This window comes from Gilliamella sp. BG2 (genome assembly GCF_046635645.1).
GTDB lineage: Bacteria > Pseudomonadota > Gammaproteobacteria > Enterobacterales > Orbaceae > Gilliamella > Gilliamella bombi.
In genome coordinates, this window is record NZ_JBIDFF010000012.1 from 36,976 (window position 1) to 80,574 (window position 43,599).

Annotated in this window: 37 protein-coding genes, 2 tRNA genes and 1 pseudogene; 19 read left to right on the plus strand and 21 right to left on the minus strand. The window is 34.6% G+C overall.

What is annotated here, in order from left to right; all coding sequences use genetic code 11:
* Positions 1 to 2: 2 nt before the first annotated feature.
* The 6 genes from ACGH6Q_RS06760 to recA all read right to left on the minus strand — a co-directional run bounded on the left by ACGH6Q_RS06760 (position 3) and on the right by recA (position 5,030).
* Positions 3 to 79, minus strand: a tRNA-Arg gene (locus ACGH6Q_RS06760).
* 18 nt (positions 80 to 97) lie between these two features.
* Positions 98 to 190 (minus strand) — tRNA-Ser (locus ACGH6Q_RS06765).
* A 123-nt stretch (positions 191 to 313) separates the two neighbouring features.
* Positions 314 to 514, minus strand: a complete 201-nt coding sequence (csrA, locus tag ACGH6Q_RS06770; protein ID WP_034913196.1) for a carbon storage regulator CsrA — start codon at positions 512 to 514, stop codon at positions 314 to 316.
* Positions 515 to 645: 131 nt separating this feature from the next.
* On the minus strand, positions 646 to 3,279 hold the full coding sequence (gene alaS, locus ACGH6Q_RS06775) for an alanine--tRNA ligase (protein WP_411592437.1): 2,634 nt from the start codon (positions 3,277 to 3,279) through the stop codon (positions 646 to 648).
* A 205-nt stretch (positions 3,280 to 3,484) separates the two neighbouring features.
* Positions 3,485 to 3,991, minus strand: a complete 507-nt coding sequence (locus tag ACGH6Q_RS06780) for a regulatory protein RecX (protein WP_167370068.1) — start codon at positions 3,989 to 3,991, stop codon at positions 3,485 to 3,487.
* The gene (gene recA, locus ACGH6Q_RS06785) at positions 3,984 to 5,030 is read right to left on the minus strand and encodes a recombinase RecA (RefSeq protein WP_065574897.1); all 1,047 of its coding nucleotides are present in this window, start codon (positions 5,028 to 5,030) and stop codon (positions 3,984 to 3,986) included. The genes ACGH6Q_RS06780 and recA overlap by 8 nt, the downstream gene beginning before the upstream one ends.
* A gap of 516 nt (positions 5,031 to 5,546) precedes the next feature.
* Here recA and ACGH6Q_RS06790 point away from each other — a divergent pair.
* Genes ACGH6Q_RS06790 through ACGH6Q_RS06800 form a run of 3 tightly spaced genes read left to right on the plus strand, consistent with a single transcriptional unit; the run spans position 5,547 to position 9,028 of the window.
* Positions 5,547 to 6,791 carry a PqiA/YebS family transporter subunit gene (locus ACGH6Q_RS06790; RefSeq protein ID WP_085164898.1) on the plus strand — a complete coding sequence of 415 codons (1,245 nt, stop codon included), beginning with the start codon at positions 5,547 to 5,549 and terminating at the stop codon, positions 6,789 to 6,791.
* A 15-nt stretch (positions 6,792 to 6,806) separates the two neighbouring features.
* The gene (gene pqiB, locus ACGH6Q_RS06795; protein WP_085164896.1) at positions 6,807 to 8,444 is read left to right on the plus strand and encodes an intermembrane transport protein PqiB; all 1,638 of its coding nucleotides are present in this window, start codon (positions 6,807 to 6,809) and stop codon (positions 8,442 to 8,444) included.
* Complete coding sequence (locus ACGH6Q_RS06800; RefSeq protein WP_296301024.1) at positions 8,441 to 9,028, plus strand: membrane integrity-associated transporter subunit PqiC; 588 nt, start codon at positions 8,441 to 8,443, stop codon at positions 9,026 to 9,028. Before pqiB ends, ACGH6Q_RS06800 begins: the two co-directional genes overlap by 4 nt.
* A 44-nt stretch (positions 9,029 to 9,072) precedes the next feature.
* Here the strand turns inward: ACGH6Q_RS06800 and pabB are convergent, their stop codons facing one another.
* The 3 genes from pabB to ACGH6Q_RS06815 all read right to left on the minus strand — a co-directional run bounded on the left by pabB (position 9,073) and on the right by ACGH6Q_RS06815 (position 12,476).
* Entirely contained in the window at positions 9,073 to 10,830 is a 1,758-nt protein-coding gene (gene pabB / locus ACGH6Q_RS06805) for an aminodeoxychorismate synthase component I (RefSeq protein ID WP_411592440.1), read from the minus strand.
* A gap of 1 nt (position 10,831) precedes the next feature.
* Entirely contained in the window at positions 10,832 to 11,407 is a 576-nt protein-coding gene (locus ACGH6Q_RS06810) for an anthranilate synthase component II (RefSeq protein ID WP_411592442.1), read from the minus strand.
* Positions 11,408 to 11,879: 472 nt separating this feature from the next.
* Positions 11,880 to 12,476, minus strand: a complete 597-nt coding sequence (locus tag ACGH6Q_RS06815) for a CHAP domain-containing protein (RefSeq protein WP_411592443.1) — start codon at positions 12,474 to 12,476, stop codon at positions 11,880 to 11,882.
* Positions 12,477 to 12,691: 215 nt separating this feature from the next.
* Between ACGH6Q_RS06815 and yccX the strand changes: the two genes are divergently transcribed.
* The 5 genes from yccX to ACGH6Q_RS06840 all read left to right on the plus strand — a co-directional run bounded on the left by yccX (position 12,692) and on the right by ACGH6Q_RS06840 (position 16,314).
* Positions 12,692 to 12,970, plus strand: a complete 279-nt coding sequence (gene yccX / locus ACGH6Q_RS06820) for an acylphosphatase (RefSeq protein WP_141671669.1) — start codon at positions 12,692 to 12,694, stop codon at positions 12,968 to 12,970.
* Positions 12,971 to 13,050: 80 nt separating this feature from the next.
* A complete protein-coding gene (gene lptC, locus ACGH6Q_RS06825; protein ID WP_034913230.1) occupies positions 13,051 to 13,614 on the plus strand; it encodes an LPS export ABC transporter periplasmic protein LptC in 564 nt (187 codons plus the stop codon).
* Positions 13,615 to 13,617: 3 nt separating this feature from the next.
* Positions 13,618 to 14,172 (plus strand): lipopolysaccharide transport periplasmic protein LptA, encoded by a 555-nt coding sequence (gene lptA, locus ACGH6Q_RS06830; RefSeq protein ID WP_034913233.1) that lies wholly within the window; start codon positions 13,618 to 13,620, stop codon positions 14,170 to 14,172.
* A 1-nt stretch (position 14,173) separates the two neighbouring features.
* Positions 14,174 to 14,899: an LPS export ABC transporter ATP-binding protein gene (gene lptB, locus ACGH6Q_RS06835; protein ID WP_034913235.1), complete on the plus strand. Its 726-nt coding sequence runs from the start codon at positions 14,174 to 14,176 to the stop codon at positions 14,897 to 14,899.
* The gene (locus tag ACGH6Q_RS06840) at positions 14,899 to 16,314 is read left to right on the plus strand and encodes an RNA polymerase factor sigma-54 (protein ID WP_411592459.1); all 1,416 of its coding nucleotides are present in this window, start codon (positions 14,899 to 14,901) and stop codon (positions 16,312 to 16,314) included. The genes lptB and ACGH6Q_RS06840 overlap by 1 nt, the downstream gene beginning before the upstream one ends.
* 72 nt (positions 16,315 to 16,386) lie before the next feature.
* On the opposite strand, the gene leuD is transcribed toward ACGH6Q_RS06840, so the two are convergent.
* The 4 genes from leuD to leuA form a co-directional block, all read right to left on the minus strand.
* Positions 16,387 to 16,989 (minus strand): 3-isopropylmalate dehydratase small subunit, encoded by a 603-nt coding sequence (leuD, locus tag ACGH6Q_RS06845; RefSeq protein ID WP_065610387.1) that lies wholly within the window; start codon positions 16,987 to 16,989, stop codon positions 16,387 to 16,389.
* A gap of 13 nt (positions 16,990 to 17,002) precedes the next feature.
* Positions 17,003 to 18,403, minus strand: coding sequence for a 3-isopropylmalate dehydratase large subunit (leuC, locus tag ACGH6Q_RS06850; protein ID WP_411592446.1), 1,401 nt, complete (start codon positions 18,401 to 18,403; stop codon positions 17,003 to 17,005).
* A 156-nt stretch (positions 18,404 to 18,559) separates the two neighbouring features.
* Positions 18,560 to 19,639, minus strand: coding sequence for a 3-isopropylmalate dehydrogenase (leuB, locus tag ACGH6Q_RS06855; RefSeq protein ID WP_065561213.1), 1,080 nt, complete (start codon positions 19,637 to 19,639; stop codon positions 18,560 to 18,562).
* A gap of 67 nt (positions 19,640 to 19,706) precedes the next feature.
* A complete protein-coding gene (gene leuA, locus ACGH6Q_RS06860) occupies positions 19,707 to 21,254 on the minus strand; it encodes a 2-isopropylmalate synthase (protein ID WP_296302313.1) in 1,548 nt (515 codons plus the stop codon).
* 441 nt (positions 21,255 to 21,695) lie between these two features.
* On the opposite strand from leuA, the gene nfsB reads away from it, so the two are divergent.
* The 5 genes from nfsB (at position 21,696) to ettA (ending at position 29,184) form a co-directional block, all read left to right on the plus strand.
* Positions 21,696 to 22,340: an oxygen-insensitive NAD(P)H nitroreductase gene (nfsB, locus tag ACGH6Q_RS06865; RefSeq protein ID WP_085164882.1), complete on the plus strand. Its 645-nt coding sequence runs from the start codon at positions 21,696 to 21,698 to the stop codon at positions 22,338 to 22,340.
* Positions 22,341 to 22,494: 154 nt separating this feature from the next.
* Positions 22,495 to 22,842 (plus strand): HTH domain-containing protein, encoded by a 348-nt coding sequence (locus ACGH6Q_RS06870; protein WP_065589831.1) that lies wholly within the window; start codon positions 22,495 to 22,497, stop codon positions 22,840 to 22,842.
* 639 nt (positions 22,843 to 23,481) lie between these two features.
* On the plus strand, positions 23,482 to 24,525 hold the full coding sequence (locus ACGH6Q_RS06875; protein ID WP_411592448.1) for a hypothetical protein: 1,044 nt from the start codon (positions 23,482 to 23,484) through the stop codon (positions 24,523 to 24,525).
* Positions 24,526 to 24,979: 454 nt separating this feature from the next.
* Positions 24,980 to 26,599, plus strand: a complete 1,620-nt coding sequence (locus ACGH6Q_RS06880; protein ID WP_141672723.1) for a hypothetical protein — start codon at positions 24,980 to 24,982, stop codon at positions 26,597 to 26,599.
* A 917-nt stretch (positions 26,600 to 27,516) separates the two neighbouring features.
* Positions 27,517 to 29,184: an energy-dependent translational throttle protein EttA gene (ettA, locus tag ACGH6Q_RS06885; protein WP_034915195.1), complete on the plus strand. Its 1,668-nt coding sequence runs from the start codon at positions 27,517 to 27,519 to the stop codon at positions 29,182 to 29,184.
* Positions 29,185 to 29,276: 92 nt separating this feature from the next.
* Here the strand turns inward: ettA and ACGH6Q_RS06890 are convergent, their stop codons facing one another.
* From ACGH6Q_RS06890 to ACGH6Q_RS06910, 5 genes are all read right to left on the minus strand, one after another.
* The gene (locus ACGH6Q_RS06890) at positions 29,277 to 30,905 is read right to left on the minus strand and encodes a DUF2813 domain-containing protein (RefSeq protein ID WP_296303028.1); all 1,629 of its coding nucleotides are present in this window, start codon (positions 30,903 to 30,905) and stop codon (positions 29,277 to 29,279) included.
* Between the two features lie 15 nt (positions 30,906 to 30,920).
* Positions 30,921 to 31,724, minus strand: coding sequence for a lipopolysaccharide core heptose(I) kinase RfaP (gene rfaP / locus ACGH6Q_RS06895; RefSeq protein ID WP_065590055.1), 804 nt, complete (start codon positions 31,722 to 31,724; stop codon positions 30,921 to 30,923).
* Positions 31,717 to 32,841 (minus strand): glycosyltransferase family 4 protein, encoded by a 1,125-nt coding sequence (locus ACGH6Q_RS06900; protein ID WP_411592449.1) that lies wholly within the window; start codon positions 32,839 to 32,841, stop codon positions 31,717 to 31,719. Before ACGH6Q_RS06900 ends, rfaP begins: the two co-directional genes overlap by 8 nt.
* Positions 32,842 to 33,081: 240 nt before the next feature.
* Entirely contained in the window at positions 33,082 to 33,372 is a 291-nt protein-coding gene (locus ACGH6Q_RS06905) for a DUF2645 family protein (RefSeq protein WP_363319040.1), read from the minus strand.
* A gap of 9 nt (positions 33,373 to 33,381) precedes the next feature.
* Positions 33,382 to 34,308, minus strand: coding sequence for a TIGR01212 family radical SAM protein (locus tag ACGH6Q_RS06910; RefSeq protein ID WP_296301040.1), 927 nt, complete (start codon positions 34,306 to 34,308; stop codon positions 33,382 to 33,384).
* Between the two features lie 221 nt (positions 34,309 to 34,529).
* Here ACGH6Q_RS06910 and glyA (ACGH6Q_RS06915) point away from each other — a divergent pair.
* Positions 34,530 to 34,661, plus strand: a pseudogene (gene glyA / locus ACGH6Q_RS06915) (serine hydroxymethyltransferase); the annotation flags it as partial.
* A gap of 121 nt (positions 34,662 to 34,782) precedes the next feature.
* Positions 34,783 to 36,357, plus strand: a complete 1,575-nt coding sequence (locus ACGH6Q_RS06920; protein WP_411592451.1) for a hypothetical protein — start codon at positions 34,783 to 34,785, stop codon at positions 36,355 to 36,357.
* A gap of 343 nt (positions 36,358 to 36,700) precedes the next feature.
* Here the strand turns inward: ACGH6Q_RS06920 and ACGH6Q_RS06925 are convergent, their stop codons facing one another.
* A complete protein-coding gene (locus ACGH6Q_RS06925) occupies positions 36,701 to 36,883 on the minus strand; it encodes a hypothetical protein (RefSeq protein WP_411592452.1) in 183 nt (60 codons plus the stop codon).
* A 401-nt stretch (positions 36,884 to 37,284) separates the two neighbouring features.
* Between ACGH6Q_RS06925 and glyA (ACGH6Q_RS06930) the strand changes: the two genes are divergently transcribed.
* On the plus strand, positions 37,285 to 38,541 hold the full coding sequence (gene glyA / locus ACGH6Q_RS06930) for a serine hydroxymethyltransferase (protein WP_411592454.1): 1,257 nt from the start codon (positions 37,285 to 37,287) through the stop codon (positions 38,539 to 38,541).
* A gap of 48 nt (positions 38,542 to 38,589) precedes the next feature.
* Here glyA (ACGH6Q_RS06930) and ACGH6Q_RS06935 read toward each other — a convergent pair whose 3' ends face one another.
* Complete coding sequence (locus tag ACGH6Q_RS06935) at positions 38,590 to 40,767, minus strand: MerC domain-containing protein (RefSeq protein ID WP_174799000.1); 2,178 nt, start codon at positions 40,765 to 40,767, stop codon at positions 38,590 to 38,592.
* A 57-nt stretch (positions 40,768 to 40,824) separates the two neighbouring features.
* Positions 40,825 to 41,022 (minus strand): integrase core domain-containing protein, encoded by a 198-nt coding sequence (locus ACGH6Q_RS06940; RefSeq protein WP_363319071.1) that lies wholly within the window; start codon positions 41,020 to 41,022, stop codon positions 40,825 to 40,827.
* Positions 41,023 to 41,165: 143 nt separating this feature from the next.
* On the opposite strand from ACGH6Q_RS06940, the gene ACGH6Q_RS06945 reads away from it, so the two are divergent.
* The 3 genes from ACGH6Q_RS06945 (at position 41,166) to ACGH6Q_RS06955 (ending at position 43,000) form a co-directional block, all read left to right on the plus strand.
* Positions 41,166 to 41,531: a hypothetical protein gene (locus tag ACGH6Q_RS06945; protein ID WP_411592456.1), complete on the plus strand. Its 366-nt coding sequence runs from the start codon at positions 41,166 to 41,168 to the stop codon at positions 41,529 to 41,531.
* Positions 41,532 to 41,666: 135 nt separating this feature from the next.
* Positions 41,667 to 42,197: a hypothetical protein gene (locus tag ACGH6Q_RS06950; RefSeq protein WP_411592457.1), complete on the plus strand. Its 531-nt coding sequence runs from the start codon at positions 41,667 to 41,669 to the stop codon at positions 42,195 to 42,197.
* Between the two features lie 434 nt (positions 42,198 to 42,631).
* A complete protein-coding gene (locus tag ACGH6Q_RS06955) occupies positions 42,632 to 43,000 on the plus strand; it encodes a hypothetical protein (protein WP_085165057.1) in 369 nt (122 codons plus the stop codon).
* Positions 43,001 to 43,599 lie beyond the last annotated feature (599 nt).

Here is a 43,599-nt window from a genome sequence, read left to right on the forward strand (position 1 = left end):
AATGGTGCATCCGAAGGGATTCGAACCCCTGACCGCCCGGTTCGTAGCCGGGTACTCTATCCAGCTGAGCTACGGATGCATATTTTAATTTATTTAATGGCGGTGAGAGAGGGATTCGAACCCTCGATGCAGCTTTTGACCGCATACTCCCTTAGCAGGGGAGCGCCTTCAGCCTCTCGGCCATCTCACCAATGTATTATGATTTTGCTTTAACAACAAAATCATAATGTGTGGCGCACATATTACGTTTTACAAAAAATAAGTCAAACATTTTTTTGCTTACGCGTGCTAGTTGTTTATTTCCTGCCCAATATTACCCTATGGACTTAGGTATTTCATCATTTGCTTCTTGTGGTTGATGAATTTTGTTATATATTTCTTCCCTATGAATAGAAACTTCTTTAGGTGCATTAATACCTACTCTGACTTGATTTCCCTTCACGCCCAAGATGGTAATAACTACATCATCACCAATTATTAGTGTTTCACCTACTCTCCTAGTTAAAATTAACATTAGATCTCCTAATATCAGTTAAGTATATATCCAAACAATTTTAATATATAGCTTTATCAGCCCCCATCAATAAGACGGGATTTTACAGAAAACTCTAATATTCAATTAACAAATATTTTGAGCCTATCTGGCTAATTTGCTTGTAATTTATTACTGATTTCCTTTTTCACAGAAGATAACGCTTCTGGTAATGCCGAGAGATCCATTCCACCTGCTTGAGCGAAATCAGGTCGCCCACCCCCTTTACCGCCTACTTTTAATGCTAATTGGGAAACCAAATCTCCTGCCTTAACTATATTGACTAAGTCATTGGTTACACCTGCAGCTAAATTGATCTTATCATCATTGACAGCGGCTAAAATTATTACACCTGTCTTTAATTGATTTTTCAGATCATCAATCATAGTCCGTAATAATTTTGCTTCAACATTATCAAGTTTAGCAATTAGTAAATGTTTATCATTGATTTTTTCACATTGATTAAGTAATTGTGCACTTTCTTGGCTAGCTTTCTGTGCTTTTAGTTGTTCAATTGTTCTTTCAAGCTGTTTAGTTTGCTCGATCAATTGCTCAATGCGCACTAAAACTGCCGATTTGTCACTTTTAGTTAGTTGTCCAATTTGAGTTAATAAATTAGATTCATTATGGATCAGATCCATTGCATTTTGCCCTGAAGTTGCCTCAATACGGCGTACACCAGAAGCTATGCTTGATTCTGATATTATTTTAAATAACCCAATATCACCAGTTCTATTTACGTGAGTACCACCACAAAGTTCAATTGAAAAATCGCCCATTGTTAGAACTCTAACGATATCTTCATATTTTTCACCAAATAAAGCCATAGCGCCTTTATCTTTAGCTTTATCAATTGGCATTAGCTCAATATCAACTGGTAAATTACGACGAATCTGTTGATTTACTAAGTTCTCTATTTCAATAATTTGTTCTGGCGTAATGGCTTGATTATGTGAAAAGTCAAAACGTAAATAGCTATCATTAACTAGAGACCCTTTTTGGTGGACATGGCTGCCTAAAATACGTTGTAAAGCCGCTTGTAATAGATGCGTAGCTGAGTGATTACGTCGAATACGTTCACGCAACTCAACATCAATAGCAGCAATGACATTATCACCAACTTTTAAAGAGCCTTTTATAATTTGACCAAAATGACCAATACTTTTACCATATTTTTGGCTATCAAAAACACTAAATTCAAGATTAGCCGCAGTTAGTAAGCCTTTATCACCAATTTGGCCACCAGACTCTCCATAAAATGGTGTTTTGTCTAAAACGACAATAGCTTCATCACCTGCGTTAATATTTTCGACTTTTTGGCCGTTTTTAAATATAGCAATAACTTTTCCTGATGATTCTGTTGCTTGATAACCTAAAAATTCAGTTTTATCATCAAGCTTGATAACATTACTATAATCAACATTAAATGAGCTTGATTCGCGAGCTCGCTTTCGTTGCTCTTCCATGCATTGGTTAAAGCCATCTTCATCGATAGTAATGTTTTTTTCACGACACACATCTGCCGTTAGATCTAATGGAAAACCATAAGTATCATAAAGTTTAAATGCGATATCTCCAGGTAAAACTTTCCCCGTTATTTTGGCTAATTCCTGATCTAATAAAGATAACCCTCGTTCAAGAGTCTTTAAAAATTGCTCTTCTTCAATTTTAAGTGCATCTTCGACTAGTTTTCGATTATTTTCTAATTCAACCGCTGCGCTTCCCATCACATCAATTAATGGTTTAACTAATTTATAAAAGAAAATATCTTTTGCTCCTAGCATGTGCCCATGACGCACTGCGCGTCGAATAATGCGGCGTAGTACATAGCCTCGTCCTTCGTTTGAAGGTAAAACTCCATCTGAAATTAGGAATGCACAAGAGCGGATATGGTCGGCAATAACGCGTAGCGATTTATTTTCTAAATCTTTAGTCTGAATAACGTTAGCAGCATCATTAATTAATTTCTTAAACAGATCTATTTCATAATTAGAGTTGACGTGTTGTAGCACTGCAGCAATACGTTCTAGTCCCATACCAGTATCCACAGATGGCTTAGGTAATGGTTCCATTGTTCCATCGGGATGGCGATTAAATTGCATAAAGACAATATTCCAAATTTCTATAAATCTGTCACCATCTTCTTCTGCGCTACCAGGAGGTCCTCCCCAAATGTGATCACCATGATCATAGAAAATTTCGGTACAAGGACCACAAGGACCGGTATCACCCATCTGCCAAAAGTTATCTGAGGCATACGGAGCACCTTTATTATCACCAATACGAATTATGCGTTCTTTAGGGATGCCGATTTCTTTTTCCCATATTGCATATGCTTCGTCATCTGTCTCATAAACGGTAACGGTTAACTTCTCTTTAGGTAGGTTAAACCACTCTTTGCTGGTCAATAATTCCCATGCAAAATGTATTGCATCATGTTTAAAGTAGTCACCAAAACTAAAGTTTCCTAACATCTCAAAAAATGTATGGTGTCGAGCAGTATAACCAACATTATCTAAATCATTATGTTTTCCACCAGCACGGACGCAACGTTGCGATGTTGTTGCTCTAGTGTAAGAACGCTTATCAACACCAAGGAATACATCTTTAAATTGATTCATTCCAGCATTAGTAAATAATAATGTTGGATCATTGTGTGGAACAAGGGAACTACTTGCGACAACTTCATGTCCTTTGCCACGGAAAAAGTCAAGAAAATTTTGACGAATTTCTGCAGTACTTTTCATTTATGCTTCCATATAAAACGATAGATTTTTAAACATAGTAATATACCCGTTACAACTAAAGTTGAAAAGTAAATCTTCCTAAATTGGAGTGGAGCTAACTAATATTTATTACAAGTAAATAGGGATAAAATAAAAAAAGAATTAATGAGCTTTATTTGTAATAGGCTTTAAATTATATGTTTTGTATTCTAGATATTATAATTATTTAAGTCAATAAATCGTAAGCAGCTTTAATATCATCTTGTGTATAACCTCTAGCAACTAAAAACTGAGTAACTTTTTGTTTTTTATTGTTATTTTCGGGTTTGATTTGTTTTGACTTTTTTAATAATTGTTTATATGCAAGGTTTCCCCAGTTTATATTAGAGGCTTGTAATAACTGACGGCTTAAGTCAACAGATAAACCCCGTTGTTTAAGTTCTATTGCAATTTTATACTTTCCGTAGCCTTTATTGGCACGCATAACAATATAATTTTCAATATAATGGGCGTCATTTATCCAATTTTGATTAATACAATGTTCAATCACATCTTGTATTTCAATTTTTAGTTTAGTCAATTGGTCATGATATTCTTCTTCTGTATTTTGTTGCTTCTTTGCAAAAAAGAATATCATTTTTTGGCTTAGTTCATACGAAGAGTGATCGCGCTGTGCAAGTAATTGCACAGCTTTATTTAGGATTGATTTATTGAGTTTTTTTTCATTATTCAATGCTGTCATTCTCTAATGAAATATCGTCTTCAGGGGCTGTAAAATCTGCTGGACTATTTAGTAATAAATCACGTAGTTTTGTTTCGAGCTCTTTTGCGATTTCAGGATGTTCTTGCAAAAACTTAATTGAGTTAGCTTTACCTTGTCCAACTTTTTCGCCGTTGTAGCTATACCATGCACCAGCTTTATCGACTAACTTATGTTTAACCCCTAAGTCAATCAATTCGCCTTCTTTAGAAATACCACAACCATAAAGAATCTGGAATTCTGCTTGTCTAAAAGGTGCTGCAACTTTATTTTTAACCACTTTAACTCGAGTATCACTACCAATAATATCTTCGCCTTCTTTCACAGAACCTGTGCGACGAATATCAAGGCGAACAGAAGCATAGAATTTTAGTGCATTACCGCCTGTTGTTGTTTCTGGGCTACCAAACATAACACCAATTTTCATACGAATTTGGTTAATAAATACAACTAAACAATTTGCATTTTTGATATTCGCAGTTAGTTTACGTAATGCTTGTGACATTAAGCGAGCTTGTAATCCCATATGAGAATCGCCCATTTCACCCTCAATTTCAGCTTTTGGAGTTAATGCTGCGACTGAGTCAACAATAATAACATCAACAGCACCAGAACGAACCAAAGCGTCGCAAATTTCAAGGGCTTGCTCTCCTGTATCAGGTTGAGAAACTAATAAGTCATCAACTTGAACGCCTAATTTAGCTGCATAAATTGGATCGAGTGCATGTTCAGCATCAATAAATGCACAAGTCTTACCTTCTTTTTGAGCTTGTGCTATGACTGATAAGGTAAGTGTTGTTTTACCAGATGATTCTGGCCCAAAAATTTCAACAATTCGACCCATTGGTAAACCGCCAATACCTAGAGCAATATCAAGACCTAAAGAACCTGTAGATACAGCATCTACATCTAACGTTTGGGTGTCCCCTAAACGCATAATTGAACCTTTACCAAATTGTTTTTCGATTTGACTTAATGCAGCAGAAAGTGCGCGTTGTTTGTTTTCGTTCATATTATAAAATTCCAATGAGTTAGGATTGGTAATATTATACTGTATTGTTATACAGTATCAAGTTTTTTTCTCAACAATTATTTAGTTAACTATGGAAATTAAGACACAAATTTTATGGATGATTTGTTTTATGTAATAATTGAAACTAACAAATGGTGATGAAATATTGATATTCAAGATTAAATTTATTGAATTATTTTGTTAATTTTATAGCTGTGAATTTTTATCAAACCTAAATTAATATTGATTATTTTAGTATAATGAAAAGAATAACGCATTTTATAAAGATTATATTTGATAATAATCAAAACCCACTAATTTAATTTAGTAATACTTTCATAAAAAAATGTCATTTGATATGATTAGCTTTGGAGCTAATATAACCAACTTTTATTCATTAAAATATTTGTTCTTCAAGAAACTATTTAATAATAACTCATTAATTTCATACTCAAATGTTATATTACTCTGAAATATTTATTTAGGTTAAAATATATTTCGAAATAAAGGAAAACAATGACCATTGATAAACAACATTATGTTTTATGCTCACACTGTGATTTGGTCATAGAATTAACTGATATAACAGTAGGGCACAAAGCTGTTTGTCCACGCTGTAATACTACATTAGCTAAAAATAGTAGCAATATGAAATTTAGAGCTGCTATGTATGCAGCTTGTTCATTAATTATGATTATTGTCGCCTGCGGCTTTGTCTTTATTGATATCCGAATTGTAGGAAATTACATTGGCGTTAGCGTATTAGATATTCCTAAGACCCTTTATTTTGATAAATATAGCTATGTTTCAGCGCTTTTTATTTTATTTGTTTTACTTTTCCCTATATTCAATTTATTAATCATCGTCCTGCTTTGCTCCAGAATTCAATTAACAAAATATCGCAAACGCGATCTACTTATTGTTTATGAAAAATTTCAACATTGGTGTATGCCGGAAATCTTTCTTACTGGTGTTTTGGTCAGTTTTGTTAAATTAATGAGTTATGGCAGTATTGGGGTCACTGGTACGTTTTGGGCGTTTTGTCTATTTGTCTTTTTTTATATAAAATCTTTAGTTATTTTCTCGCCTGAAGTAATTTGGAACGAAATTCATCGTAATAACTTTGCTGTTAATTCATTGAAAGTTGGAAAAACAGGAATTAGTCAAAATCTAAAATTATGTAATTGTTGTCAGGCTATATTACCCATACATTATAAAAAATGCCCTCGATGTAAACAAAAAAGTAAAATTAGGGAGCGTGATAAAATACAATGGACTATAGCTTTATTAATTACTTCATTAATTCTTTACATTCCTGCTAATTTATTTGGAATTATGATAACTGTTGTTTTGGGGGCTGCATCAACTTCAAATATCATGGATGGAGTTATTTATATGTGGCAAGCAGGTGATGTACCTGTTGCTCTTGTTATTTTTCTCGCTAGTGTTGTTATACCAATTTTAAAAATTATTTCACTAAGTTGGCTTTGTTATTTTGCATTAGCAGTAAAACGAAAAAATAAGAATAATTGTTTAAAAATGAAAAAATTATATAGTGCAGTTGAGTTTATTGGTAAATGGTCAATGATAGATATATTTGTTGTTTCTGTCGTTTGTTCTTTAGTGAGAAATCAGCAAATGATGGGTGTTTATCCTGATATTGGCGTTACATTCTTTGCAACTGTCGTTATTATCACAATGATTGCATCACAAAAATTTGATCCTCGTTTAATTTGGGATCGTCCGCAAAATAGAAAATAGATTAATAGGAACAATATGGCAACATCAAGTAAATTGGCAAAAATAATTAAAATTAGAGCTATTTCAGCAATATGGATTATTCCCATTGTCACTGCAATTGTTGGTCTATGGATAATCTACTCTCATTATGCTGATAGAGGTACCTCGTTCACATTACTTGCAAAAGACGCAAGTGGCATTGTTGCTGGCAAAACGGTAATTAAAAATCGCAGTGTTGATGTGGGTATAGTCGATGAAGTGACTTTATCTGATGACTACCAGCAAGTGGTTATAAAAGGCCGTGTTTATAGCGATATGGCTCCATTGCTGAAAAATGATTCGATTTTTTGGGTCGTCAAGCCAGAAATTGGTCGTGATGGGGTAACGGGATTAGGTACTATTTTATCGGGTGTCTATATAGAATTAGCCGCAGGGAACGATAATCATAGTTTTCAAAATAAACCTTTTGTGCTTTCTGATGCGCCTCCGTTGTCTGATCCTAGTATCAAAGGTATTCGTCTAAAATTAGAAAGTGAGCAAAATGGTGTGATTCCTCGAGGGGCAGCTATCATGTTTCATGGTTATCGTGTAGGGAATGTGGAGACCTCGGAATTTGATGTTGAATCGCGTAAGATGAAATATCAAATTTTTATTACTAAACCTTATGATGTGTTAGTAACACAAAACGTACGATTTTGGAAAGAAGGAGGTATCAATTTAACTCTTTCATCTCGAGGTGCAAGCCTAGATGTCCCTTCTCTGGATGTATTAATGTCTGGAGGAATTAGTTTTGATTTACCCGAAGGATCCAAATTAGGTGCACCCGCTGAGCAAAATGCAGTTTATACATTATATGAAGATAAAAAATCTATCCAAGATTCGCAATATACTGAATATAAAGAATTCCTTATTATGCTTTCTGATTCTATATCGGGGTTAACAGAGGGAGTACCAGTTGAATATCATGGTATTAGATTAGGAACAGTATCTAAAGTACCATTTTATACCGCTGAAATGTTAGAAAAATCATCAATTTTAAATAAAAGGGTGCCGATATTAATTAGGATAGAGCCTGATCGTTTATCTGAATTAGTTGATGAGAAAATCGATATTGCCGCTTTGATAATGAAAGAACAAAAAAATGGGTTAAGAGCGTCATTAAAAACTTCAAATATGTTTACTGGTGCGCTATATATAGATCTTGATTTTTATCCTGAATTAAAAAATAAGTATGATCCACAACTAGCGAAGCAGTTTGGTTACGATACAATTGAGGCGACTTCGACAGGGATTGCGCAAATTCAGGCAAAAATTATGCAGTTACTTGATAATTTTAATAATTTGCCACTTAACAATACTCTATCGCAGTTCAATCAATCATTAGCTTCAAGTGAACGATTAATGAAATCGTTAAATCGTATTATGGCAAGTAAAGAGATGCAAAATATACCAAAGGATTTACAAAAAACATTACGTTCATTAAATGAAACAATGAAAGAATTACAACCAGGTTCTGAATTAAATAACCAAATGAAAGAGAGTTTACAAAAAGTGCAACAGATGATGGATGAATTAACGCCATTACTTAATACTCTCAATGATAAGAGCAATGCACTGATTTTTTCTGCTCCAGCGAAGAAAGATCAAGAGCCTAAAGCAAAAGGTAAAAAATGATGAACAAAATATATAAAAAGCTACTTACAATCATATTTATGCCATTACTTGCAATATTAGTCGGTTGTTCAGCTAACGACCCAAGTAAAAGCTATTTTCAACTAACTAGTAATTTACCAAGTCCAGTATTGCAAAAAATAAAAACTACCAAATATTTTATTTGGATTGAGTCGGTAGATGTGGTGAGTTTTTTAAATAAACCAGGTATTGTATTACAAACTGATAATATCAAATATGAAACAGCAATGCATCATTTATGGGCTTCAACACTATCTCAGCAATTGCAAGAACGATTGACGCAAGATTTAACGGTCATGTTACCAAATTATTTAGTCTCTAGCAGATCAATTACAACGCCAACATTGACGGTAAAGTTATTTATTGATGGGTTTCATGGAAGCTATACTGGTGATGCGGTGATTAAAGGACGATGGGTTGTTACTGATAGTAAAAATAATATTGAAAGCAAACCATTTGAACGCCATGTTCCTTTAGCAAGTAATGGATATGATGCTTTAGTTAATGCGCTATCTAAAGGTTGGCAGGATGAAGAACTAGACTTTGCAAACTCAATAAAACTTTAATGTCATAATAATATTCCGCCATAATGTTGGCGGAATATATGAATTTAAACGGTAATTGATCTTAATGATCGTTTGAAATGACTAAAAACCTTGTCATCAATTTCTACCCATTTACGAACACTATTGATAAATGCGATTTTATCGGCTTTTAAAAGGTCATCTTTTAAAATCGTTTTTTCTAACAATTGATTGTGATCTAAATAAAATTGTCTCATGGTGCCAGCTAGTAACCCCGATTCTTTTTTAGGGGTAATCCATTGATCATTAATCCGCAATGCGAGGTTACCGTTAACAAATTCAGTTATTTCATTGTGTTGGTTAAAATTAATATATTCTTTTCCTGTAATTAAATTAGGAAAATGCTCCCGATTAGACGTTTTATGATACAAATATACGTTTTGGTTATGAACGTACTGCTTTGCAAATTCGATTTCATTGATCTGCATTGGCGAGTTAATTATATTCTCGCTAATGGTATATAGCCCATTTTTTTGCAGTAAAATTCTGATTTTATAAATATTTTCAATATTTTTATTAGTTGCATTTGCTAACTTAATAAGTTGCAACTTAATTGCATTGATATCATAGTTAAAATCAAAATAATCAGCTGATTGAGAAAGTCTGCTTAAATGTTCTTCCAATAAGAAAAATTGTCCTTTTTCAAGCAATAATGATTCAATGATATATTTGGGAAAAGAAGTAGTGCGAGTTAAAATTGCTGTTTTAGCTAAAATCTCGTTATATTCATCTTGTGAGGTTGAATCCCAAGTGATCCCTCCGCCAACACCATAATGCATTTGTTGATTGTGTATGGTTAAAGTCCGAATTGGGATATTGAATATAGCTTTGTTCATATATGGTTCAATATAACCAATTGTCCCGCAGTAAACTCCACGTGGTGAGTTTTCAATATCTGCAATAATTTGCATTGTACTGGTTTTAGGCGCTCCAGTTATTGATCCACAAGGAAATAGTGCTTGAAAAATATGATATAAATTAACATGTTCTTTCAATTCACCTTGAATCATAGAAGTCAATTGCCAAACGGTTGGATATTTTTCGGCTGAAAATAATTTAGGAACTGTAACTGATCCTGCCTTTGCAACCCGACTTAAATCATTACGTAATAAATCAACAATCATCATATTTTCAGCTTGGTTTTTTTCAGAGAATAATAATTCTAATTGTTGTTTATCTTGGTGATTATTTAAACCGCGCGCAGTTGTTCCTTTCATTGGTTTTGTTGTAATAATTTTATTTTCTAACTTAAAAAATAATTCTGGCGAAATTGATAAAATACAATAATCGTCAAACTCAATATAAGCGCAATAGTCGGCTTGATTGTTCTTTTGTAGAAAGTGGTAATAATTAATAGCACTTTCATTAAATGGAGTAGTAAATTGAATTGTATAGTTGGTTTGATAAGTATTGCCTGATTCAATTTGAGATCGAATAAAGTTAATTTTTTGATTATATTCCTCTCTTGATGTATTGCTTATCAAATCAAAAGTTGGTGGAGTGTAATCACTTATTTCTACATGTTTTTGCTCAATGATAGAAAATTTATCAAAAATACCAAATATCAATAGCGGCAAATCATAATTCTGTTTTGTTTTATTTTCACTATTGAACCCCATTGCGCTTTCATAAGCGAGATATCCAACCGCATAATAGCCTTGTTGTGTGAATTTTTCGATTGAATCAAATTGTTGTTTGATTGTTGAATAATCATCAGACTTTAAAATGGCGATAGGGTTGCAAAAATATTTATGTTGACCTTCAAAGTCGATATGAATTTTCATTTTAGTATTGCTCATGGACAAAATTATGAATCATTTGTAAACCAAATTCGGTTTTAATTGCTTCAGGGTGAAATTGAACAGATTCTATGGGTAACTTTTTGTGACGTAATCCCATAATCAATCCTTGATTGTTTCTTGCTGTTACGATTAATTGAGAGTCTTTAGGTAAAGGATTATCACAAGCAATTAATGAATGATAACGAACCACCGAAAGTGGGCTTTTGATCCCTTTAAACACGCCTTGACCATCGTGCGTTATTTCATCGACTTTTCCATGCATAGGTGTTGGTGCTTTGATGATCTTATAACCATAATATTGAGCAATCGCTTGATGCCCTAAACAAACTCCCAATATTGGGCAAATATGACTAAATTCGGCAATAGTTGCAAGTGATATTCCAGCATTGGTAGGCGATCCCGGACCAGGCGAAATGATAATCTTAGAAAAGCTAATTTCTTTTATTTGTTCAATTGTCATTTCGTCATTTTTAATCACTTTAACTTCTGCGCCAACTTGACACAAATAATTGTGAATATTGAAGGTAAAAGAATCATAATTATCTATTAATAATATCAAAATAGAGTCCATTAATTACATAGCATATTGTTTTTAAAACATTGGCATTTATAACAGCCAAATTCCAGTTATATCCAGAGTTATTATACCGTTAATACAGTTAAAAACAGATATGATTGCCAGTTTGCTATCTTTTTATTTCCTTTTTTATACTGAAACATAGTGTTACCTGAAACTTTTTAACAAAAATTCTCTTTCTCTGTGATAAATCCCACAAAGCCATACAACTCAACTTGTATGGTAGTATTTGTGTTACTTATTACGTTAGCCGAAGCTGGGATTGTCAAAATTTTTTTGCAATAGCTCAACATGAAAACCTATCGGCTATTTTAGAGACTATAAAAATAGTATCAAAACAGAAGAATGAATGGTTTGTTGATTAATCTTCATTAACGATCTGAATTATTATTTTGAATATTTTCTGTAATTATGCCATTTGTTTTTTTGTTGTAGTTTACTCTGGTGCAGGCAATTATTTATTTTTACGTAAATAACCTAAAACGCCAAAACCTTCTATTATCCATTTTCCATCTTTAAAGATTAAAGGAAAAGTTGCTCTACTGCTTGCATTTGGTCCGGGGTTTTGTTGCACAATTTCAATTTCGTTGTCGGTTACTTTACTTATAATGGCAACATGCCCATAATTTGACCAATTAAGGATAATAATATCTTCAACTTTTGGTTTAGTTGGTGAACCATTATGAAACTGTAATAAATTACGTTGACGATTAATTTTTCCATCAACGATTGAAGGGTCAAAGAAATCTTTTGCATGCCCATAGCTATTGGGCATTTTGTGATTGAAGCGTTGATAATAATAGCGTTTGATGAATTCAACACATTGATATTTCAGACCTAAGTTATAGCCGTCTTTAGCAATATTTCTTCCACTTACATTATTGATGCTACCATTATAATAGACTTTCACACCATTAAATTCATCAACGACTTTGCCAATTTTCTGTTTATCAATTTCAACATTAGCAAAAGCACATGAATTAATTGTATAGTAGCTTAATACTGATAATAGCCAAAGTAAAAAAAAACTTTTTTTATATTTTAATAACATATTTATTTCCATTGTTTTAATTATTTATTATTGTTTATTTTATTGAAAAATAAAATTTAGTCGATAAGTAAAAAACTTACTAGTTGCAAGATTATTAATGAATCTAACATTTAACCATGATAAAAAATTATGCTCTGTATTTTCAACCTAAATTAGTATTTCATCATTAAAATTAATATGTTTGAATCTAGGTTATAATAAAATGAGGTCGCAAGATGATTAAGAAAGTTAAGATAAATGTTAGCGGTCGCGTGCAAGGTGTAGGATTTCGTTTTTTTACTTATCAGCAAGCCCAAAAACTGGGTTTAGTTGGTTATGTTCAAAATTTAGATAATGGCGATGTTGAGATTATAGCTCAAGGTGATAGTTTACAAATAAGCAAATTAATAAAATGGATTGAAAATGGCGGTCCTGCATCTTCACGCATTTTACATGTTAATATTTTTGAATTATTACCACAAAACGATTTAACTTCTTTTAATGTTCGATATTAATTTAATAAAAAATAAAGTAGAATAATTAAAATTTTGGCATTCGAAATAATAATTTCTAATTAATGTGAAAAACGTATGTTATGAATAAAAAAAATCTAATCTGTTTTTTACTTCTCATTGTTGTTATCGGTGTTTATTATAATTATCAAAAAGGAGATGAGGTTGTAAATCAATCCACTCTAAATATATCAGATAAGCCGATTTATCAAAGTGATAAAATGTTAACAGATATTTATGACTTATCTGGGGATCTTATTTATAAAATTGAGTCCAGTAATGTAAGGCATTTTGATGACTCAAATAATACTGAATTTGATTTGCCCAATTTTACGTTTTATGAACAGAATCATTCAGCTACATGGCATATTAAAGCAAAGAAAGCAACGTTGACAAAAGATAAACTTCTTTACCTTTATGATGATGTTCAATTAGATAATTTGACACAAGAAGCTCAATTGAAACAAGTAAAAACTGATAATGCCGTGATAGATTTAACTTCACAACTAGTCAAATCAAAAGATCCTGTCATCATTAATGGGGTGGGATTTTATTCAACTGGTATTGGTTTAGCGGGTGATTTACATGCCAAAACGGCTAACATACTTGAAAATGTAAAAACATATTATAATACAGAGGCAAAATAAAACATGAGTTCGCTAAAACAGGTTGTTTTTTCATTAATTTTACTGCTACCAATCTCTTTAAGTAGTTTCGCTAATGAACTTACTTCGCAATCTATAAACTCTAAAGAAGAACATAAAATGTTCGCTGATAATAAACCCATTACGATAGATGCAGATAATCAAAAAATTGATATTGAAAATAATACAATTACATTTATTGGCAATGTTGTTATTATCCAAGAAGGATTAACTATAAAAGCTGATAAAGTGGTTATCACTGACACGCAAGATAAAAATAAGCAAAAAATTACAGCTTATGGTAACCCTGTGAATTATAAACAAATTTTACCAGAAAAAAATAAGATTGTAACGGGTCATTCTTCACAAGTTATTTATGATGTAAAACAAAATAATGTTATTTTACGCGGTCATGCTGAATTATTTCAACAAGATAATCATATTGTTAGTGATCTGATTACATACGATGTCAAAAAACAGCAAATATTAGCCAATCCAGGTAAGAATATGCGAGTAAAAAGCACTATTATCCCAAACCAAGTTAAAGGGATGAACAAATAAAATGTCAATTTTAAAAGCGGAAAATCTGGCCAAAGTATACAAAAAAAGACGAGTTGTTGAAGATGTAAGTTTAACTGTCAACTCAGGCGAAATTGTTGGATTATTGGGCCCCAATGGTGCGGGTAAAACGACTACTTTTTATATGGTGGTTGGTATAGTGACATTAAATGCAGGTAAAATTTACCTTGATGATCATGATATCAGCATTTTACCTTTACATGAGCGAGCTCAAAAAGGTATTGGCTATTTACCACAAGAAGCGTCTATTTTTAGAAAATTGTCTGTTATAGATAACATTATGGCGATTTTAGAAACGCGCAAAGATATTGATAAAAATGAGAAAATCGATCGTGCCGAAGAATTACTCGAAGAGTTCCATATTTCTCATATTCGTGACAGCATAGGACAATCTCTATCAGGTGGAGAAAGACGTCGAGTAGAAATAGCAAGGGCGTTAGCAGCTAATCCTAAATTTATTTTACTTGATGAACCTTTTGCTGGGGTTGATCCAATTTCGGTGATAGATATCAAAAATATTATTAAGCATCTACGTGATCGAGGGTTGGGTGTATTAATAACCGATCACAATGTACGTGAAACGTTAGATGTTTGCGAACGTGCTTACATTGTTAATAAAGGACATTTAATTGCTGAAGGTTCACCAAATGACATCTTAAGTAACGAATATGTAAAACGCGTTTACTTAGGAAACGAGTTCAGATTATGATGAAAACCAGTTTACAACTGAAAGTCTCTCAACAATTATCCATGACGCCACAATTACAATTGGCGATTAAATTACTACAGTTGTCAACTTTAGAACTCCAACAAGAAATACAAACTGCGCTTGAAAACAATCCATTGCTTGAAGTTGATGATCAATATGACGAAGTGAACGTTAAACAAAACGATGAAGCAGAAAATATTGATACGCGTGAGGCTTTAGATAGCAAAGAGATTCCCGATGATATTCCACTGGATGCATCTTTAGATGATATTTATAGTGCAGGAACTCCATCTGGAACTAACTCAGATTATCGTAATGACGAATTGCCTATCTATCAAGGTGAAACTCACGAAACATTACATGATTATCTAGAATGGCAACTTGAACTAACACCCTTTAGCGATACTGATAGGGCGATAGCAGTATCTATTATTGAAGCTATAGATGAGAGAGGCTATTTAACAGTTTCAACAGAAGAAATACTTGAAGAGCAAGGTAATGATGAAATTGAAATTGCCGAAGTTGAAGCAGTATTGAAACGAATATGGAATTTTGATCCTATCGGTGTTGGTGCCAGATCGTTGCAAGAGTGCTTGTCTATTCAAATTCAACATTTAGACACTCCACCATTAGTTAAACAAATTATTGATAATTATTTAGACTTATTAGCCATACGTGATTATAGAAACTTAAAAAAAGTGTTAAATACAACAGATGAACAATTAAAAGAGGCTGTTGATTTTATACAACGTTTACAACCTTATCCTGGCGATTTGGTTAATACTGCTTCTCCAGACTATGTCATACCTGATGTCATGGTAAAAAAGGTACAAGGAAAATGGGTTGTGTATTTAAATAGCGATACAGTTCCATCTTTACGTATTAACCAGCAATACGCCGATATGGCAAAATTAGCAAATGAAAGTGATGGGCAATATATTAGATCTCATCTGCAAGAAGCTAATTGGTTTATTAAAAGCATCGAAAACCGTAACGAAACCTTATTAAAAGTCAGCCAATTTATTGTTGAGCATCAGCAAGCCTTTTTTGAACACGGCGCTGAATACATGAAACCAATGATTTTGTCTGATGTTGCAACGGCAATTGATATGCATGAATCGACCATTTCTCGTGTAACAACTCAAAAATATCTGCATTGTCCAAGCGGAATTTATGAACTTAAATTCTTTTTCTCAAGTCATGTTAATAATGATTCAGGCGGTGAGGTTTCATCTACTGCTATCCAAGCATTAATTAAAAAATATATATCGGCAGAAAATAGTAAAAAGCCATTAAGTGATAGTAAATTAGTTTCGATGCTTGAAGAACAAGGTATTATTATTGCACGTCGCACCGTAGCAAAATACCGTGAAGCCTTATCAATTCCACCATCAAGTCAACGAAAACAGCTTTAAATTTGAATTCAAAATTTTTGGATATATATCGCTTATTTTAATCATGGGCGCAATTTGCGCCCTTTAATAAAATTAAGCTAAAAAGCTTGGGATTTTATGTTCAAAGTCGCTAATCGCTTCTTCATGTTGTAAGGTTAAACCAATATTATCTAACCCATTTAACAAGCAATGACGTTTAAAAGCATCAATTTTAAATGAATATTGCTTATCGCCGGCAATGACCACTTCATTAACTAAATCGATGGTAAATTCAATGCCTTCATTGGCTTCGACAATTTTAAATAGTTCATCGATATCTTCTTCGGATAAATTGACCAACAATAACTGATTATTAAATGAGTTATTGTAAAAAATATCGGCAAAACTTGAACCAATAATAGTTTTAAACCCATAATCAGCAAGCGCCCAAGGAGCATGTTCACGAGAAGAACCGCAACCAAAATTTTCACGTGTTAATAAAATACTGGCACCTTTATAGCGGGGTTTATTCAAGACAAATTCAGGGTTAGGCTGCTCGCCAGCATCATCTAAAAAGCGCCATTCATGAAAGGCATGTTTACCAAATCCAGTGCGTGTTACTTTCTGTAAAAACTGTTTTGGAATGATTGCATCTGTATCAACATTAGCCGCATCCAAAGGAACGACTAGCCCAGTATGTTTTGTAAATTTTGCCATGACAAGTCTCTCCTTAAAATGGTTTGCGAATATCTGTAAAATGACCAGTAATAGCTGCGGCTGCTGCCATAGCAGGACTAACTAAATGTGTTCTAGCATCGCGTCCTTGGCGACCTTCAAAATTACGGTTGCTGGTTGATGCGCAGCGATCTCCCGGTGCTAATTTATCATCGTTCATTGCAAGACACATAGAGCAACCCGGTAAGCGCCATTCAAATCCTGCATCAATAAAAATCTTATCTAATCCTTCGGCTTCAGCTTGTTCTTTCACTGGTCCTGAACCTGGTACAACTAATGCTTGTACACCTTCAGCCACTTTACGGCCTTTAGCAATTTGGGCAGCAGCTCGTAAATCTTCTATACGTGAGTTTGTACAAGAACCAATAAATACTTTATTGATCTTAATATCAGTCATTTTGGTACCAGCGGTTAATCCCATATAAGCTAATGCACGCTCAGCAGAGTGTTTTTCAATAGGATCAGCAAAATTATTAGGATTCGGTACTGTTGCATCAATTGAAGTTACTTGACCAGGGTTTGTTCCCCAAGTGACTTGTGGTGCGATATCTTTTCCTTCTAACGTCACAACTGTATCAAAATGTGCACCTTCGTCGGTTTTTAGCGTTTTCCAATAAGCAACCGCTTTGTCGAAGTCTTCACCTTTTGGTGAAAATTGACGACCTTTTAAGTACTCAAAAGTCACTTCATCTGGTGCAATTATGCCAGCTTTAGCTCCCATTTCAATTGCCATATTACACAACGTCATACGTCCTTCCATTGATAATGATTTAATCGCATCACCACAAAATTCAACTACATGACCTGTACCGCCGGCACTGGTTGTTTTGCCAATGATAGCTAAAATAATATCTTTAGCGGTAATGCCGTCAACAACTTGCCCTTTAACTTCAATTTTCATGGTTTTAGCACGACCTTGTTTTAAGGTTTGAGTTGCTAACACATGCTCAACTTCGGAAGTACCAATACCAAAAGCTAATGCACCAAATGCGCCATGTGTAGCAGTGTGCGAATCACCACACACAATAGTCATACCCGGTAAAGTCATACCTTGCTCAGGGCCGACTACATGGACAATACCACGTAATGGGCTTTGTAAATCATATAACGAAACACCAAACTCTTTGGCATTTTTTGCCAGTTCGGTTAACTGAATGCGAGCCATTTCGCTACAGGCACTTAAATCATTACTTTTGGTTGAAGTGTTATGATCCATAGTTGCAAAAGTCTTATTGGGCTGGCGAACTTTACGATTCATTGCACGTAAGCCATCAAAGGCCTGTGGAGAGGTGACTTCATGAACTAAATGGCGATCGATATATAAAATAGGCGTTTCATTTGGAGCTTCATAAACGACATGCGCATCATATAATTTCTGATACAGTGTTTTTGACATTGCAGATTCCTTATTATTTTTTACAACTGGTATTAGTTTTAAACTTTGACATTATTTACTAATCCTATAATTAATTGAATTAAAAAGGATACAAGTAGCAGTTTATTCTGCATACTTGAGTATCCCTTTACTACACATTTAACATAGCTAATTCAATTAAATAAGCTTACAAATAATATCTCCCATTTCATCAGTTGAAACGGGTTGTTCTTTTTGTGCAAGATCGATAGTACGATAGCCTTGCTCTAATGCTTTATTTACTGCTGTTTCGATAGCTGAGGCAATATCATCACGTTTAAAGCTATAACGGACTAACAAAGCTAATGACAAAATTTGTGCTGCAGGATTAGCAATATTTTTACCAGCAATGTCAGGTGCGCTACCACCAGCAGGTTCATATAAGCCAAAGCCTTGTTCATTAAGACTAGCAGAAGGCAACATCCCCATTGAACCAGTTATCATGGCACATTCATCGGATAATATATCTCCAAATAAATTTGAGCATAAAATAACATCGAATTGAGACGGATCTTTAACAAGTTGCATTGTGGCATTATCGATATACATATGCTCAAGTTCGATATCAGGATAGTTTTTAGCTACTTCATTAACCACCTCACGCCACAAAATTGAAGTTTGTAATACGTTGGCTTTATCAATTGAAGTTACTTTTTTGCGACGTAAACGTGCGGCTTCAAACCCCATTTTTGCAATACGCTCTATCTCAAAACGATGATAAACTTCAGTATCAAATGCTTTTTCTTGAGCACCACTACCTTCACGTCCTTTAGGTAATCCAAAATAAATACCGCCAGTTAATTCTCGCATACATAAAATATCAAATCCACGCTCTGCAATATCGGTGCGTAATGGACAAAGATCTTCTAAGCCTTGATACAAACGAGCAGGGCGCATATTAGCAAATAATTTGAAGTGTTTACGTAGTGGCAATAACGCACCACGTTCAGGTTGCTTTTCAGGTGGCAAATTAGACCATTTAGGACCACCCACTGAACCAAATAAAATAGCGTCAGCTTTTTCACAGCCTTCAAGTGTTTCATTAGGTAATGGGCAACCATGAATATCAATTGCTGCGCCGCCCACATCATACTCGCTAGTTGTGATTGAAAGCTGATATTTTTGGCGGATAACATCTAATACTTTATAGGCTTGTCTCATTACTTCTGGGCCAATGCCATCGCCGGGAAGTACTGCAATATGGTAGTTTTGTGACATTTTTTATTCCTTTACAATCTAAATTAATTTTCATGTTTTGCTGTTAAACGGCAAAACAAATTATTTTTTAGTCATGATGTAATTTTTGTTTTTCTTGTGCAACTTGATTTGCTCTATACACATTGTTCAATACATTAATTAAAGCCAAAGCCGATGAGTGAACAATGTCGGTTGCAAGCCCAACACCATGGAACTTACGACCTTTATATTCGGCAACAATATCAACTTGTCCTAAAGCATTTTCACCTTGTCCTTTAGAAGCTAACTGATATTTTACAATCGAAATAGGCTCGCCAGTAATACGGTTGATAGCTTGATAAACAGCATCAACAGGACCGTTACCTGTTGCAGCATCAGAATACTTTTTATCACCAATTAACAAGCTAACCGAAGCGGTTGAAACAACCGTCGAACCTGATTGAACATTAAAATAATCCAAAACATAATGTTCTTTTTCATCTTTTAATTGATTGATAAATATTAATGCCTCTAAATCATAATCGAATACTTGGCCTTTTTTATCAGCTAATTCTAAAAATGCCTCATAGACTTGATCTAAGTTATAATCTTTATCGTGATAACCAAGTTCTTCTAAACGATGTTTAACGGCGGCTCGTCCTGAACGAGAGGTTAAATTTAATTGGATTTGATTTAATCCGATTGATTCAGGGGTCATAATTTCGTAAGTTTCACGATTTTTTAAAACCCCATCTTGATGAATTCCTGAGGAGTGGGCAAAAGCGTTACTACCAATAATTGCTTTATTACCCGGAATTGGCATATTAGTAATTTGGCTAACAATTTGGCTGGTACGATAAATCTCTTGGTGATTGATATTTGTGTGAACATTTAAGATATTTTGACGAACTTTAATCGCCATAATAACTTCTTCAAGTGCGGTATTACCCGCACGTTCGCCTAAACCATTCATCGCACCTTCAATTTGCCGAGCACCTTCTTGAACCGCGCTAATCGAGTTAGCCACCGACATGCCCAAGTCATCATGACAATGAACAGAGATAATCGCTTGATCAATGTTCGGGACACGTTCAAATAGGGTACGAATAATGCCACCAAATTGATAAGGGACAGTATAACCGACAGTATCTGGAATATTGATCGTTCTTGCCCCTGCTTTAATTGCTGCTTCAACGATACGACATAAGTTATCAATTGGGGTACGGCCTGCATCTTCACAAGAAAACTCCACATCATTAGTATAATTACGTGCACGTTTAATACAGTGCACAGCTCTTTCAATGACATCATCAAATGTCATTTTTAATTTATCCTTAACATGTAAGGTTGATGTTGCCATAAAAGTGTGAATTCGAAATTGATCTGCAACTTTTAATGCCTCGGCAGCAACATCAATATCTTTATCAACACAACGAGACAATGCACAAACACAGCTATCTTTAATGGTCTTAGCAATCGTTTGGACTGATTCAAAATCACCAGGAGATGAAACAGGAAAGCCAACTTCCATCACATCGACCCGCATTCTTTCTAACGCAAGTGCAATTTGTAACTTTTCTTTAACACTTAAACTTGCTTGTAATGCTTGTTCACCATCGCGTAACGTTGTATCAAAAATAATGACTTGATCGCTCATTGTTTTTCCTTTTATATATTTTAGCGCTATCTCGGTATTTCAAGTTAAAAAAACAAAAAACCCGCACTTTAGCGCGGGTTCTTGTTAATTTGTTGAGTTGTTTATTTAACTACTTTTTTTTACTCCACACACAAGCTATCCGCGCAAGTTAATGCGAGGAGGAGGCTGAGGTCGAGTGATAAATAGTTAACAAACATAAAAAAATCTCTATTTGAATTGTAATTAATACAGACAAAAACTGATGTTATTTTTACCAAATGATATCAGTGGTGTCAATGATTATTTGTAGTCAATCTAAATATGTTCTATTTTTATTAAAATAAAGTACTCAATACTAATTAAAGATTGCTTTACTATTTGACAAATCTATTAAAATAATAAGTTGAGACATAATAGAACCGAATTATAATGGTGAAAAGAATAACTCACGAGGGCATAATAATGAACATAGTTGATATTTCTCAAAAACGCTACACTACCAAACATTATGATCCAACAAAAAAAATTCCTGCCGATAAGATTGAACAATTATTAACTGTTTTAAGAAACAGCCCATCATCAGTTAACTCACAACCATGGCATTTTTATGTTATCGAGAACAACGAGGCAAAGAATAAAATTTTACCAGCTATACTTGAATTTAATCAACCAAGGGTGACTGGCGCTTCGCATACGATTGTCTTTTGTATTAAAACACCATTAGACGACGCCCATTTAGTTAATCTACTCAATCAAGAAGATAAAGACGGTAGATACCCTTCAGCCGATCTTAAACAAGCACAAGATCAAGGTCGTAGGCACTTTGTAAAGCTCAATAGTGCAACCATTGAATCGCAACAATGTTGGGAAAGTAAACAAGCTTATCTAGCATTGGGGCAACTTCTTTTTGCAGCAGCAGCAATTGGTATTGATTCAACGGCTATTGAAGGATATGATACCCAAAAAATGGACGAGATTTTAGATCTCAAAAGCAAAGGACTTAAAAGTATTGTTGTTGCTACATTAGGCTATCGAGCCGAAAATGACGGCAATGCGCATCGACCAAAATCACGCTTACCTAAAGAGCAACTTTTTACGTTTTTATAAAATAACGAGCAATATTCTCTGTATGAATTAAGATAAATATAGAGGATATTTTTTGAACTATGATAAGTTTAATTGTAGGAAAACATTAAGTTGTTTATACTTCATGTGTAGGATTTATTCGCATTATTTACAGTAAATCTGAGAAAATATGGTAATGAATATACGTAAAACAAAATTAACGCCTTATCACAGACAAGAGATATGGCGTTTATATCATAAAGAAAAAATAACCATCACTGATTTGGCTAAACGTTTTATGGTCAGTCGCCCGACCATTTATAGCGTGCTAAAAAAAGCCCGATTAAATTTGTTTGTGCCTTTAACCAGTAAGAACAAACGTTATAAAACGATTAGTTATGGTATTAAACACCTAGTTAAAATTGAAAAATCCATTGAAGATAAATTAAGGCGGCAAGCTAAATTATATAACAAAACAAATCCTGACGAAATGTTACATGTCGGCACCAAATATTTACCTTTACCTAAAAACAAAACAAAATAACTGTGATTGGCTATTTTAATAGGTTGCGCTATCGTGGTTGAAAGTAATGGTCTATTTTAGTTGGTCAGATTTCGGACGTGATCACTATTATTAATTTATTTACAAAAAACAGTACGTCCGAAATCACGATACCATAATATCTTAGCTCGCTATAGACAATTGATTTAACCAAAAACAAAATAAAAAATCCAATAAAATCAATGGTCTACCTGATAGATTTTAGAGCAAAAAAACACACCACTATAAGGTCAATATGCTTGTTTTTTTGCAGTGTCAAAATACGCTAATGACAGAACTAGGGTCGCCGCCAAACAGGACTATTTCATTTGTATTTTTTTACAAAAAAACACGAAAAAACTAGCCAACTATTTTTTAAACGGCTATACTTTTACGGTTATAGGAAAACAAGCTTATTAAATAAGCAAATAATTATAAAAAATCTAAATAAAACAAAATATTACTTGACAGGTAGACAATAATGCATTATCATTTCTGGCACAAGGCACAAGGCACAAGCACTGGCAAACCTACGATTTAAATTTATTAAATAATCCTATTCGCCGAGTTTTTGCACGAAACTCATTTATATTTTCCAAATTATCTCTCAAATTACCCCGAAAACTCTTGTTGGTGTTGGGCGTGTTATTATTGCCATATTCATGGAGTTTAGAAGCATTAACTAGTAAAAATGGTCGCGTAAAAAATCATCGTAGTGATGCCATAATATTACCGTCGTTCGAAAACCCGTGTCTAAAATATGGTACAGACGGAGATGCAGGTTCAGTTGATTTATGGATATGGATATCGAATCCTGATTATTTTGAACCAAGTGCGCCATTGGTTTGTTATGCTCAACCTAATTTATCAAACGATTCCAGTAATAATACTGAATATAAAGATTTAGATGGTCCTGATTGGGTAAAAGGAAAAGGATTTGTACCACAAGATATAAATAATCCACAACGTAATTTCCCATCGACAGGAACAAATAATGTTTATTTTTATTTATTATTAGCAAACGTAACGCCCGAAGAGATTATCTCAGCTAATGGCGCTAGAGTATTTCCGGAATCAGGGAGTGGAGTTAGTTTAGCTTTATCATCTGCACGAACACCAGGTTGGGGAAAAGGCTCACGAGATGTAGCTTTAAAGATAGTACTAAAAGGACCAGTAAACAGTAGTGCTAATAAAAACTTTAGCCCTTCTACGTTTAAGCTTTATTCAGATAGAGCCAAAAGTAACGTCTTGTATAGCTTTAAAATTGAAAGATGGTATATAGCCCAAGGGGCTAATATTAATGCATCTGTGCAAGATGCAAAAAATTACTGTAACCGAATTGGATACCGAATGCCAAGTGTTGCAGATTATACTAATGCAAATAATGATGATATTTGGACAGGAGGTATTCCTGGAAGAAATATCAATGGTTATCGCCGTCAATTAAGCTATCGCGGCGGTAATGGCAAGTGGATTGGTGGGCTATTTAATGAATGGGGAACCTTATTTAACAATCCTAATCACTATTTAGGTCTTGATGACTGGGAAACTAGTCATCCTCAAGATTGGTATTGGGCAATTGATACATACAAAGGAGAACCAATTCGAATCGATTTGGGGGATGGAGATTTATATGATTCTAAATCAACTAATAATAAACTTAGAGCTGCTTGTGTCAAGCCATAGTTAAATTTGTTTTATTTGTTCAGCAAATAGTTTGATTCTGTAACTTTTTGAAGTTACAGAGGTTATTACGAGTAAGTTAATTATAGAACTTACTCGCATTGTTTACAGTAATGGTATGTTCCCACTTTTTAGTATCAAAAATATAAGGTTAACGATTCCCATCAACATGCAATGATGAATAATTTGATGATTATTTTTTACAAAATTGGTACCTAATATTTAAAACTATAAAATCAGTCTATTTCTTATTATTTAATATAATTTTCATATGGTTATATATTATTTTTAATAATCAGACTCATTTAATCACATGTTTACAAATCTTAACAAAAAAGTTATTTTTTACATAAAATTAACATAATATAATAAATATGATCAAATTTGTGTTTTATCAGTAGTTATGATTTGGATGCAAATGATTTTTTATAGGAAAAAGTAATTAAAAATGGAAGTTATGAATAATAAAATATACAAAAGCAATAAGTTAGCTTTTGAACAACCTCGAATGTTTATTTTAAAAATAGCTAAGTTTTTTGGCCAAATTTTACGAATTATATCGTCAAGTTTACATGTCAAACATTATGCTTATGGAACTATAATTGCTACGTTGGGTATAATGATATCGGGTAATGTTATTGCCTTATCCGCAACCACAACAAAGGTGATTGAAGGGAGTGCGCCTTATCTACAATTTAAAACGTCTCAGAATGATCAAGTCGGTAATAAACTAAAAAATTTAGATGAGTTGCTAGGTTTTATGATGCCAAGTCAAGAAAGCACTGGCGAACTAATACAAATTGGAGTTAATGATTCAATCTCCAATGGAGGTAAACCGTTAACAGTCCCTTTTGGTACAAAGTTTTCAGATGTTATTGCTTTGGTTACTGCTGATGGACAAGCACATACAATTTCTAACTTGCAAGTGGCGGATGATGATGGTGATGCTTCAATTACTGATAATTTTACCGTCGGTGGTACGTTAACTGCAACTTGGAAAGATGGTTCTCAAGTTGTGAGTGATTTACATCAGGAGTTGGCACTATGTGGGGGGCCTTATACTTTAGAGTTGAGTGCACAAGATATCGCCGTAACGACTAAGTATGGCATTCCCAATAAAAATCATTATGGTAGCAAACCCAAAATAACTTACCAATTTATGCTTTCAGGTGGCCCAAAATTGTGCTACGCTCGACCATATAGTATTTATGTTAATTCAGCTAGTAATGATATAACGAAATATCCTAAAGGCTATAACTCGGCAGTATGGAATGGTAATGGTTATAAGGAGGTTAATCAATTTCGTGTAGGATTTATAGCCGAGTCATTTCGACCTATCACTGGTTTCAAAGGGATTAAGTTTGACTTAATAGGTTCAGGGAATGAACAGTCAAAATACCGTTGTAGACTTGATGCTAGCAATATCAATAATTGGGTAACTTTATCAGGAAACGGAAATAAAGAATTGGGGAAAGGTTGTCAGGTTGTTTATAATAATCGTTTTAAACCGAAGACTCCATTAACCATTAATATGGAGTACACAGAAGATAACGGTAACAGTTGGAAAAATATTGGTAAAGTGACTCTTCCGATACCTAAAAAATGGGCAATTCTTGTTGATCATAGGAAGGATTATAAAAGTAGCGGTTTTATTAACTTTGATCGTGAGTACGTGGCGTTTGATGAATGTCGTAAAATTATTGATGGTCATGCAATACCTGCAACAACACGAGAACAAATTAATGATTTTTCTGACGCAGGAAAATCTTGGCGGCAAAAATATATGTATAGAAGGAATGAATTAATTAATTCACTTGATGCTGATTTACCAGAAGGTACTGCTACACTTCCTACACCAAGGACATATAGACATTCCCGTGATTTAGGTACATTTCTAGGAGAATGGGGAACCGTCTCGCGATATCATAACAATGGATCCTATATTTGGACATCTGAAATGTATCGAGCCAATAAGCCTTTTGCTGTTAATGATTCAGGATATATTTCGGGTGATTATTATGACCTTGGTTCTGTTCAGTCCTCTCAAACATTTTGTCGAGGTGAAAATTTACCATAAAAAATATATAAATCAAATTGATATTTAAAATAGGATTATTAATATGTTTGTTTTATAGCCAGTCATTAATTGATGATTATCTTATTGGTTTATGTGTGTCACTCCAAGATTTGAGGATGTTCAGACGTATTAATAATATTTCATTGTTCACAACCCACAGGGTAGTCTGTGTAGTACCTTAAAGGATAGTGAGTAATAAGTAGTATAGTGCTATAAAATAATCACTAAAATCGTAATGGGCAACTAATGTTGTTGTCCATTACGAGTATTTAAAAATGATCATGCTTTTTATAAAGCCCTTTTCTTATAGATATTAAATCTATTTCTTTATTTTTTCCACAACCAGATTAATTAGCGCAAGTCTTATAAAGCTTAACATAAAAGTTATTTTTTACTTCAACGTCGCATTTTATTTTGATCATAATTCGTCTTGGATATTTATCAGTCGTTATAGGTTAAATAAATGCTATCAAATTTAAAAGTCATTTTTAAATTGATAGCTAACTAATAAATGGGAAAACGGTTTTTAATGATCAACTGGACTATGACATTATTGAGTTGAGGGGTACAAAAATTTCTGGGTATCTCTATTACATGCTAAAGGTTATCTATAAGGGTGTTATGTCTATCTTTTGATTTCCAGAGATGGTGTCGGTATGTGTACCCTCTTAAAAGCGAGGCGTTAGATTAGAAATTATTCCTATTTTTTCACCGTTACCATTATGGTCATTGTGGCGAAGCATGAATATACATATACAAGTCCTACATTAAGTTTTGTGTATAGCGAATATTGATTTACCTATATTCTCAAAAATAACCCTAGACCCGATGCTCAGAATCATTACAATATATGCCATCAATTATATAGCAACTGATATGGTTTGCTATTTTTAAACAAAATTAACGGATGATGTTTTATGGCGCAATATGTTTATACCATGAATCGCGTAGGGAAGATTGTTCCCCCTAAACGCTATATTTTAAAAGATATTTCTTTAAGTTTTTTTCCAGGTGCAAAAATTGGTGTACTCGGTTTAAATGGAGCGGGTAAATCCACTTTACTACGAATTATGGCGGGTGTTGATACCGAAATTGAAGGCGAAGCACGCCCACAACCTGATATTAAAATTGGTTATTTACCCCAAGAACCGAAATTAGATCCTAAACAAACTGTGCGTGAAGCCATTGAGCAAGCGGTTAGTGAGGCTAAACAAGCATTGGCTCGATTAGATGAAGTATATGCCGCTTATGCTGATCCTGATGCCGATTTTGACAAATTAGCCAAAGAACAAGCAGAGCTTGAAGCCATTATTCAATCGCAAGATGCTCATAATCTTGATAACCAGTTAGAGCGAGCCGCTGACGCACTACGTTTACCTGATTGGGATGCGAAAATTGAAAATTTATCAGGTGGTGAACGCCGTCGAGTAGCAATTTGTCAATTATTACTTGAAAAGCCTGATATGTTATTAATGGATGAACCGACCAACCACTTAGATGCCGAATCGGTAGCATGGTTAGAACGATTCTTACATGACTACGAAGGTACGGTTGTTGCAGTAACTCACGATCGCTACTTCCTAGACAACGTTGCAGGTTGGATTTTAGAACTTGACCGTGGTGAAGGCATTCCATGGGAAGGCAACTATTCATCTTGGCTTGAACAAAAAGATCAGCGCCTAGCGCAAGAAGCCTCGACCGAATCGGCACGTCGTAAATCGATCGAAAAAGAACTCGAGTGGGTACGACAAAATCCGAAAGGGCGCCAAGCAAAAAGCAAAGCCCGTCTAGCTCGCTTTGAAGAACTCAACAGTAACGATTACCAAAAACGTAACGAAACTAACGAGCTCTTTATTCCAGCTGGACAACGTTTAGGCGATAAAGTGATTGAAGTAAGCAACCTAACTAAATCGTATGGCGATCGTGTGCTGATTGATAACTTATCTTTTAGTATTCCTAAAGGGGCAATTGTTGGCATTATTGGTCCAAATGGAGCGGGGAAATCAACACTATTTAGAATGTTATCAGGCAAAGAACAACCTGATTCAGGCACGATTACTTTGGGTGAAACAGTGCAACTTGCATCAGTTGATCAGTTCCGTGACAGTATGGACGACAAAAAAACAGTTTGGGACGAAATTTCAAACGGTCAAGATATTATGCGTATTGGCAATTTTGAAATACCAAGTCGTGCTTATGTTGGTCGTTTTAACTTTAAAGGTGTTGATCAGCAAAAGCGTGTAGGTGAACTTTCAGGTGGTGAACGTGGGCGTGTACATTTAGCTAAATTATTGCAAGTGGGTGGTAATGTATTACTACTCGATGAACCAACCAATGATTTAGATGTTGAAACGCTACGTGCGCTTGAAAACGCATTATTAGAGTTTCCGGGTTGTGCTTTAGTGATTTCGCATGACCGTTGGTTTTTAGATCGTATTGCGACCCATATTTTGGATTATCAAGACGAAGGTCATGTTGAATTCTTTGAAGGTAACTTTACCGAATACGAAGAATGGAAAAAGCGCACATTAGGTGCTGAAGCATTAGAGCCTAAACGTGCTAAATATAAACGAATCTCCAAATAGCATTAATTTTTATTTTATTCCGCCGATTTATATTGGCGGAATAGTTTTATCTTCTTGATAGCGATTTTAAATATTTTTCAAAATGTAATTATCTAAACTAACCCTTTAGATGAACTAATAATTCTCGAAAAAGTATCCATTAGCAAACGCGGTATAGCGTTTATACCACGTGATTTTGCATCATCACAAATGGCAATCGCAAGATCAGGTTTTGAACTTTTATGAATTGCTTTTTGAATAATTTGATGTACAGGCAGATCAATATGCTGTGTTGTATTATAAGCGGCAAGTTTATAGACATGACTAAAACCATGTTTAAATAAAAAGTTTTCAATGTCTCGCGCAGGTAAAACCGTTAAGTAATCATTAGGGTTTTTATCTTCACCACATAACGATTTTACTGTATCGGCATATTTTTTACCCGCCATATCCCCATCAGTAATTACATACCAATGAATTCCCATTTTATTGGCATATTTTATAAGCGGTTTTAAACCACACTGAGCAAACTCAATAAGCTGAACTCCCTCTGAACTCAGATGATAACCACTTTGTTCTGCTAGTTCACGTAACAACCACACTTCGGTTTCGCCCTCGACTAACAACCAACATCGTGCAAATAAGGCATTTGATCGGCGATAAAGAATATGAAACGCAATACGACGACTATCACTAACGCTTAATGAATGAGGTTCAATGTATTTGGCAATAATTTTATCTGGCAGACGAATTAAACGATAAAGGTTTTCTAATGAAAATAACGATACCAGATCACTTGAGTTAGACGTGATAATTTTTTGTGTAGGGAAGTTTTTTAGTAAGCGAAATGCAACTGATAAAATGATTGGATGTAACAAACTTTCAGGCTCTTCTAAAATTAAAATAGGCATTGAACTTTGTGAAAGTGAATAATTCCCTTTAGCATCAATAATAGAGCCGAAAATTCCTAAAAATACCGTTCGTAAATAATCATTATCAAGATTATCCAATACATCATTAATTTGTTCCAAAACATTCCAATCTTCTGATCTTGGTGTACTTTTGGCATTTTTTTGTTTGTAATGATTGCGGTGTGCTTGATCGACAAAATAATACTCTAATAATGAGCGTGCGGCTTGTAGGCCTCGAGCTAATTCATCTTGGGTTAATTCGGCTGAATGGGCTTTTAGTTGGTTTGAAAGTTGGCTAATGTAGTGTTCGGATAATGGTTCGTTAGTAACAGTTAATTGCTCAGGATTAATTGCGTTTTTAAGTGTCATTACTGGATTTAGTTTGATTAATGTTGCAATTAATAATTTTTCGTTTTCTATATTAAAGGGATTGCCTTGTGCATTGAGCAATTTATGTTGTGTTATAATTTGGTTATTTTGTTTATTGGCAGAAATTTGATAAGTGATACGATGCAGATTATCTTGGTGTGATTGATACGAAACTGAGCGTAATGGTTGATAATCTTGATTATTTAATTCATGTAAGTGTGATTGGCAATAAGTGATTTTAATAATAATATTATCGCCATAACATTGGTATTGATCATGATAAAAATCGGAATCGACAAATTGGTAAAATGTGTTGTCTAGTGATAACAATTGCAAAGCGCTGATTAAACTTGACCGCCCCCAACGATTTTCACCCATTAGTACGCTAGAACTTGCATTTAATTTTAAAGATAGTTGACTAATACCTTTAAATCCGGAAATATCAATTTGTTCAATAAACATAGCGTATCCTTATTGTTAAAGATGATACTTTTCTGTCCTTTTACGAATTCGTTCAACTTTTTGATGCGTACTAGCAATTAACTTAGCTTCATTACGCAAAATCGTTTTTAAAGGTTGATTAAAATACACTTTCAAAAAACGCCAAATATCACGATCAGTTAGCCCAATATTCATGGCTGAAAAATAAAGCCCAATTAAATCTTTATCACGCCAACGAACAGGAACGGTTTTACGGATCTGAGCACGGTGTAAATCAATCACCGACAATTTTATTTGCTGATGATTTTCAAAAAGCGGAATATCAAGCAAAAAGTGACACAAATAACAATCACGATGATTAACCCCAGCCGCATGCATTTGGGCAACCATTTTTGCCAAATAAATCACTAAACAACGCTTTATATGATAGCTAGGTGGGTTAGTTAACCATGGCTTGGTAAAATCTTCTAAACTCACAGTCGGGTTAAGATCTCTTGTCACAATAAACGAATGACGAGTCAGCGGATTCAGCCCCTTACGACCAAATGCTCGCCCATCCATCGTATTAACGCCAACTTGCTCCAAACGCTCAATCGCATCCCACTCTTGCTTAGCATCTAAAACAGGTAAACGTAACGAAATAAGATTCTTCACAATCTCTTTAATGGTTGTACCACGATGAATTTTAATAAAATACGATTCATCACCAAGCTCAAAATTCAACGTCTTACGTTGCTTAACCGCTCGATAGACTTTGCCTGATATTAACTCAACTTCCGCAAACGGATCTTTATTTTTCCACAAAGCATCAAAAGGGCATTTTAACTTCAACTCATTCATAATGATCACAACCTAAAATAATATCTGCGGCACGCTGGGCTAAATGATATAAATCAGCCGTTTTACCATAATGTATTGCATTGTTGTGCCATGTTAATAACCGATCGTGGTTTGTTATGGCATTTTGCAACGCTTGATTGAGATCTGCTTGTACAAAAGGTTCGGCAAGGATCACCCCAGCATTAGCATCATCAATATGATAAGCATAGCCCGAAGTGCTTGACACAATCACTGGCACTCCAGCGGCTAACCCTTCAATAAGCACCATACCAGCAGCTTCTTGTCTTGCAGGGTGCAATAGCAAATCTGCCGCAAATAAAAAGTCAGGGATATCATTACGGCCTGCAAAAAAACGTACTTGATACTCAATGCCGAGTTGCTTAGCCAGTTTTTGATAAGCTTCGGGATTATCCTGCCCCACTACTAAAAAAGTCACTTTTTGTTTTAAATCGCAAGGTAGTGCGGCAATGGCGGTTAAAGAACGATCTAATCCCTTACGCTTAAAATCTGATCCAATTTGCACAATCACAAAATTATGTTCATCAATTTGATTGGCTTGCCTAAATTGCTTACCTTTAGCTAGCGACTCATAATTGTATTGACGATCTTGCGCAATACCGGGTGGCAAAAGGTAAAATCGAGACGGATCAGTATGATAATAGTGCTCAAAATCACTAATTTGCTGTTTTGTTAGTACCATAACTTTGGTTTGACTTTGTTGATTAAATACCGCATCTTCAAAAGCCAAATAGTGCTTACAGCGTTTTGACAATTTATACAAAAAGCCCTTGTGTGAAACCTTTTCGGCATAACAAGTGTCACCTGCAAAATAAACATCCAAATCAGGCATTTTATTAAAGCCAACTACACAATCAACAGGATTTGCTTGTAAATGAGCCTTCACCCAATAGTAATAAGATTGATTACGACTATGGTTGGATAAGCCCTTTTTAGGTACCCAAATAATGTCAAACCCACAAGGTACATCGCCTTGCCAATCCATGACATAAACACGAACATTATGTCCTCGATTTTGACAAGCTTTAGCTATTTGCAAAAAATCACGTTGCAAACCACCAAAAGGAAAATATTTATAAATACAAAAAGCCAGTTGCATGCAGATTGTCTCAAGTTTGAAAGGCGTATTATATACTTAGTATTTATTTGGGTGCAAAGTTTGATTTTTATATAACCAAATTTGCTGTAAAATTTTGGTCATAGTGACAGTTGAATAAGAATACTGTCATTTGTAAAAATAATTCAAGAGTCTATACCATTATAATTTTGTTTTATTATTAGTGTGGGTGCGTTACGCTATTGATAATCTCTCAAACTATAATAATTTTAGATGAAATTGTTAGCACCATTGAAAACGTAAAAAGAATGACCAAAAACAATAGAGAATAGCAAGGGACAAATAGATATATCTTATTTTTCTATTTTTTATAAAAAATAAACTCAAAATTAAGGGAATGGTAAGGATAAGAAAAACGTCTTCACTATTTCTTCCACTTAATGGTAACGTGCAAAGGTTGTCTGGATCACCTGTAAAAATCATCCATTCATATTTATTGGTTGAAAATAAATTAATAATTATTAATAAAAAGGCGAAGTGGATAAATGAAAGGATGTCCTTTTTCATAATCATTAAATCCACTTATGATTTAAAAAAGTAACTATCACCAATAGCACTACCTTGAGCACCAAACTGGCGTAAATTGTGATCAACGGCATTCATCGATTGCCAATGGTTTTCACACCAATCAGGAGCAAGTAAAGTTGGTTTTCTGGCATTAGCTGATATGCGATGATACAAAATATTGGCTGGCGTTTGGCGAATGATATCGCCAGCAATATCGACATATTCATCTAATGATAATACTGGAAGCCGCCCAGCCCGCCACGCTTTTGCCATAATACTACCTTCAACAATATGTAAAGGGTGTAATTTTAAACCGTCCACACCACAGTCTAGCACACGCTCAAGGGTTATAAAGTTATCTTGTTTGGTTTCTTTCGGTAAACCAATAATTAAGTGAGTACAGACCTTAATGCCAAGCTTGCGTGCCTTTTGTACGGTTTGATAATAATCATCAAAAGTATGCCCTCGATTAATATCGTGTAAGGTTTTGTTATGAGCAGTTTGTAAACCAAGTTCTAACCAAACTTCATAGCCATTGGATTGATAATTCGCAAGCAAATCAAGTGCTTCATCAGGAACACAATCAGGGCGAGTGCCAACACAAAGCCCAACAATATCCGCACTATTCAGGGCTTCTTCATACATACTTTTTAGAATTTCAACCTCGGCGTAGGTGCTGGTATAAGCTTGAAAATAAGCAAGGTATCGTTTAGACTTTTTCATCTGTTGGGCTTGCGAGGTTAATTGTTCAGAAATTGATTTAACCTGAATAGATTCATCAATGATTGAGGCAACATTACAAAAAGTACAGCCACCTTGCCCAATAGTACCATCTCGATTGGGACAACTAAAGCCACCATGTAAAGTAAGTTTATAGATCTTTTCGCCATAACGACGTTGTAAATCGGAACCGAATGTATTAACGACTAAATGAAGTTGCATTATAAACCAAATAAAATTTTTAATTATTTTAGCAATATGTCTTGTAGGCCATATCTTATCCATAATACTACTTTTCAACAATATATAAATATTTTTTATAACTCAAAAAAAGATTGAAATTGATCGCTGATTAAGTAAGGGTAACTAGTGTTGTTTTTTACACTGTGATGTGCGGTAAGTTTAAGGCTTGTTGTAATTAATAACTAGGAGTTAACATGTAACTCACCAATAAATATGCTGAAGGTTATTCTGGTAAACGTTATTACAGAGGTTGTGAATATGTTGATGTTGTTGAAAAATTGACAATTGATCGTGCTAAATGTTTCTTTAAATTTATTTACATTTCTTTACAAAAAAGTCCGCCAAAAAACTAGCCAACTATTTCTTAAATGGCTATACTTTAATCGCTTTAGAAAGATAAGCTTATTAAATAAGCGAGCAGTTATAAAAAATCTAAATAAAACAAAATATTACTTGACAGGTGGAACAAAATGCAGTACCATTTTAGGCACAAGGCACTGGCAAACTTATGTCTTAAATTTATCAAATAATCCTATTCGACGAGTTTTTGCACGAAACTCATTTATATCATCGAAATTATCCACAAAATTATTTTCAAAAATCCCATTGGCATTAGTGCCGTTGTTGTTATTGCCGTACTCTTTAGAATCGCAGGCATTATCGGCCACGACTTCTGAGCGCATTCACGGTACTGCGCCTTATTTAACCTTTGATGGTGGTGTTACTAAAGTGACTAAAACAGAGGACTTATTAGGTATTAAGTTATCAGATGGTCGAACATTTACATCGCAAAATAATTCTTCATCACCGACAGCGCCAATCAAGTTACCGAATATAGGGGATACTTTGGCTGATATTGAAATGATAGTCCCGCCATCAAGCGACTCAATAAATATAAATGATTTAGTGACCCAAGGTAAATGGAGAGACGATGATGGAGATGGACAGGGAGCAAGTGGAGTTACTGCATTAGGAAGTATATCGTTAGCAATAACGGATAAAGATGGCAATACCATTAATCGTAGTGATGCATTAGATATATGTAATGCACCTTATAAGGTAACTTTAAGTAGTACTGGAGGGAATTTAGCTACGCAGTATGGTGAGCCAAGAAGTAGTACTTTTAGTGGAGGAACAGCGGAGTATTATATCACTTTACCGTCACTGCCCGTTATTTGTGCGGTCAGGCCGAATTTGTTGTTGGGTGGAACAACTGGCTTGGGTTGGGACGACCCACGCTTCGCTGGTCCTGCTAACATATGGGATCCAGTTAAGGGCTTTTTAGTCCAGTCAACAAACCCGTCATCTTACGGTTTGAATTTTCCAACTACGGGGTCAGATGGATTGTATTTTGATTTGCTTATTGCTGGGGTAGATGCAAGTCAGTTGAGTTGGACGGTTACCACACGTGGTGATATAACGGCAACGGTGAGTTGGGTAAGGCCGCGTTCAGGTTCATTTATGGACCCATCATGGGGAAGTATTGTACAATATGATTCTTGGATTAGAGATAAATCCAAGAATGTAACGCGGGTAACGTTGAATGGTCCAGAGGCAAGAAGCCAGTGGAGCAATTCTAATCCTAGTCAAATTACCGTGCCATCTTTGCCACAGACATTTGAATTAATCGGTAGGGATAGAAGTGGTAATGAGGTTCGGTATGGATTTGAATTGAGGCAGTGGTTCGTCAATCGGGGTGGTCAATTGAAAACTTATAGTGACCAGTTAGCATGGTGTAATAGTTTGGGTTATCGAATGCCACGGGTAAGGGATTTAACCAATTCAAACTATAATAATTTAGGCGCAACACCTAGCTCATCAGTTAATTATTACATGCGTTATATAGGAGCAGGTTTTTTCACGGAGTGGGGCCTCATGAACTACTACGCTGATGCGGGCTTCATTTACTACAACTGGTGGACAAGCGACGCAGCAGGTAGCAATAGCTTACTTGTCAACTCGGGCGACGGCAACGTCGCCGGCTACAGTAACGGTGAGGACCATCCTGGTCTTTGTTCCGCACCTTAGCTTTTAGCGTTTAGTTCTTAATCCTTAGGGCGCGGAAGAGGGTTACGGTGCCTGAGAGGACAATATAACAAAGAATAAAGCCCCGCGGCAGTTGGGGCGTTTCCCTTAGGGTTGCGCAGTTGTGGCACAGCCACAATAGCGCCGCCCCCCTCCGCCGACGCAGAAAGCGTGGCAGGTAGTCCAGTATTACGCTGTGGCGGTTTAAAGCTGTGGTCTATTTTAGTTCGGCAAGGTTTCGGACGTATTGACCTTTGGGGAATAAAATAGCTATCTTGAATACGTCCTAGCAAGGGGAATTAGAGCGAACTCCTTTTGCAATCCCACGCTTTAGCGCATAATGTGTCTACGGCGCCCCTCCGCCGTCGATCGGTCTTAACGCACTGTTTGTGGGATTACTTGTATCATCCTGACACTCGCCTTTTCGAGACCATCTTCGCTTTGCTAAGATGGTCAAATTTGTTCCAGACAAATTTGTCAGACGTAGTACAAACTCGCCAAACATCCCTGTTTGGCGTGCTAATCTCACTCTGTTGTCGGCACATTCAGACGCCGAAACAAAACAGACAACATAACCTTGAGTGGTTTTTATAAGTTATTTTTTATAAAAAACAATACAGTTACCCTACAAAAGTTGGTTATATAAAATTATTGATTTTATTGTTTTTTTAAATATGCTAAATAAAATCAGTATTCTTATGACTAGATTTGAATTGTTCAAATGATGCTATTAAGCAATGTTATTTATGTGAGTTATTTCTTTTAAAAGTTGCAGTACTATTTTTATTGCAATGTATTAATATTACTTATAACTCATAAAAAAAGATTGAAATCGTTTGGTTGTTAAGTAACCATATAAGTGTAATACCCATTTTTGCAAACGATAAAGCAAAATCTGACAAACTAAATAATTGATGATAAGGATCCAACATGTTTAGTAAAGATATGACTATTGCCGATTATGATGCGGAATTGTGGAATGCTATTAAAGGTGAAGAACAGCGCCAAGAAGATCACCTTGAACTGATCGCATCAGAAAACTACACCAGCCCACGAGTAATGCAAGCGCAAGGTTCGCAATTAACCAATAAATATGCCGAAGGTTATCCCGGAAAACGTTATTATGGTGGTTGTGAGTATGTTGATGTTGTTGAAAAATTAGCAATTGATCGTGCTAAGGCTTTATTTGGTGCTGATTATGCTAATGTGCAACCGCATTCAGGTTCACAAGCTAATTTTGCCGTTTATATGGCGCTTTTAAATACAGGCGATACTGTTTTAGGTATGAATTTGTCTGAAGGTGGGCATTTGACGCACGGTTCGCCCGTTAGCTTTTCGGGTAAACTTTATCATGTTGTGGATTATGGTGTTGATGATTCAGGGCGTATTGATTATGACAAGTTAGCTAAAACAGCCCAAGAATCTAAACCTAAAATGATTATTGGTGGTTTTTCGGCTTATTCTGGGGTGGTGGATTGGCAACGTATGCGTGAAATTGCAGATAGTGTGGGCGCTTATTTGTTTGTGGATATGGCGCATGTGGCAGGGCTAGTTGCGGCAGGTGTTTATCCAAATCCTGTTCCTTATGCACACGTTGTTACTACTACAACTCATAAAACTTTAGGTGGTCCTCGTGGCGGTTTGATTTTGGCTAAAGGTGGTAGTGAAGAATTATATAAAAAGTTAAATTCGGCTGTCTTTCCTGGAGCACAAGGTGGTCCTTTAATGCATGTAATTGCCGCTAAAGCAGTTGCGTTAAAAGAGGCGATGGAGCCTGAGTATAAAATCTATCAACAACAAGTGGTGAAAAACGCTAAAGCTATGGTCGAGGTGATTTTGCAACGTGGCTATAAGGTAGTTTCTGGCGAAACACAAAATCATCTGTTTTTAATTGATTTAGTCGATAAAAATATCACAGGTAAAGAAGCTGATGCGGCTTTAGGTAGTGCTAATATTACCGTTAATAAAAATAGTGTACCAAAAGATCCACAAAGCCCATTTGTAACATCTGGTGTGCGTATCGGTACGCCGGCTATTACTCGCCGAGGCTTTAAAGAAGCCGAATCGCAAGATTTAGCTAATTGGATTTGTGATGTTTTAGATAATATCGATGACGAGCAAAACATCCAAGCCGTGAAAGAAAAGGTGCTTGAAATTTGCCGTCGTTTGCCAGTTTATCAGCATTAATGGTTGTTTCATTTCGCCGACGGTTGTCGGCGAAATGGTTTTTTGCTTTTATTTACCAATATTGGCATTTGTGTCAGTTTTGTTTTGGGTTTGTGCTTGTTTGTGCTGTTCGATATAGCGGTCAAGGTAACCTTCATGCCATAACCAGCCTCCTGTAACTCCAACACCAAGTAAAATTGCTAACCAAAAAATAATAACTAATTTGTTGTGACGTTGTTTCATTGGATCGCGCAAATTACGTTTTGCATTGGTAGGGAGCTGGGCTTTGCTAGTAAGCAAGCTTCCTAGCATTAAGTTGATTTTGACTTGCCCATTAATTGCCCAACCAGATGCTTCTAGTAATGGTCCAAGTGTTCTTCGACGTAATTTTAACCATGCTAAAATAACAGAAGGTCCTGAAATAATTAGAAATAATCCAATAAAAACTAAAGGTACTTGCCACCAAGCTAGCGCAAAAATGGCTTGGAATATTGTGGCTAATGCTGTGCCGATTGCGCCAATGGCTAAACCAATTGCAGCAAAAATCCCTACACTTTTACCAATATCAAACTTATTAGCTGGATTTTGTAGTGCTTGTTCACTTGATTTTTCGACATCGACATCTTTGCTGCTTGCCCATTTGTTAATTTGTTCGGTAATCACACGCCCCATACGTTGATAAGGTGCCCAAATAGCTTGTTGGATGCTGATTGGCTTAGTGATTATTTTCACAACATTGGCATCCCAATCGTTACCTTTATTGTCAATAAACACACCATTGCGACCTTCAATTAATAAATCACCTTGCCCTGCTGTCATTGCTGCTGCAATTAGCTGTTTTTCTCCATGTCTAGTGCATTCACAATAAAGTAAACAGAGTTCAGAATAATTTGCCATGGTTGCGTGTTTGGCAATATTATCGACCGCAACGCAAAGTGTTGCACAGCGACCATCAATGTAGAGTTCACCAAGTTGAAATGCTGCTCGTGTTTCAGGCTGAAAGAAGTCTGCAAAAGAGGTAAAGTTAACTAGCAAACGGTAAAGATGTTTATGAAATAGGACTAATTTTTCTAACACGAGAATATCTGATGCGGATATCGGTGTTTGATTATCTTGTTCAACCATCTTCTCAAATTCGGTCAGTAAATCATTGTTAGCTAGGTTGGTAATGATGCTAATAGGAATATCATCTATACTGGCCGAAGGCTCAATTTCAACAGTTAAGTGTGCTATTTCGGGCTTAGTGCTAATAAGTGAGGTATATGCTTGCAAGCTTTGTTGTATATTTTGCCATTCTTGTTGTGTTAGTTGGTCTGGGTTGGATAATGATGATTCTATTAATGCCTTAAATCGGCTGATTTTAGCTTTCCAAAGTGGATTTAGCCCATTGACTAGATCTAGAGTATCAGTTGTGTCGATTTTGGATAGCGGTAATTCGGCTAATTCTACTTCAGATAGTAATCCGTTTTGTGTTGGTACAATATATCTTTCGTCTACATTAAGTGCATTTTGCGCTTGAGGGGCGTATTGTGCTAACTCAGCACGTAAAAAATAATCATCAATTTTGGGTTTTAATAGCTGAATTAGTTTCCAAATTTCTGCGGTATTTTCACCAAATGGGGTTTGCGTATTACTTATTTTTGTTTGCCATTGTAACCAAGTTTGTAGATTTTCAACAAAGGTGGTTGCTATGTTTAAATCAATGCCATCTTGCCCACTCATATCTTTTTGTGCACCAGTAGTTTTGATTGCTGTTGCAATAAACATTTGCATGTTTGGTGACAATTCGCTTGATGGAGGAAAGATCAAATCACCATTATAAAGTTTGTCAGCATTGATTTTTATTGATTGTTGTATATCATCTTGTGTTAAATAATCCACATTTTTTTTATTTAAGCTAGCTAAAATGCTTTGTGCGGTGACCGATAATTTTTTTCCTTGCGGGGTCGATGAGTTAATTTGTGATAATGGTAGTGTTTCACTTGTACTTAAGATACTATCAAATGAGTTGATTTTATCGCAAGTCCAGCTAATGGCGTCTAAAATATCAGGTATGCGAATACGTCCGTCATTATCTGAATCGAGTAGAGATAAGGTTCGTTCATCAAAATCCAACCCTGTTGTTGGGCAACTTAGAGCGACCCATAATTTAGGATCTAAATCAGGTAAATTAATAATATCACTGGCACTTTTAAATACGACTTGATCAAGCCCACCAACACGTTGAAATGTCCACATATGGCTCATAATAATCTCCACACAAAAATTTGATAATATCTTTGTTAAAAGAAAACAGTGGGTTGTCTACATTTCATGACTAAAATAACCCTCTAAAAACTCATAAGGCTTTTTACTGGATATCGCTTGATGAGATTTAATTGTATTATAATAGCTAATAAATCGCTTAAACTTTTGTTTTCTATTTTTTGAATCTTCGGATATTTGCTGATTATGCCATATCTCCATTAAAGTTCGTACCACTCTTTCTGCTTTTCCATTTATTTATTGGTAGTTAGGTTTAGTGGCTTTTTGGTTTATGTGATTATTATACATTTTAATAAATCGGTGAATGCTACGTTTTCTTTATGATATAGTGCTATTGAACCGAGTGAAAAATAAAGCCTAATGGAAAAGGAGGTTGTTAAATGAATAAAATAGGAAAAGATGAATTAGTAGTTACCTCACTTTTATCTATACTTTTGGATGATACACTTGAATATTATAAAATTCATTTAAGTGATTCAATTCAACCTACGAACGATGATGATCCTTTTGCAAGAGCAAGAAGTATTATCACAAAGCTATCAGATAAAGACCAAGAAAAGATTTTTAATTTTCTGCGTATAGTAATAGTAGATACAATGTCAACGATTTTTGGAACCATAGACGGTTCATGTTTTCCCCCGAATATTAGTGGTGATTTCGTTCTTGAGTATGATGGAGATGAAATACAAGGTTCATTGCAAGATGAGTTAATTGCAAAAGCAGAAGAGATTGGTGTCTATGATTAATAGCTAAAAGTAAAGAATTTATTTTACATTATATTATTTATATACCAATTGCTTTTAAAATATATTTAGGTACTTAATGAATTCGCTGAAAGAAGCTCATACAAAATTATTAAAATGGTTTAATAATGAACAACTGTGGAAAATTACCAAGAGGTAAAAGTGGTTAAGACAATATACGTTGATGTAGATTTTAATGGGATAATTATTTTCGACTATCCAGGGATACTGACCCCCTTTGGTGGGAAAATAAATAATGGAGAAAATATTCTCAAAGAATTTACTACAACAGGCAAAGGTGATTCTGTGCTTGATGAAGGAATTGCCTTACCTATCATGGGTATTGATGATGGTGGCTACGTTGTTCGTTTGTTTTTAAATGAAACTCCTTGTAATGAGAATAGATCCATTATATTCAGTGATAAATATTTTTATCTTAATGTTACTGGAAATTTATATATCGCTGATATGTCAGTTTTTTGGGAGTGGGAAGAATATACTGGTTGGAATAATACCGATATTCCTAAAGGAATATATAAAGTCTGTCTGGAGGGAGTAATTTTAAAAAAAAATGAGGATATTTTTTATTGCTATGATTTGATCTTAGAAAAAGTAAGTAAAATTGGTAGAAGAGAAATTGAACCACGCTCAGATTGCAGGCTTTATTAAAAATAATCTGAGTAGAATGTCTTAATTGATGTTATAAAGAAAAATAACATCTTGATTTTCTAAATCTTATAAAAAAGCAAACAGACCACCAGTGCTATCCTTGTACCACCTTTATAACGCCCTAGCCCTACGTATCGGAAAAACATCAGATTGTTGACTGTAAGGGGAAATTTTAAGGCTAGATCAGCTTTATTCTTTAAGCAAAAAGTACCCGAGTTTGCTACTGTCGCTTATAATGCGGAAAGAAATGTTATTTAACCATTACAAAACGATTTTATAGTTTCAGTAAAAATTGTTTGATGCATATCATAGAGCATATTCAGGCCTAGATGATATTAAAGTTAATTCCAAATTTATAATTTGAGTATTTTTGTAACATACTCTAAAGTTGCTAATTTCATGAAAAGTTGGTTTAAAGAACTAGGATTAATGAAATGAATGACAAAAATCTTATCGAAATTGATGACTATTTATCTACTTCAACAAATTTCAATTTTTTAAAATTATTAGACGTTGATAATGCATTGGATTTAAGAGATGAATCCGAATTTGATTATCAGTGGATGAATGTTTTTAATTCTTTGAAAATGTGTGACTTTAATGCGAATGAAGTGAAATTTATTAATATGTTACGAGAAAAGGCTTTTAAACAATCTTTTAAAATAATTAATAATTTTGAAATATCTTCCCGAATTTCTGATGATATTGAGATAATAGCTAAGAGTTTTATTGCTAAGAAATATAAAAATTGGGCTATCACGCACTTGTGGTCAACCTATAAAAATAAAAAATTTCCAATATAATTATTATTATAACTTAATAAAAGAATTAATTATCTCTAATAAATTGCTTAGCCCATTTTATTTAATGTATTAAATCGTAGCAGCTAGACGGCGTAGACAAGGGTAATGCAGTTATCAATTATGGGGAAAATGGATTCAGAAAATTGAACACCAATTAATAGAGCAAAATTTCAGGTATCATGGACAATATTTAGACGGATAAACCAGCCTGCATTACAATACTTTTAAGTATTATGAGCTGAGCATAGGTAATTTTATTTAGCTAGATTTGATTGGTTGTTGAGTGGGATTAATTTGTATCAGTATGATATTAGTAGGTTGGCTTTAGTTGTAAGTTATATAAAATTCTTCAGATATTTATCTAGGTACTTCAAAAACAGTGAATTCATCTATTTAACCAAAAATAAATGACTAGATAGGCAGTATCATAAATTTAGAAAAGGATATTGGAAATTGAAAGTATTCGATTTTAGGTAGGGTAATTATATGAGTAGTATTAAAAATTGGATCGGCTACACTAATTCATACAACTTTTTTAAGGGGTAAGGTAAACTTATCACAACTAAAAAAGGAACAAATATGAATAAGATTAAACGCAA

What these genes read in the sequence shown, in the direction of transcription:
- pqiB (WP_085164896.1), top strand. Translation starts at nt 6,807, where the DNA reads ATGGCAACATCAAGTAAATTGGCAAAAATAATTAAAATTAGAGCTATT.
- alaS (WP_411592437.1), bottom strand. Translation starts at nt 3,279, where the DNA reads ATGAAAAGTACTGCAGAAATTCGTCAAAATTTTCTTGACTTTTTCCGT.
- leuB (WP_065561213.1), bottom strand. Translation starts at nt 19,639, where the DNA reads ATGTCACAAAACTACCATATTGCAGTACTTCCCGGCGATGGCATTGGC.
- lptA (WP_034913233.1), top strand. Translation starts at nt 13,618, where the DNA reads ATGAGTTCGCTAAAACAGGTTGTTTTTTCATTAATTTTACTGCTACCA.
- glyA (WP_411592454.1), top strand. Translation starts at nt 37,285, where the DNA reads ATGTTTAGTAAAGATATGACTATTGCCGATTATGATGCGGAATTGTGG.
- leuC (WP_411592446.1), bottom strand. Translation starts at nt 18,403, where the DNA reads ATGTCAAAAACACTGTATCAGAAATTATATGATGCGCATGTCGTTTAT.
- leuD (WP_065610387.1), bottom strand. Translation starts at nt 16,989, where the DNA reads ATGGCAAAATTTACAAAACATACTGGGCTAGTCGTTCCTTTGGATGCG.
- ACGH6Q_RS06800 (WP_296301024.1), top strand. Translation starts at nt 8,441, where the DNA reads ATGATGAACAAAATATATAAAAAGCTACTTACAATCATATTTATGCCA.
- ettA (WP_034915195.1), top strand. Translation starts at nt 27,517, where the DNA reads ATGGCGCAATATGTTTATACCATGAATCGCGTAGGGAAGATTGTTCCC.
- ACGH6Q_RS06890 (WP_296303028.1), bottom strand. Translation starts at nt 30,905, where the DNA reads ATGTTTATTGAACAAATTGATATTTCCGGATTTAAAGGTATTAGTCAA.
- rfaP (WP_065590055.1), bottom strand. Translation starts at nt 31,724, where the DNA reads ATGAATGAGTTGAAGTTAAAATGCCCTTTTGATGCTTTGTGGAAAAAT.
- csrA (WP_034913196.1), bottom strand. Translation starts at nt 514, where the DNA reads ATGTTAATTTTAACTAGGAGAGTAGGTGAAACACTAATAATTGGTGAT.
- nfsB (WP_085164882.1), top strand. Translation starts at nt 21,696, where the DNA reads ATGAACATAGTTGATATTTCTCAAAAACGCTACACTACCAAACATTAT.
- yccX (WP_141671669.1), top strand. Translation starts at nt 12,692, where the DNA reads ATGATTAAGAAAGTTAAGATAAATGTTAGCGGTCGCGTGCAAGGTGTA.
- ACGH6Q_RS06955 (WP_085165057.1), top strand. Translation starts at nt 42,632, where the DNA reads ATGAATGACAAAAATCTTATCGAAATTGATGACTATTTATCTACTTCA.
- ACGH6Q_RS06945 (WP_411592456.1), top strand. Translation starts at nt 41,166, where the DNA reads ATGAATAAAATAGGAAAAGATGAATTAGTAGTTACCTCACTTTTATCT.
- lptB (WP_034913235.1), top strand. Translation starts at nt 14,174, where the DNA reads ATGTCAATTTTAAAAGCGGAAAATCTGGCCAAAGTATACAAAAAAAGA.
- ACGH6Q_RS06840 (WP_411592459.1), top strand. Translation starts at nt 14,899, where the DNA reads ATGAAAACCAGTTTACAACTGAAAGTCTCTCAACAATTATCCATGACG.
- pabB (WP_411592440.1), bottom strand. Translation starts at nt 10,830, where the DNA reads ATGAAAATTCATATCGACTTTGAAGGTCAACATAAATATTTTTGCAAC.
- ACGH6Q_RS06880 (WP_141672723.1), top strand. Translation starts at nt 24,980, where the DNA reads ATGAATAATAAAATATACAAAAGCAATAAGTTAGCTTTTGAACAACCT.
- ACGH6Q_RS06910 (WP_296301040.1), bottom strand. Translation starts at nt 34,308, where the DNA reads ATGCAACTTCATTTAGTCGTTAATACATTCGGTTCCGATTTACAACGT.
- ACGH6Q_RS06815 (WP_411592443.1), bottom strand. Translation starts at nt 12,476, where the DNA reads ATGTTATTAAAATATAAAAAAAGTTTTTTTTTACTTTGGCTATTATCA.
- recA (WP_065574897.1), bottom strand. Translation starts at nt 5,030, where the DNA reads ATGAACGAAAACAAACAACGCGCACTTTCTGCTGCATTAAGTCAAATC.
- lptC (WP_034913230.1), top strand. Translation starts at nt 13,051, where the DNA reads ATGAATAAAAAAAATCTAATCTGTTTTTTACTTCTCATTGTTGTTATC.
- ACGH6Q_RS06900 (WP_411592449.1), bottom strand. Translation starts at nt 32,841, where the DNA reads ATGCAACTGGCTTTTTGTATTTATAAATATTTTCCTTTTGGTGGTTTG.
- ACGH6Q_RS06935 (WP_174799000.1), bottom strand. Translation starts at nt 40,767, where the DNA reads ATGAGCCATATGTGGACATTTCAACGTGTTGGTGGGCTTGATCAAGTC.
- ACGH6Q_RS06790 (WP_085164898.1), top strand. Translation starts at nt 5,547, where the DNA reads ATGACCATTGATAAACAACATTATGTTTTATGCTCACACTGTGATTTG.
- leuA (WP_296302313.1), bottom strand. Translation starts at nt 21,254, where the DNA reads ATGAGCGATCAAGTCATTATTTTTGATACAACGTTACGCGATGGTGAA.
- ACGH6Q_RS06870 (WP_065589831.1), top strand. Translation starts at nt 22,495, where the DNA reads ATGAATATACGTAAAACAAAATTAACGCCTTATCACAGACAAGAGATA.
- ACGH6Q_RS06905 (WP_363319040.1), bottom strand. Translation starts at nt 33,372, where the DNA reads ATGATTATGAAAAAGGACATCCTTTCATTTATCCACTTCGCCTTTTTA.